This is a genomic window from Enterobacter cloacae complex sp. 385G4 (assembly GCF_057320665.1).
Window position 1 is genome coordinate 1 of the sequence record NZ_JBXWDD010000006.1, and the last position, 56242, is coordinate 56242.

Sequence of the window (56242 nt, forward strand, 5' to 3'; positions counted from 1 at the left end):
CCGTCACCGTCAGCCAGACCAGCCTGAAGGCCGGGGAGTTCCGGGTGGAGGCCACCACCGGCGATAACTGGACGCAGGCGAAGTCTGGCCTGGTGACGTTCACGGCTGACAGCAGCACGGCAAAAGTCAGCGCGCTGGAGGTGACCGACAATAACGCCGTGGCAGACGGGACGGACACCACGCGCGTCAGGGTGACGGTGAAGGACGCCCATGAGAACCCGGTTGCCGGGCAGGTGGTGAGTTTTGATGCCGGAACCGGCGTCATCATTCCGGCAACGGCAGAGACCGGGAAGGATGGTACCGTCACCGTCAGTCAGACCAGCCAGAAAGCCGGGGAGTTTCAGGTAAACGCGACCATTGGCGATAACTGGTTACACGCAAAATCTGTTCTGGTTAACTTTGTGCCAGGAAAGGTCAACCGGGTGACTTTTGTCGACGAGCCGGAAAGTGTTCAGGCGGACGGTGTCACTCATGCCACCTGGCAGATAGCGATGTTCGACAGCTTTAACAATCCAGTGCCAAATACGGCTGTAAACTGGATTTTCCCAGGGGCACTGGCGACAAAAATCGACAGCCAGAGCGATACAATGACCAACAACTCTGGGGTGGCTAAGCTGACGCTGCAAATGGGTACAGTAAAAGCGGAAAATCTGGTCGTGACCGCGAAATCGGAAAACAACGTTGAGGATTCCTCCTCGATTGCCCTGCCGCCGGTTGCAGGTAGCGTTGAACTTACGATGGCATCGACTGCACGCGTGGACGAACCTGTCACGCTCACGGTAACGGCAAAGGATAAAGGCGGAGTACTGATGCCTGGCGCTGTGGTCACGTTTAGTAGCAACCATCCGGACTGGATGGTGATAACGCCAGAAAGCGCAACAACGGGCAGCAACGGTGTTGCCACCGCTGTGGCTACCATCAGACCGGAAAAAGGGTTTGGTGCAATGGGAGGCTATACCCTCACAGCGAAAGTCAGCGAGTCAGTGAAGGATTCGAAAACGTTACAGCTCAGTGTAGGGCAAATTGATTACGCGAAGTCGAGTCTGACCCCCGTCAGTGACACGATGGTCGTTGGCAATCAGTTATCCATGCTGATAGCGATGAAGGATAAGTTTGGTAACCCTGTCAGTGGCCTGACGGGACGAATCGGCGCCGTGCTGGCCGATAGTCAGGGGAGAAACAATGGAGGATTGATCCATACTAACAGCGGGGGAATTGTTGAGACTGAAAAAGGAAACTATCCGTTCAATGTAAAAGGAACACGTGCTGATACCTATACTGTCACGCCTGTTGTAGACCGAGTTGAGTTAAGCGCGCTTAAAGCGACCGTTAAGGTGATGGCGCAAAAACCCTGGATCGCGGGTACGCCACAAATAGGCTACACCCTAACGATAGGCAAAGGTTCCGGGTTTAGTACGGCAACAGTCAACTGGAAGGTTAATGGCACAATCTATCGTTCGAGCGCCAATACCACGGTGGACAGCGCATCACTTGAGTTGACAGACACCACGCTGATAAACCAAAAGGTGAGCGTAGAAATTATCGATAGCCATAACCCATCAGTGCGGCTTGAATCAGATTCGGTCACGATTCGGGGTACACCTTCCGCGAGCGATGTGAAGATTAAGGGCGATCCAGTATATGGAAACCAAATCTCGGTGGACTATGTTTATCAAGCCAACGGCGGAGGCGATGAGAGCGGAACGCAGTATCAATGGTACTGGTCTCAGAACAGTTACGATAAATCTCCGACACCTATTCCTGGTGCAACCGGAAGAACGCTGAAGACCGATCGCGGTCAGTACGGGTTATATCTTTATGTCTCGGTCACGCCAAGGGGCAGCGCTGGCGGCTCAGGTGCTAAGGTATTTAACGACGGGTATTTCAGGGTTACAGATGCGGGTACACCTTCTGTCAGCCAACTTCATATTGAGAATGAAGCCCGGGTGGGTAATACAATTGAGGCCAGTTATATCTTCAATGCTAATGGCAGTGGTGAGGATAACTCGTTATATCAGTGGGCTTCATGGGATGAATTTAGCGGCCGTTATCGGAATTTAGACGGAGAGACCGGTAAAACGTTATACATAAAAGAAGCCTATGGATTTTTGAAAGATATCCGGGTAAGTGTTACCCCACGCGGTACTCTGGGGTCGCAAAGAACAGGCGGTACAGCCTATTCCGACCCGGTTAATATCGTCAAATAAACGCTACCAGTGTTAACCATTAACACTTATATCAGTGTAGCGTAATTCACCTCTCGCAGGCTCCCGGAAACGGGACCTGCGGTTCGTTTTTCCCCCGGAAGGTCCCATCACAGGCCCTTTCCGCTTTGGCAAACTGTTCTGTATCATGGTTAAATAATTTGACGGCTAATGGGGGGAATGCCTGTGTTAGCGTGATGCTAATAAATACGGGAATTAAAAGTAATGCTGGATTCAGCATTTTGACAGGTGGGTTCGTTAATTCAATCTAAGGTAATGTTGTAAGCTGGGGTATGGGTTTTTCAATGATCCTGTTAGCTGGTTCTTAACGAAAAAGAGGCTCGCATGCATGAAAAATGCTTATCCTGAAAAGCAAGCATCACTACTCATTGGTGATGCCGCCACGCAGTTATCTTTGCAGGGTATAAAAATTGATCATGTTTCGCTCAGTCATTACCTGAGTAAAAAACTTGAGTATGCCAGGCGTATTGATGATTGCTTGTATGCTGAGGTGATTGGTATTGCACTTGCAATGTTGAAGGAAAACGCCAGGCCAGCCGAACGGTTCTGTTATAACGATGAGGCGTGTCGCGATAAACCTGTCGCTTAAAAGCATGGCGTATTATTGCATTATCAGTCCTGCCTTTTGTTGCCTCGGGAAATTTTCACTTCTTCAGCAAAATCCAGAGCCTCTTTGTAATCAAAACGACGTGTCTTTGCGTTATGTCTGCCGGGTAACGGTGCCGGTATTTTCACGCCAAACAGCTTTCCTGTTGTCATCAGCGCATAAACTAATTCAGCCTCACTCACGTCGGCCATCTTTGCCATCATATTCGTCCTGATACAAAAACTTAATTTCACCTGCCTTCCTCCTTTTATAATGGTCAATAATATTGTCGAGATTGGGGAGCATAAAGTTCATGGCATCAATGGTGTCACGCCAGCCCGCCAGGGATTCATTTGCTTTTACATACCATGCATGCTGTTCTCTCCGGGGGAGATGACCGGTGATCAAAACACGCATGTCGGGTTTTATTCTCTTGATGAACTCCAGATACTTCACCAGATGCGTCTTCGTACCAAATGTGTCTGCATCAATAATGCAGAGCATTTTGTCTCGGGCGATAAAGTAATAGCGTGCTAATTCCGCAAGGCCCTTTTCGAATAAAAAAGAGTTTGTTCGCACGCAAACCCGAATTTTTTCAGGAGTCTGTTTAATTGATTGATCCATCTTTTGTCTCGCTTATTATGGCACAAAGTATGAGATGGCTTTCAAGCCTACTCTTCCAGGCTGAATACTGGCAAGGCAGTATATTCATTCCTCAGAATAAAATAAGGCAGAATGAGTTATGCGATTAATAAGAATTGTCTTTGCATTCGTGAGTTAAAAATAAATAAACGATGATTTTATTCAGAGTCATGTTTTACTGTCTGATACATTAAGATATGGTCACTGTTGTGCAAATTTGTACTTTTTTATATTTCTCAAAGAGGACATTTTCATGACAAAGACCGTCGTAGCATTAGCCATACTTAGCGCTTTTTCAACGGCATCAGTATGTGCCAGTGATTATGCGCGTATGATTAATATTGAAAACCCTGACCATCTGAAAATCAGGGTTCAGAATGCTATTTATGAAGAGGGTTACGATAGCGATTTTATTCCTCATGTCTGGTTTGGTAACGAAGATAACGGCGTGATGAATATCATTGTCGATAATGGTGCGGTGCTGAACGAATCTATTGAAAACGGCCTTAACTGCAACTATGCCATGATTGTCAGTAAAGACAACGGCGTCAACTTACAGGCAAACGGGAAAAACTGTCGTTATAAGAAAAAGAGTTACCGTTCCATTAACTCTCCGGTGATCACCATTATTAATGATTCATCTTTAACGCTTCGGCCCTATTTTTCCGTTAACGGGAATGATTTTTTTGCTGCCGCCGGCGCGATCATCCCCAACGGGATCCGCATGTTCACCGGGGACAGTGGCGACTGGAAAAAACAGGGCGTTCGCCATGGGGATAACCTGAAAGTGAAGTTTAGCTACACGCTGGCAGAGTCGGGTTCGCAAAAAGAGGTCGTCTGCCCGTCTCTTGACACCTTAACGGAAAACCGACTTTATCGCCTTCAGGGCGGTGAGCAAAATGCGCTCTGCGTCCTTGAGAGTAATGAGATTCACATTAAAAACGATCGTATTGTTGCCGGATGGAACAAACCTCTGACCAAAGCAGAGCTGCTGCAACGGATCGAAGCCACCGCCGCAGACGATGACGTCATCATAGATATGCCAGATGACAAATACATGGCGCTCTTTACCCAGCCGGATGAATATAAAATCCCGCTGAAAGCAGGGGACGCAAAGGCGACAATCACATTAGTGGTTATCAAAGGGACCATTCCCATCGCGCAGTAAAAACGGCAATACATTAGCGAAAAGCTAACAAGCCGTCAGGCAACATCTCAAGGAGCATGTTGCCTGACGCGCCAGAGTTTTAGGGAATAGCGGTCATCACCCATTGTGGCCGATATTTTTGCTCTCCACCTTTGATATCACACCAGGCAATAAGCGGGTCGGCAACGGTACCTGTTTTTTCATAAAGTAACATTGTACTGCTCTCAGGATTGGGTTCGGATGCTTTAACCCCTGCAGGCAGCCACCATTTGCAGGCAAACTGGGAAACATCGGGCGTGGAGCCCGGCTCTGGAATGACCTGCGCCACATTAACGCTCGCATAGCCTTTCAATGATTTCTGGGCGGCAGCCACCCGATCGTTAACGATAAAAGACGTATCGGGGATCGCGCCATCAGGAAAGAATTCTTTAATTTTCGGCCAGATCCGGGCAATCGGCATTGCCTGATTATAACCATTCACCAGCTCACCGCTGGTACTGAGCGCCAGAACGCGCTGCGTGTCGTTATCGATCAGCGGCGCACCTACGCCCGGCTTCATGGGGTTGTTTTTATTACTCATATCGTTGTTGTATGTGCTACAACGATGCCGGAATTGACCCGCTTCGCGGTCATATAGCTCAATAGCACAGTGGGTGCCATCTGACTTATTCACTGCAGCATACAAACGCGCATTATCTTTTTTAAACTGCGCCTGCGGCAGATAAAATTCGGTTTTTTGAGTGGCAATGTCGTTAGCCTTCGTCTCATCTCTTGGATCAATCCCTAAATAACCCAGTGATTTGACGAAATCTTCTTGCGCTTTATCGCCCGCAAAATCTAACGACAATAAGCGATATTTACCGTCTCTGCTGGATGACTTGCCAAAGGCTTTCACTTTGGCCGTTTTCTTTATCTGATAACTGGTGCAATCGTTCGGATTAACCTCAACCTCCTGAACAAACCAGACCTCTGTGGTTCTTACCTTTTTATCTTCTTTTAAAGGGAAACTGCTTAATACCAGCAGATCGCCATCAACCCCTTTTTCGCCGATGCGCCATCCGGTATTGTAATGCGGTTTTTCCCGGTCATAGGTATCGCGGATCACCGCGACGGGTTTTGTATAGTTATAGATAAAAGGTGACTCTTTAAAGCAGGAGTGCGGGGGCGGGTTTTTGTCACCCGGGATGATATTAAACAATGACACATCCTGAAGCTTTGCCTCGCCCCTGACCTGGAAGGCAATTTCGGCCTGTCGGGAAGAGGGAAGTGCAGAGCCATCGGCAGATAACAACCGTACCGTTACGCTATCACCAAAGATGGATAATGCATCGAAACTGACATGGTGATCATCCGAGCCGCTCAGGATTTTCTCAGCCGCATAGCGGTAAACTTCGTTGTTATTTTTACCCGCAATTTCCACTATCGCCTCGGCGGGCAGGTTAGCATACGAGATATGAACATCAAGCAGCGCCGCATCTTCTATAACAATCGTCTCCTGCGTTTTATTTTGATTCAGATAATGATCAACTTCCTCCAGTGGAATAGCCGTTACGTGATTTTTTGCCTTAATTGCCAGCTCACCAGCAAATACAGGGCTTATGTTTTGAGACACAGCAGCCAGCGAGATGAAAAAATAAGCCAGTCTTTTTTTTTGCATATACGCACTCTCCAGTTTGTGTATTTCTGCACTTCCAGAGTGGCGATCAATAACATGCCCGCCATGGCCCCGCTGGTAAGAAAAAGACATATTTTTATGATATTGCGGCTAATACCTTAATATTCCATTAGCGACCACAAGCCGCAGGCAGCGGGGCCTGCGGATCGCTCTCTACCTGAAATTTCCAGTCGTAATACGTTTTCGCTTTGGCAAACTGTTTTGGATCGTGACGAAAGCCGACTTTTTTACGTGGCGTACCCTTTCCGAGACTGCGCACGCCAATCCAGCGCCCCTGAGGATCGAGGATCATCCCCCAGTTTTTACTCCCGGTTAGCGGGTCGGCGTAGTGCTGGCGCAGGTGATAAAGCGGTTTTCGCCCGCGTTTATCAATAAGCAGCTGTTCGAAACGCACGGGAAAACAGCCATCACCGTTGCCGCGGTAGGCCTGTATCGCCGCGCGGATTTGATCGCCGCGAAATAAAAGCTCAGCCTCCTGTTGCGCCTGATAACGCATCTGCACCTCATCGCGGCTTTTCAGCAGCGACAACGCCAGCGTGGAGAGCGCAATCAGCAGCAGCAGATAGGTAAAACCTCCCTGTTGTTTAATCGAACGCATCGCGATGATCCTGCCCGGGTTTAGGTGGCGTCTCGACGTCAATAATTTGCCCTTCGTCATCGGTCTTCGCCTCCCAGATATCGCGGCGGTTGGTGATGGGATCCAGCGGCATCTGGCGCAGATAACCGGCCTCGATCAGATCCTCCAGGCTGTATGGCCCCGCCAGGCGATCGCGGCGGTAGTGATCGATCGCGCTGCGCAGCGCATGCAGATTATGCTCGCGCACCACCTCTTTGGCTCTGTCCGCGTGCTGGAAAAAACGTGGAGCGACCAGGGTCATCAATGTCGCGATGATCGCCATCACCACCAGCAGCTCGATGAGCGTAAAACCTTTTTCACCATTGCGCATAGGGCACTCCATTCAGACCGCTGGCCGTACTGGTACTACTGACATCAAACACGTCTTTCCCGCCGCCGCTGAAATCGCCGGGTGGCTGCGTGGATGCGCGTAACCGCCAGGTCTCTTCATCATTTTTTCCCTCGCAATCGCACATCGGATCGCGCGGTATATGGCGCAGGAAGTAGATCATCGCGCCAGTGGGCGATGTCTTATCCCGGACGCCTTCCACCAGGCTTTTTAGTGTCGGCGGATATCCCGATTCGCTGGTTTTTTTCTCAATGATGCCGTCCACGCTTGCCTGGTGATAACGGTCAATGGCATCGCGTAGCGTGCGCAGGGACTCACGTAGCTGCGTCTCCTGCTGCCGCTGATGGTAGTTACGCATCAGCGGCGCAGCGGCAGCGGCAAGCGTGGCGAGTAGCGCCAGCGTGACGATCATCTCAATCAAGGTAAAACCGCGCTGGCGCTGCATTACGATGCTCCGTTTTCCGTCTCTGACTCATCGAGGATCGGTGGCGGCAGCGTGGCCGCCCGGTCAGGGAAATGGGCTGGCGGCGCAAGCGCCGGTGCGGTAAACCCACCCCCCGGCTCGTCGCGCTGCAGGTCGCGCAGTTGAATGCTGTCGCCCGTTAAATCGTCGCTGCCCATCTCAATGGTACTGACGTGGCTTCCCGGTAAATCGAGGTTGCGCTCAATAGTCGGCGTAATTAACAGCACCACCTCCGTGCGCTCTTTGTTGTCGGAATTGCTGCTAAACAGGCGGCCCAGCCCCGGGATGTCACTTAATAACGGCGTTCCTTTTTGGGTCGTGGTTTCATCCTGCTTGATCAGCCCTGCCAGCATCTGGGTCTCGCCGTTCATACTGCTGAGCGTGGTATTGGCTTCGCGTTTCGTGGTGCGGTAATACTTTGCTCCGTTCTCACCGGGTTCTTCGGCGCCCAGGGCACTGAGCGTGAACTTCACCTCCATTGAGATATTGTCATCCATACTGACTTCCGGGGTGACTTCCAGCTTCAGGCCGACGTCCTGATAATCCACTTTCTGTTGCGAAATCCCGTCATTGACGGTTGTGGTCAGTACCGGGATCGTTTGACCAATATCAACCAGCGCTTTTTTATTGTTTTTCACCCGGATCCGCGGGTTGGCCAGCACTCTGGCGTTGCTCAACACTTTTTTCATGTCAATGGTCATATTGTCGATATCGACCATGATATTTTTGGCGCTCAGGTCGCCCAGCGGGATCCCGCTTCCCTTTAAATCACCTTCTTTACTTTTCGCAAAACCCGCACTGATGGTTTGCGGCAGCTTCACGCCAAGCGCTTCGAGATCGTTGGTATTTACTTCCAGCACTTCAACGGCCAGCGTGACCTCCGCTTCAGGCCGGTCGAGCGTCACTAACAGGCGCTCCGCTTTTTCCACGTTCTCTTTTGGCCCGCGCAGGGTGACGGAGTTGGTTCGCTCATCAACGTGCACATCCTTCAGCTTGACCATATTGCGCAGGGCGACGTTGACCTCTTTTGCTTTCGCATAACCCAGGAAGATGGTTTTGACGACCACGTCGCGATAGATCTTCTCTTTTTGCGCGGTAGCGGGGTAGATCAGCAACGTATTGCTGTTCAGCACCTTCTTCCGCAGGTTATTCGACAACAGCAGCACGTTGATAGCATCTTCCGCAGTGGTGCGTTTGGCTATCAGGCTGCCGGTAGTGCTGGAGGAAATATCTTTGTCAAAAATGATATTGACCCCGGTCATCTGGCTGATGGTGTTAAAGATGGCCATCAGGCTGTGCTCGCGAAAATTAAGCGCTATCGTTTTTTGCAGTTCCCGGTTCAGACGCTGCTCCGGCTGGTTGATCCGCGACACCTCACGCATCAGGTGATCGCGCAGCGCGCGCGCCTGGGGCCAGTTGGGATCTTCTTCCAGTACCTGCTGGATTTTGTGCAGCGCGCGTGCCGGGTCGCGGGTGCTATTAGCCACCGCCTCCTTATACAATGCGTCCAGCGCTCTACGGGCATCGAGCTTGCGTAATCCCTGCAGGGCGCGCAGGTTGCCGGGCTCATAGGTAAGCGCATCGCGCCACATTTGCGTCGCCAGGGTGTAATTGTTCTGACGCACCGCGAGATCGGCATTTTTCAGGTAGTCATTGACCAGCTTTTTGCTGATGTCAGCCTGCTCGGCGCGAAGCGCAATATCCTGTGGGCTGGCGATGCGCTGTTGATCTATCTCCTTAAGCCGCTTAACCAGCACCTGCGGCGAGGCGGTCACGGATCCCGGGACCGGAGGCGCCGCACGTTGTGCACAGCCGCTCAGTAGCGCGCATGACAACAAAAAAGTGAGAGCAATTGTTTTTTTCATGATTAATGTGTCGGTTCCGATTGCAGCTCATCCAGTTCCAGCCGCTGCTGGCTATGGGTGGGCTGCCATTCAAACAGGAGGTGGTCGTTCGCCACCGCTTTTAAAATCCAGTTGTTGACCGGCGAACTGCCGATCCAGATCCTGCCGTCCGCCCTGCAGCGCTCGCAGACCGGCCAGGTCTCTTTGCCATCCGTCAGCACAACGATCCTCTGACGGTTTTCCCACCAGGCACCGAGGAGCTGAAGCGGTAGCGGCGGTGCGGTTGGTGTCGCCTCTTCAGGCCGATCGTTTTCCGGCGGCTTTTCTGCTGCGTCTTGCGCCCTGCTATGTGGCGTTGAAAAGAGATCGATGCGCGTTGCGTGAGCCGTCTCCGGCTTTGCTGGCGCGGGGCGCGGGCGTGAGACCGGCTGCGCCTCAAGCGGCGCTTGCGATATCTCGTCATCGGCAAACTGGCTCCAGAAAACAGCACCGGCGGTCAGCACCAGCGCCAGCTGTAAATAGCGCGGCAGTTTCATGGCGACTCCTTCAACAGGCGAAGCTGCACGGTGGCGCTGAGCTGGCTTTCCGATGGCCCGGCGCGCCGCAGGCTTAGCTGCTCAATGCGTAACGGCAAAGTGCGGCTTAGCGTTTCCAGGGCGTCCATCAGCGGCAGATATTCACCGCGCAGCGGAATATCCAGCCGTAGCGCGGTTTTGCCGTCGTCGTTTTCCAGCTGATAGCGGCTGGCGTCGACCTTCATCCCTCGGCTCCTGAACTGCTCAAAAATGAGCCTGACCTGCTGATATTCTCCGAGGCTGATGCGGCTTTGCAGTTCCGGCTGCTGTTTATCCAGCGGCAGCGCGGTTTGTAGCTGCGCCTGGATCCGGGCAAGGTTCTCCTGCAAATGGATGGTGTGCGGCCGCACGCCGCCAAGCCATAACAGCAGCAGCCCTGCGGGCAGCCCGGCGAGCACGAGCGGAACCGTTCCGATGCGCCCGGCAAATAACGCCGCCTGCCAGCGCAGCACGGCGGGTTTATTCTGAAGCCGCATGGTGCGCCTCCGTCGTCACCTTGACGTCGAGTACCGCGTTAATCGGCCAGGCAGGATCGCCCTGCGCCGACTGGCGATGGTTCTCAAGCACCACATGCGCCGGCAACTGCTGTAGCCGCTCGCTAAAGGCGAGCAGGGCGTCAAGATTGCCTGCATTCACCGTAAGCCGCGCATCGCCTTTACTGGCAATGACGTCAATGCTCAGGAGCGCAATATCAGGCGTCAGTACGCTGCCGATGTTGTCCAGCAGCTTGATGGCCGGCGGCACCGCCTGCAGTTGCTGAGCCTGGCGCAACCGGCGCTGCTCCTCTTCACGCAGCTGGCGCAGCACCTGCTGCCGTTGGGCGAGCTGCTGCTGTACCTGCGACGTCTCCAGCTCAAGGCGCTGGTGCTCAAACAGGCTATACATCACGGCACCGGTGAGCGGTAAGCAGAGGAGTCCGGTTAACAGCAGCGTGCGTGCGGCCCACGGGGAACTACGCGTAAACAGCGGCGTCATGAGGACTCTCCTGTAGCACGACTTCCTGGTGATGCTCACCGTCGGTATGAATGACGTAGCCAGGACAGTCCTGCATTCCGCTTAGCCGGGCGATAACCCGCAGCTGGGCGTCCATCTCCTGCTGTGGCAGGGTGAGAGTCCAGACGTCGCGCCAGCTGTGGTGCTGACGGCTGGCAATCCGGCTATGGTGGGGGCTCATCGCCACAAACAGGCCGTTTTCCGGCAGTGCGGCGGCGAAGTGGCTAAACAGCTTTTGAAACGGCGTGACAACACCGCGAAAACGCAGCCGCTCCCGACGCGCCAGCGCGACAAGCAGGTGCCAGCAAGGTTGTTTCAGGCACGCGGCCAGCGCTGACTGCTGCCAGTTAAGGGTCTCGAAGCGCACCTGCCAGTCGACGGGCGGACTCGCGCGAAGAACCGCCTGCTGTCGGGCGAGCTGGAGCAGTTCCTGCGGTGTGGTCACGCCGTCATGCCAGGGCTGAATTAAAAACGTCAGATCGTCGGTATCGAGGTGAAACTCCACCGCGTCACGCCACGGTAAGACGGAAGGGCGCAGGCGCAGCAGCGTTTCGAGCGCGGCTTCAAGAGACTCATCTGGCCGGCGTTCATGGGTGGCGAGAACCACGTTGTTGCGGCGCAACCGCACGGCATGAGGCCAGATATCGCACTGCCAGGTGTTAGTGAGTGATAACACGGTTCACCTCCTCCCAGGTGGTTTTGCCTTCGACCACGGCGCGCAGCGCGATGGTCGAGAGCGGAACAAAACCGTCATTCAGCGCCACTTCCTTTAGCTTGCGCCGGGGCGATCGCGCCAGCATTGCCTCTTTCATCGCATCGCTGAAATGCAGCACTTCCGCCAGCGCCAGCCTGCCGCGAAAACCGCTGTCGCGGCAGGTATCGCAGCCTCGCCCTCGACGCCAGCGGGGCGTGAGCTGCTGCAGCGGTCCGGATTGCCACGCCGCGAGAAGGTCATCTGTGGGCGTGGTGTCATCAATACAGTCCGGGCAAATCTGGCGCACCAGCCGTTGCGCCACGACGCCGTTAAGGGCGGTGATCAGGCTGGCGGGCTCCACCTGCATATATAAAAAACGTTCCAGTACGCTAAAGACGTCATTGGCGTGAACCGAGGAGAGCACCACGTGGCCGGTGAGCGCCGCCTGCACGGCAATGCCGGCGGTTTCACCGTCGCGGATCTCACCCACCAGGATGATGTCCGGGTCGTGACGCAAAATGGCGCGCAGGCCGCGGGCGAAGGTGAGCCCTTTTTTATCGTTGACCGGAATTTGCAGCACGCTGTTGAGCTGGTACTCCACGGGATCTTCGATGGTGATAATTTTGCATTCACCGCTGTTGAGTTCGCTGAGTGCTGAATAGAGGGTGGTGGATTTCCCGCTCCCCGTTGGCCCGGTGACGAGCACCATACCGTGGGGCAGATGGGTTAACTGGCGAATCGCGCCCAGCGTGTGCTCATCAAAGCCGAGCGTCTCCAGGCGCAGGTTTTGATCGTGAGATTTATCCAGCACGCGCAGTACGGCGTCCTCGCCATAGACGCCCGGCATGATGGACACGCGAAAATCGACGGGACGCTGGAGAATCAACGCCTTAAAGCGCCCGTCCTGAGGCGTGCGTCGTTCGGAAATGTCCATGCAGCTTAATACCTTGAGACGGGAGATCACCTGTTCCGCCTGCTGAAGTCCGGCGCAGTGGCGAATGCTGTGCAGAACGCCATCGATGCGGTACTTCACCATCAACCCATCCGCGACGGCGCAAAGATGAATATCGCTGGCGCGGCTCTGCAGGGCATCAAACAGCGTGGCGTTAACCAGCTTAATGACGGCGTGGGGTTCACTGGCGATGGCTGCTGGGGTGATCTCCAGCCACCGGGCCTCTTTATTCTCTTCACTCTGCTGCTGCTCCAGCTGATCGAGCGTGCGCTGCTGTTTTGCCAGTTCATCAAGGCGGGCATTAAGCTGAGAGAGCGGGGCGAGCGCGGGGAGCGCATTCACGTTATAAGCCCACTGGCGCAGTGCCAGTGAAAACGGATCGCCCAGCGCAACGTGGAGCTGACCGTTAACGCGCAGCGGCAATGCTCGCTGGCTGAGCGATTCGGTCAGCGGCACGGCTTCGAAATCCTCTTCGCTGTCGGCGAGCTGTGTGGGTGAGAGCGGCGTGAGCCCCAGGGAACCGGCGGCTTCTTCTAACGCGCCGGGGAAACTGTCCAGCAGTTCCGCCAGCGCCTGACAGCGCTGCTCGTCTGGCAGGTCGAAAAGGGGTTCTACAGACGGTGAGTGAGACATTATTGCAATCCTCCTGCCAGTTCAAAAATGGGCATGTACAGTAAAAACACGACGAGCCCAACGATGCCGCCAACGACCATCATCAGAATCGGTTCAAAAATTTTGCTAAAGGTTTCAATCGCGCGTTCCAGCGATTCATCATAAAAAGCGGCGATCCGCTCGCACATGGCAGGCAGTTCGCCGCTGCGTTCGCCGACCTGCAGCAGGCGGCTGGCGACAGGAGTCGTCATCTGCTGGGCTTCCAGCATGCGGGAGAGCGACTCGCCGGCGGCGACGTCGCGGATAACCTGTTCAACCTGCTGACGATGCGTGGCGGGCAGGATCTCCCGGCTCAGCATTAGCGCATCTGGCGCGGGAAGGCCGCCCTGCAGCAGCAGGCCCAGCGTGCGGTAAAAACGCACCAGCACAGAAAGCTGGTGCTGCTGGCGTAAGGCGGGAATGCGCAGCAACAAACCGAGCGCGCGCTGGCGCAGGCGCGGGCTACGTACCGCCATCACGATGCCTGCGACCGCTGCCGCGCAACCGGCCAGCAGCAGCGAGCCATGGGTTTGCGTCAGGCGTCCCCACCAGAGGATAAGCTGTGCGCTGGCGGACGGGTTCTTCATCCCGTCAAACACCACGGAAAAACGCGGAATAATAAAGCCGAGCAGAAAGAACAGAATTATCCCGCCGGCGGCAATGACAATCGTCGGATAGAGCAGGGTTGATTTAATCCGCTTGCGCAGAATTTCCATTCTTGATTCGTAAAACTGAAAACGCTTTAGCGCCTCGGGTAAGTGTCCGGTTTGCTCAGAAGAGGCAACGGTGTTAATCAGCAGAGGCGGAAACAGTGCTGGTAGCGCCATCATCGCCTGGGAGAGTTGCGCTCCTTCGTAGAGCTTTTTAACCAGCGTATCCAGAACCAGCGAGGTGCCACCATCGCGGCTGCTTTCGCGCAGCGCTTCGACGGCCTCGACCACGACCAGCCCGGCTTCCAGCAGAGCGATAAGCTCCTGCAAGAACAGATTCAGTGGAAAGCGTTTCTCCTTGCGGGCGGGGCGTTCCTGTACCTGCAAAACGATGCCGCCGCCGGCAATAATGCGGGCGCTGGCATCATCAGGCGACGCGGCAAGTACGGTCTGATTGACGCGTTTCCCCCCCTGGAGGATGGTGACGGTATATGGTTTCATTTTGGCGACAGTGTATGGCTCTGCCTTTTAAGGCGGGCATAATGCGGAGCCACTTTTTTTATGTATTGTTGACGAAGCGCGCGGCGCTGGGGGGTATTTGCCGTTCCGGCGTTATACGCCCCCACCGCGTCCCAGGTATAACCAAAGCGCTGGATTTGACCTGCCAGGATCCAGGCGCCGGTCATGACACTTTGGCAAGGGTCGGTAAGCAGATCTTTTTGACTAATACGAAATTTACGCAGCGCATCGAAGTGAATGCTATTGATCTGCATCAGACCGACATCCATTGAGCCATCACGATTTTTGTTGATGGCCCGGGTATTACCGTTGGATTCCACTATCGCTATCGCCTGTAATAGCTCTGGCTCAATGCCGTAACGTTCTCCCGCCAGCTGCCAGCAATCGGCCCGGCAGGAAAATACGCTGAAGATAAACAGCGAATATATGGACAGGCGCAGCATAGTCAGAACCCGTAAGTGACAGGCTTACCGTCTTTACCGCCGGAGGTTATTTCGACTTCATTAATGGCGTCTTTTGTCCGGGCGGGGTTATGCCACTGGTACGGATTGCCCCAGGGGTCTAACGGCACATGCTGGCTAAGATAAGGGCCATTCCAGTTTTGCGCGTTGGAAGGCTTTTCAGTCAGCGCTTTCAGACCTTGTGTTTCAGTTGGATAACTGCCGGTATCGAGGCGATATTGCCCGAGTGCCTCAGCAAGCGAGCGCATCTGGCGCATGGCGGTTTTCTCCTTAGCCGAGTCGACATTTGAGAAGACTTTTGGCCCGACAAATCCTGCCAGCAGCGCAATAATCATCAGCACGACCAGCAGTTCAAGCAGGGTGAAACCACCCTGTTTTCGCATCACGTTTGTTGCATATTTCATTGAGAGAGTTCCTGGTTGGATAATAGTTGTGATTAATTCCTGAATTTTCCCTGATAAAAGAGTGGGAACACAGGTATGCCATCTTTTTTAATTGGTGAAGATGGGAAAATTAAATAAAGAAGCGTCTTACAGGATGCGAGAATTCTCCCGTGCTGTCGTTGAAGTATTTATTATAAATGCGAGAGATATTTCTTATTTAACGCGGAGGGTTTCCTGATTCACCACTCTATTATCCCCAACGATCTCGGCGCTAAAAAAAAAGACAATTTGCGAGGTAATCCACAGGACTATCATCACAAAGCAATAAGGAACTTTGATGAAAAAACTTACATTATCTCTGTTAATTGGTAGCGCACTAATGGCGCAGTCGGCTTTCGCGACGCAGGCACCGCGAGCGGTCACCTATCTGACCTCCTGGGGCGTTCCGGTCGAGTCCGTTGAGGATATGAAAGAGGTGAAAGCAGATACGTTCCTGCTTTCATTTGGTGGCTGGGATGCAAGCGGTAAGCTGTCCAGTTCCGATAATATTGTTGCAGTACCACAATATGATCCCTGGTACATTAATGCGCCAGCCTATGTCGTGTGGAGTCAGCTGAAGCTGGCGCACCCGGAGAAAAAAATGATGCTGGCGCTCGGCGGCGAGACGTATTCCGCGATGTGGTCTTATCTGAATAACGCGCAAACGCGAGAAACGCTGGCGCAGAATCTGGTGAATCTGCTGAATACCAACTTCCCGGTATATAAAAAGAACCTGAAGCCGGAAGAGATGGTTGGCGAATGCCTGAGCGCCGACTGGCAAGGCAAATGTAATATGGCGAACTACCAGAAGGCGGGTACCGTTCAGATTGACGGCATCGATTTTGACTTTGAAAAGCCCGATCGCGTCACGCCAGAGGAAAACGCAAACCTGCTGGATCTGGCTGAACGGGTTCGTAGCAAGCTCAATGCGTCCGGCAGCAAAAAGCTGCTGAGCCTGACCACCTATCACGTTGGTGCTGACCCGGAGAACTGCCGCAACAGCGCGGTAACCGAGAATTGTTCCTTCGTTGAGGCGGCTCGCTCTTCACACCATGGCGAAGTTCTGCCGCTGCTGACGCAGGGGAAAAACGTTTTCGATTTCTTCAACGTCATGGCCTATGACGCCGGCCCACGCTTTAAGTATGACGTGGCGATGGCTAACTACGCCCGGGCAGTGGGTGATAAGAGCAAAATCGTTCTCGGTCAGACCATCAACTCCCAGTGGGGGCCAGAAGGTCGCTTTGTTGAAAACCGACAGAACAACGTAAACCGTGCGGGCTGGCAGGCGGAAAACGGCTATGGTGGGTTCTTTATCTGGACGTTGGGTTCAAACGATCAGCAGCTGTCCATCCCGCAGCAGGTTGACTATTTCAATGAAATGAAAGAGCGCGCGGACCTGATGTCACCTGAACGCCCGCAGGACACCGTCGCGCCAACTGCGCCAGCAGGATTGAAGGTGCTGAACAATGGCTTGACTATCACCCTTGCCTGGCAGCCCTCCACCGATGACCGTGGCGTAGTGGGATATGACATCTACCGTAATGACATCAAAGTCGGGTCTTCAACGGACACCCAGTGGACCGATAATGCGGTAGAGACCGGCGGTGTGGTGTACCACTACAGCGTGAAAGCACGTGATGCAGCGAACAACATCTCTGAAAGCAGCAACGTGGTTAAGGTAGAAACCGTACAGGTCGAAGAGGGACGTCCTGACGCGCCAGGCGGCCTGGCCCTGGTTTCTTCGACGGAAAACAGCCTGACGGTGAAATGGAATGCGGTAGACAACGCGGTGAAATACCACGTACTACGCGATGGGGCGGAGTTACTCACCGTAAGCGGAACGCAGATCTTCGACAGCGGCCTGCGCGCGGGAACAACCTACAGCTACCAGGTGATCGCCGAAAATGCCAAAGGTCATCAGTCTCTCGCCAGTACACCGCTTAAAGCCACGACGAAAGAGGGGTCTGTGACGCCTGAGCCGGAAGGCGAGTGGAAAGTCGGTACGCGCTATAAGACTGGAGAAATTGTCACGTATAACGGCACACAGTATCGCTGCGTGCAAGGGCATACGTCTCAGTCCGACTGGGCGCCGACTGCGGCTGCGACGCTTTGGCAGCCTGTTCCTTAATCTTTCGCGGCCCTCGCAAGGGGGCCATTTTCAGGCGTAAGCGCGCCTTATTTATTACTTTTTGTTAACTTATTGTTATCATTTATAGTGCAAAAAATTAACAATGGCACTATTGTAGTGCAATATTTGCACTGTTTTTGTGCGTTTCATGTTCTTTTCCGGCCTTTATCGTCTCAGGATGCTGCTTGCATCTGTAACAATACGTTGCTGTAACCCCTTCATTTACTACCGCTTTTTTAAATCTCTTTTGAACCATTAGAAAATTGGTTCGTTTATTGCTTAATCATTAGCACGATAAGTAGCACGCCATATCAATAACTTATCGTTCATAAAAAGAAAATAACGATGATAGTGAGCGAACCAATATGGAAAAACCGTCACGGTTTCTGGCCAATTCCAGCACCGCGCTTGAGCAACTGCGCGGGCTAATCAACCAGCATGAGTCAACACCAGGCACTCCGCTGCCCACGGAACGTGAGCTATCGGAAACACTCGGCGTAGGACGACGCGAAGTGCGTCGCGCGCTGGACGTGCTGGAAGAAGAAGGGCGGATCTGGCGTAAACAGGGCAAAGGCACCTTTATTGGTCCGGCTGCCCCTGTTGAACCGCTGGCCCTTCAGGGATTGGTTCAGCAGACCAATCTGCTGGAAGTGATGGAAGCTCGTATACAGATCGAACCTGGCTTAGCCCGGCTTGCGGCACTGCGTGCCACCAGGGAAAACCTCGCGCTCATGCAGCGCATGCTGGAACGCATCGACAAGGTCAGCCCGGATGACCGCGATCTCAATGAACTCTGGGATAGCGCCTTTCACCGCGCCATTGCCGAGGCGGCGGACAATCGCCTGATGCTCGGCCTGTTTGACGCCATTGACGCCGTGCGGCGCGAACCCGGCTGGCAGCATCTGCGTGAATTAGCCCGCACGCCCGAACGTGTCGACAGCTACAACGACCACCATCACAAGATCATGTCCGCGATTATCCATCGCCAGCCTAATGAAGCAGCGGCCGCCATGCGCGAACACCTGCTCAGCCTGCAAAACGCCCTGATTCAGGCGATCCACCTTGAGGACGATTTCACGCTATGACGACGATCCCGTTTAAGGACTCCACGCCTGTACTCCGGCTGAATAATCTCAACGTTAAGTTTTCCGGCTCGCCGGTCAGCGTCCTGGACGGCATTTCCCTGACGGTCAAAGCGGGCGAAACGCTGGCGCTGGTGGGGGAGTCCGGCTGCGGGAAAAGTATCACCTCACTGGCGCTAATGGGTTTACTGCCCGCCAGCGCGCAGATTGTCAGCGGCGAGATGCAGTTTCGCCGCCACGACCTGCGCAAGCTTTCGCCGCGGGAATATGCCGACCTGCGCGGCAGCGAGTTGGCGATGATTTTCCAGGAGCCGATGACCTCGCTCAATCCGGCCTTCACGTTAGGCGATCAGCTCAGTGAAGCGGTCATGCGTCACCAGAACGTTACGCGCCCGGAGGCGATGAAGGTCGCGCTGCAGATCCTTGAAAAGGTGCAGATCCCGGCGGCAGAGATGCGCCTCAAGGCGTATCCGCACCAGCTTTCCGGCGGCATGCGCCAGCGCGTGATGATTGCCATGGCCCTGATCAACCACCCTAAACTGCTGATTGCCGACGAACCCACCACTGCGCTCGACGTCACCATCCAGGCGCAAATCCTCGCCTTGCTCAACACCTTAAAAGAAGAAACCGGCACGGCGGTGCTGATGATCACTCACGATTTGGGCGTGGTGGCTGAAGTGGCGCAGCAGGTGGCGGTGATGTATGCCGGACAGGTGGTAGAGCAGGGAAGCGTTGAGGCAATATTCGCTGACCCGCAGCACCCGTACACCATCGGTCTGATGGGCTCGATCCCCTCCCTTGGCGCACGCAAGGGCCAGCTCTCTACCATTCCCGGATCGGTTCCGCTGCCGGAATCCATGCCCAAAGGCTGCCGTTTTGCGACGCGCTGTCCGTTTGCGCAGTCTCGCTGCCATGATGAAAAACCTCAGCTCACCACGCTCGGCGCGGGCCATCAGGTTGCCTGCTTCCGCGTGCCGCTCGAACACCACATCGCCCTGGGAGAGACCGCATGACCACGCCCATTCTTGAAGCTCGCGACCTCAGCAAGATGTTCCCTGGCACGAAAAAACTGTTTACTCCGGCGCGTTTTGTCACCGCTGTTGATCGCGTTTCCCTTTCCGTTATGCCAGGGGAAACGCTCGCTATCGTAGGCGAATCTGGCTCCGGGAAATCCACGCTGGGCCGCTTGCTGCTGCGCCTTCTGGCAGCCAGCGAAGGGCGCGTGTTTTATCAGGGCGAGGAGATCACTCACGCGACTGGCGCGCGCCTTAATCAGCTCCGGCGCGAACTGCAGATTATTTTTCAGGATCCTTTTGCCTCGCTGAATCCGCGCATGACGGTGGAGCAGATCGTCGGTGAGCCGCTGTGGCTGCACCAGAACATGAAGAAAGCGGATCGTCAGTACCGCGTCGCGGAGCTGCTCAAGACCGTTGGCCTGCCTGCCGCCTGGGCCGGGCGCTATCCGCACGAGTTTTCCGGCGGGCAGCGCCAGCGTATCGGCATTGCGCGCGCGCTGGCTTCGGGGCCAAAGCTGCTGCTGGGCGACGAGCCGGTTTCCGCGCTGGATGTGTCGGTGCAGGCGCAGGTGGTAAATCTGCTGGAGAGCCTGAAGCACCAGCTGGGGCTGACGATGGTGATCGTCGCCCACGGTCTGGCGGTGATCCGCCACATGAGCGACCGCGTGGCGGTGATGTACCTTGGGCAGATCGTTGAGCTTGCCACCGTCGACGAGATCTTTGACGCACCGCTGCACCCTTACACCCAGGCGCTGATCGCCTCGGCGCCGCAGATGCAGCCGGGTATTGAGCGCGACGCGCCGCTGCTGCAGGGGGATCTGCCGAACCCGGCTAACCCGCCGTCGGGCTGTCGCTTCCACACCCGCTGCCCGTACGTCACCGACGAATGCCGCCAGGTCGAGCCGATTAATCAGGTGCTCGACGGCGGGCGTCAGGTTGCCTGCCACCGCTGGCAGGAAATTAACCGCGATCGCAGCGTTATCCAGATCGCACCGCCATCCGCAGCCTTTCTGCGCCGCCGCGCGCTGTTTGAACACGCGGCCACTCACTCCTCCCTTCCTTCAAGGAACTCATGATAATGACAATGCGTAATTCTCTTTTGACCGTACTGGGAAGTGTTATATTGCTTGGCGCGGCGCTGCCCGCCCATTCTGAAAGCGTGCTGCGAATCGGCCTGGGAGCAGACCCGGACATGCTCGACCCGCACCTGGCGCGCACCTACTATGGCCGCTTCGTGTTTGCCTCCCTGTGCGACAGGCTGGTGGACGTCGACGAGCATCTGAAGGTCGTGCCAGGTCTCGCGAAATCGTGGGCCTGGAGCGCCGACGGCAAAACGCTGACCATGGATCTGCGCGAAGGCGTGACCTTCCATGACGGAGAGAAATTCGATGCCGCCGCCGCGAAATACAACCTCGACCGCGCCCTGACCCTCAAAGGCTCCCTGCGGAAAAGCGAGATCTCCTCCGTGGAATCGGTAGAGGTCACCGGCCCGATGCAGATAGCGCTGCACCTTAAAACGCCGGACGCCGCGCTGCTGATGCAGCTTACCGACCGCGCGGGCGCGATGATGGCACCCGAGGCCGCGAAAAAGCCTGACTTTGCCGCCCATCCGGTCTGTTCCGGCCCGTACAAGTTCGACAGCCGCGTCTCGCAGGACCGCATCGTTCTGACCCGCTTCGACAACTACTGGAACGAAGGCGCCTACCACTTCGACAAAATTATCTATCTGCCGATCCCGGATGCCTCCGTGCGTCTGGCGAACCTGCGCGCGGGCGATCTTGATCTGACCGAAGGCATCGCCGCCAGCGACGTCAAAACCGTCGAAGCCGACAGCAAGCTGGCGCTGGCGAAGGTCACCGGCCTGGGCTATCAGGGGATCACCTTCAATATTAACAACGGTAAGGTCCCGGCGAACGATCCGTTCAAAGATGCCCGCGTGCGCGAGGCGTTTTCTCAGGCCATCGACCGCGATGCGTTAAACCAGGTGGTCTTCGAAGGCCTCTACACCCCGGCAAACCAGGCGTTTTCGACGGTGAGCCCGTATCACGTGAATCTGCCGGTTCCGCCGCGCGACGTTGAAAAAGCCAAAGCGCTGCTCAAAGCGGCAGGCGTCACCGCGCCGCTGACCGTCAACCTGCTGGTGCCGAACAACCCAACCTCGCAGCAGGTGGGTCAGGTATTGCAGGCGATGGTCGCCGAGGCCGGCTTCACGCTGAACCTGCAGATGACCGAATTTGCCACGCTGCTGGATCGCCAGCAGAGCGGTGATTATCAGCTGAGCTTCTCCGGCTGGTCGGGTCGCCCGGATCCGGACGGCAGCATCTACGGCTTTATCCACAGCAACGGCACGCTTAACGATGGCCGTTACAGCAACGCGCAGGTCGATGAGTGGCTGACGCAGGCGCGCCAGAGCACCGACCAGGCCGCACGCCAGCCGCTGTATGACAAGGTGGTGAAGCAGCTGCAAACCGACATGCCGATTGCCTACCTCTACTTCGAACCGCGCATTTTTGGCCTGAACAAAAGCGTGCAGGGCTTTAAGCCTTACCCGGACGGCATCGTGCGTCTGGCCGGTTTGACGCTGGCGAAATAAACGTCCTGAGGAGAACCCATGCTGGAAATGATTTGCAAACGTCTGCTGCTGGCCGTCCCGACGCTGTTGCTGGTGAGCATGATGGTGTTCGGGCTGCAAAAGCTGCTGCCCGGCGACCCGCTGATTGCGATGGCCGGTGAGGAACGCGATCCGGCGGTGATCGCCCAGCTGCGCGCGGAGCTGAACCTGGATGCACCGATCCCGGTTCAGTATTTCCACTGGCTGACGCGGGCGCTGCAGGGCGATCTGGGCGTCTCCTTGCGCACGCACGAGCCGGTGACCGAGCTTATCGCCAGCAAGCTGCCGGTTACGCTGGAGCTGTCGCTGCTGGCGATGATTATTGCGCTGGTGTTTGGCATCAGCATGGGGATCCTTGCGGCGGTGAACAAAAACAGCTGGGTCGATCACGGGGCGAACTTCGTGGCGATCTCAGGGATCTCTATTCCCCACTTCTGGCTGGGGATCCTGCTGATTCTGGTCTTCTCGGTGAACCTGCAGTGGCTGCCCGCGTCCGGCTACGTGCCGTTCAGTGAAGATCCGCTTCAGAACCTGCGCACGCTGCTGCTGCCCGCGTCCGTGCTCGGAACCGGGCTGGCGGCGACGCTGATGCGCCATACCCGCGCGTCGATGATTGCGGTGCTGAAAGCGGATTATATCCGTACCGCACGCGCCAAGGGGCTGCTGCCGAAGGCGGTCATTCTAAAGCACGCGTTTCGCAACGCGCTGGTGCCGGTGATCACCCTCACCACGCTGCTGTTCGGCGAGCTGCTGGGCGGCGCGGTGCTGACCGAGCAGGTGTTCACCATTCCGGGCTTTGGCAAGATGATCGTCGACTCGGTGTTCAACCGTGACTACGCGGTGGTGCAGGGCGTGGTGCTGATCGTGGCGATCGGCTTCCTGCTGCTCAACCTGCTGGCCGACGTGCTTTACGTCCTTATCAACCCGAAAATGCGAGGTTAACGATGGCGGAACTGACGACGCAAACCGTAGCCCCCGCGCTGCCGCGCGCGCAGAACCGGGTGCTGAAGAAATTCCTCGGCAATAAAAGCGCGGTGATTGGCGCGCTTGTGGTGGGTTTCTTTGTGCTGGTGGCGCTGCTGGCGCCGTGGATCGCCCCGTTTGACCCGGTTAAAGCCAACTTCCTCGCGGTGCGCAAAGCGCCGTCAGCGATGTACTGGTTCGGCACCGACGAGCTGGGGCGCGACATTTTGTCCCGCATTATCTGGGGAGCGCGAACCTCGCTGATGGCGGGCTGTATGTCGGTGGTTATCGCGGTGGTCATCGGCGTGCCGCTGGGGCTGGTGGCGGGCTACTTCCAGAAGATGTGGGACGGCGTCATCTCGCGCTTTATCGAGGCGCTGCTGGCCTGTCCGTTCCTGATCATGGCGATCGCGCTGGGGGCATTTTTAGGCCCGAGCCTGACCAACGCGATGATCGCCATCGGTCTTTCGGCGATGCCGATCTTCGCTCGCCTGACGCGCGGGCAGGTGATCGCCATTCGCAACGAAGAGTACATCGACGGCGCGCGGGCGATTGGCCTGCCGGATCGCTGGATCATCATCAAATACGTTCTGCCAAACGTGATGTCGCCGATCCTGGTTCAGGCCACGCTGGCCATTGCCTCGGCGATTATTGCCGAAGCCAGCCTGTCGTTTTTAGGGCTGGGGCAGCAGCCGCCCAATCCGTCCTGGGGGGCCATGCTCAATACCGCGAAAGGTTTCCTTGAGCAGGCACCGTGGATGTCCGTTTTCCCCGGCGTGGCGATTTTCCTTGCCGTGCAGGGCTTTAATTTACTTGGCGACGGGCTGCGCGATGCGCTCGATCCGCGCCACGACTAAGGAGTCATGATGACCAAAGCGCTTGATTTTACATCCGGTTACGCTTCACGCCGCCCGCCGATGATGGGCCACAACGCCGTTGCCACTTCGCAGCCGCTGGCGGCGCAGGCGGGAATGAAAATGCTGCAGCTGGGTGGTAATGCCGTCGATGCGGCCATTGCCACCGCCATGGCGCTGACCGTTGTTGAGCCGACCGGCAACGGCATCGGCAGCGACGCCTTTGCCATCGTCTGGGACGGTGAAAAACTTCACGGCCTGAACGCGTCCGGGCGCTCGCCGGCCAGCTGGCATGCGGATCTGTTTGCCGGTAAAAGCGCAGTGCCGGAAATCGGCTGGGACGCGGTGACGGTGCCGGGTGCGGTGTCGGGCTGGGTGGCCCTGGCGGAACGCTTCGGCACGCTGCCGCTGACCACGCTGGCGCAGCCTGCGATTGACTACGCGCGCAACGGCTTCCCGGTCTCGCCGCTGATTGGTCATCTCTGGCAGCGCGGCTATAACAAGCTGAAAGATCAGCCTGGCTTTAGCGCCTGCTTCGCGCCGGAAGGCCGCGCCCCGCGCGTGGGGGAGATCTTCCGTAATCCAGCGCAGGCTCATTCGCTGGAGCTGATTGCCAAAACCAACGGTGAAGCCTTTTACCGTGGTGAGCTGGCGCAGAAAATCGCCGCCTTCGCCCAGGAGCACGGCGCGCACCTGTCAGCGGAAGATCTGGCAAACCATCGCGTGGACTGGGTTGACCTGCTGTCGCGCGACTTCGCGGGCGGCTCGGTACAGGAGCTGCCGCCAAACGGGCAGGGGATCGCCACGCTGATTGCACTCGGTATTCTGGAGCAGTGCGGCATTGAGAAACATCATCCGGACTCCGTGCAGTCTCTGCACTTATCCATTGAAGCCATGAAGCTGGCGCTGGCGGATCTCGACCGCTACGTGGCGGATGAAGAACATATGGAGTTCGCAGCAAAAGAGCTGCTGAGCGACCACTATCTGAAGTCGCGTGCGGCGCTTATCGATCGCGATAACGCCTCTGACTTTGTGTACGGTTCACCGACGCAGAGCGGCACGGTCTACATCAGCACCGCGGACGCCAGCGGGATGATGGTTTCGTTTATCCAGTCCAACTTTATGGGCTTCGGTTCAGGCATTGTGGTGCCGGATACCGGAATCAGCCTGCAAAACCGCGGCTGCGGCTTTGTGCTCGATCCCAAACACCCGAACGCGCTGGCGGGCAGCAAGCGTCCTTTCCACACCATCATTCCGGGCTTTGCGATGGACGGCAACGGCCAGCCGCTGATGTCCTTCGGCGTGATGGGCGGCCCGATGCAGGCGCAGGGGCATATGCAGATGGCGCTGCGCATTATGCTGCACGGGCAAAACCCGCAGGCGGCCATCGACGCGCCGCGCTGGCGCGTGGTGCAGGGCAGGGAAGTGATTGTTGAATCGACGTTCGATCGCAACACCATTGCCGCGCTGCGCGAGCGCGGGCATCAGATCGTGGTGGAAGATCCGCTCCAGGATTACAACTTCGGCGGTGCGCAGGTGATCTATCGTATGCCGGAAGGGCACTACGTGGCCGCGACGGAAAGCCGCAAGGACGGGCAGGCGTTAGTGAGTTAAAAGAAGCGAGCAACATTGGTAGGCCGGGTAAGGCGTAGCCGCCACCCGGCATTTTTTCACCCAATGCTAAACGGATCCGCATCCTGCCAGGCCGGAAACTTCTCCCGATACTCCTTCAGCGCCGTCAACGACAGCTCCGCATCAATGCGCGTCGCCTGATGCGGCTCGGCGGTGGCGATGATCTCGCCCTGCGGGTTCACCACCCGGCTGTCGCCGCGATAGTGGTGGCCGTTGCCGTCCGTCCCCACGCGGTTACAGCCCACCACGTACGCCTGGTTCTCAATCGCGCGAGCCACCAGCAGCGCCTGCCAGTGCAGCGAGCGCGGCGCGGGCCAGTTGGCGACGTACAGCGCCAGGTCGTAATCGTTGCGGTTGCGCGACCATACCGGGAAGCGCAGGTCGTAGCAGACCAGCGGCAGGATGCGCCAGCCGCGCCACTCGAACACCACGCGTTCGTTACCGGCTTCATAATGATGATGTTCATCGGCCATGCGGAACAGGTGGCGTTTATCGTAAAAATGCACCTTTCCTTCCGGCTCAACCAGCAGGAAGCGGTTCACCGGGCCGCGTTCCGTCTGCAGTGCGGCGCTCCCGGCGATCAGCGCGTTGGTTTGCTGCGCTTTGGCATGCATCCAGGCGACCACCTCTTCCTGGGGCATCGACTGTTTCGCCGCTTCCATCGCGAAGCCGGTGGTAAACATCTCCGGCAGGACAATCACATCTCGCCCGGTAATCTCTTCCAGTTGACGATCAAAGTGGCGCAGGTTGGCAGGGCCATCCATCCACACTAAAGGCTGCTGCAAAATCGAAATCTTCAAACCAGGCACGATACAGACTCCTCAAACGACCCCTTTTTGACACTGTAGCACGTCATTACGAGAAAATGTGGCAATAAAAAACCCCGCACCGGGCGGGGTTTGTCAGAGCGAAGCGGGTTATGCCGCTTCAGGTTTGCGGTGCTTCTCCGGCAGCTTTACCGGCTGCGTCGCCAGCTCTTCCGGTTCGAAATCATCCACGTTAATACTGCGCAGACGGCTCTCTTCGGCTTTCACCAGCAGCGCAGCTTCGTCGTTATTGATAATGCCACCGGCCAGCGCCTGTTTCGCCAGTTCGTCCAGACGGGTAAACGGCAGGTTTTTACCCAGCTGTTTGCAGATTTTCTGGTGAATCGGGTCGGCGGCCATCACGTCCAGCAGCGCCTCTTCCAGCAGGCCCACCGGGTTATGCGGCGTTGGTGCCAGATACTGACCGCGGCCAATGCGGGAGCGGGTGGCGCTCGGAACCTGCAGGATCTTCGCCACTTTGTGGTCCAGCTTGTCGGACGGCGCCAGATGATGACGTCCGGTCGGGAAGATCACTACGCGCAGAGCGCCAGCCACGAAGCGGTTCGGGAAGTTCGCCAGCAGGTCGTCAATCGCCTGTTCCGCCTGATACATCGCATCCTGCACGCCCCAGTGCACCAGCGGCAGATCCGCTTCCTGACGGCCTTCGTCGTCGTAGCGTTTCAGCACCGCAGAGGCCAGGAAGATCTGGCTCAGCACGTCGCCCAGACGGGCGGAGATACGCTCGCGACGCTTCAGGCTACCGCCCAGCACCGCCATGGAAACATCAGACAGCAGAGCCAGGTTGGCGCTCAGACGGTTCAGATGCTGGTAGTAACGTTTGGTCGCATCGCCGGTTGGCGTCGCGCTGGTCAGGCCGCGCGTCAGGCCTAGCCAGAAGCTCCGCACCTTGTTACTGCCCACGTGACCGATATGTTTGAACAGCAGCTTGTCGAAGGCGTCCACGTCGTTATTCTGCGCAGCGGCCATCTCTTCCAGCACGTACGGATGGCAGCGAATCGCACCCTGGCCGAAGATCATCATGCTGCGGGTCAGGATGTTGGCCCCTTCCACGGTGATGGCAATCGGTGCGCCCTGATAGCCGCGCGCCAGGAAGTTGCCTTCGCCGAGCATAATACCTTTACCGCCCGCGATATCCATCGCGTCAATGATCGACTGCTGCGCGCGGTGGGTACAGTGGTACTTCACAATCGCGGACAGCACGGCCGGTTTTTCGCCCAGCATGATGCCATAGGTAATCAGGGATGCAGCGGCGTCCATCACGTAGGCGTTGCCCGCGATGCGCGCCAGCGGCTCTTCGATACCTTCCATCTTGCCAATGGAGATTTTGAACTGACGGCGAATGTGGGCATAAGCGCCAATTCCCATCGCGACGGACTTCAGGCCACCGGTTGAGTTCGACGGCAGGGTAATACCGCGACCCACCGACAGACATTCCACCAGCATGCGCCAGCCCTGACCGGCCATTTTCGGGCCGCCGATGATGTAGTCAATCGGCACGAAGATATCCTGGCCGCGGGTCGGGCCGTTCTGGAACGGCACGTTCAGCGGGAAGTGACGACGGCCAATTTCAACGCCCGGCGTCGAGGTTGGGATCAGCGCGCAGGTAATGCCCAGATCCTCTTCACCGCCCAGCAGTTTTTCCGGGTCGGAGAGCTTAAAGGCCAGGCCCAGCACGGTGGCGATAGGCGCCAGGGTGATATAGCGTTTGTTCCAGGTCAGGCGCATGCCCAGCACCTGCTGGCCCTGCCACTCGCCCATACAGACCACGCCGGTATCCGGGATTGCGCCTGCATCGGAGCCTGCTTCCGGGCTGGTCAGCGCGAAGCACGGGATTTCCTGACCGCGCGCCAGTCGCGGCAGATAGTGATCTTTCTGCTCTTCCGTACCGTAATGCTGCAGCAGTTCGCCCGGGCCTAAGGAGTTCGGTACGCCGACGGTAATCGCCAGGATCCCGGAAACGCCCGCCAGCTTTTGCAGCACGCGAGCCTGCGCGTAAGCGGAGAACTCAAGACCGCCGTACTCTTTCTTAATGATCATCGCGAAGAAGCGATGCTCTTTCAGGTACGCCCACAGCTCCGGCGGCAGGTCGGCCATTTCGTGGGTGATAGCAAAGTCGTTCGCCATGCGGCACGCTTCTTCCACCGGGCCGTCAATAAAGGCCTGTTCTTCGGCGGTCAGGCGCGGCTGCGGATAGTTGTGCAGCTTTTTCCAGTCCGGGTTACCCTGGAACAGGTCGCCTTCCCACCAGGTGGTGCCCGCATCAATCGCTTCTTTCTCGGTGCGCGACATCGGCGGCATCACTTTGCGGAAGCCTTTAAATACTGGCGCGGAGATCATTGACTTACGCATCGGGGCCAGGTTAAACGGCAGCAGAATGATGGCAAGAGGGACCAAAATCCAGATATTCCAGAGACCTGCGACGCCAAGCGCAGCCGTCCAGGCCAGAAGAATCAGGCTGCTCAGGAATAAACTGACGCGGTGATAAAACAACACACCGAGCAGTACAACGGTTGCGAGAATGCTCAAAATCATCATAAAGAAAAGCTCCCTTGCTTGTAGGAGGTCTGACCACTTGTGATGATATGGTTGTAGTTGATGTGAATTCCTTTAGCAATGTGTTTACAAAATAATTACAACCTGGTTCACATTGTTCGCGTTTTCGCCGGCACAAAAAATCAAAACGCCGGACGATTCGCATGGCTTTAGCTTCTCGCTTTTCCCGCTATCCGGTACACTCCACTGTGTTATTTCATCAATACTGAAGGATTATCCTCATGTACCAGGATCTTATTCGTAACGAACTGAACGAAGCGGCGGAAACGCTGGCGAACTTTCTGAAAGATGATGCCAATATTCACGCTATTCAGCGCGCGGCGGTCCTGCTGGCCGACAGTTTTAAGGCCGGTGGCAAAGTGCTCTCCTGCGGTAACGGCGGTTCCCACTGTGACGCCATGCACTTCGCCGAAGAGCTGACCGGACGCTATCGCGAAAACCGTCCGGGCTACCCGGCGATTGCGATTTCCGACGTGAGCCACATCTCCTGCGTAGGCAACGACTTCGGTTACGACCACATCTTTTCCCGCTACGTTGAGGCAGTAGGCCGTGAAGGCGACGTGCTGCTGGGTATCTCTACCTCCGGTAACTCCGCGAACGTGATCAAAGCGATCGCCGCCGCGCGTGAAAAAGGGATGAAGGTCATCACCCTGACCGGGAAAGATGGCGGTAAGATGGACGGTACGGCGGATATCGAAATTCGCGTTCCGCACTTCGGCTATGCTGATCGCGTTCAGGAAATTCACATCAAAGTGATCCACATCCTGATCCAGCTGATCGAAAAAGAGATGGTTAAGTAAGACTTCGCTGGGGGGCATATCCCCAATGGATTTCGAGTTGCACTGCGGCGGCAACTGAGTGAATCCCCAGGAGCTTACATAAGTAAGTGACTGGGGTGAGCGAAGGCAGCCAACAAAAGTGCAGCTTGAAAGACGAGGGGGCTGCCCCCCGCTGTTGTGGAGGTGTTGTATGTGCGAACTGCTCGGGATGAGCGCCAATGTGCCAACCGATATCTGCTTTAGCTTCACCGGGCTGGTTCAGCGCGGTGGGGGAACCGGGCCGCATAAAGACGGCTGGGGCATCACCTTCTACGAAGGCAAAGGGTGTCGCACGTTCAAAGATCCACAGCCCAGTTTTAACTCACCGATTGCCAAACTGGTGCAGGACTATCCCATTAAATCCTGTTCGGTGATCGCGCATATTCGCCAGGCAAACCGCGGCGAAGTTGCGCTGGAAAATACCCATCCCTTTACCCGCGAGCTGTGGGGCCGTAACTGGACCTACGCGCACAACGGGCAGCTTACGGGCTATAAATCTCTGGAAACGGGCAACTTCCGCCCGGTGGGCGAAACGGACAGCGAGAAGGCCTTCTGCTGGCTGCTGCATAAGCTGACGGAACGTTATCCGCGCACGCCCGGCAATATGGCCGCCGTATTCAAATACATCGCGACGCTGGCAGCCGAATTGCGTGAAAAAGGCGTGTTTAACATGCTGTTGTCTGACGGACGCTACGTGATGGCGTTCTGCTCGACGAATCTCTTCTGGATCACGCGCCGTGCGCCGTTTGGCGTCGCTACGCTGCTCGATCAGGATGTGGAGATAGATTTTCAGAAAGAGACCACACCGAACGATGTGGTCACCGTTATTGCAACGCAGCCGCTGACGGGCAACGAAACCTGGCAAAAGATTATGCCAGGCGAGTGGGTGCTATTTTGTCTCGGGGACCGTGTAATTTGACGCCAGCTGCGGGTGGACGACTTCGTGGCTCAGCGGTTTGCTGACCACGTAACGGCCATCGACGATAGAGACTACCGGCGGCTTGTGGGTCTGCTCAAAGTAGTCATAACCCGGCTTCAGCTGTTTCCAGAAATCGGCGTAGTAAGAGTACTTATGGCGCGCCATATTGGCATCGGTCATGCGGAACGGATAGATACTGACCTGAACGTTAGGCTGCCCAAAGACCAGTGCGCCGGTTACGAACTGGAAAATCTCATCAATGCCGGAGTCGGTCATCGCGTAGCAGCCGACAGACACGCAGGCACCGTGGATCATCAGGTATTTCCCTTCATAACCGTGAGCACGGTCATAGGCGTTCGGGAAACCGATGTTGATGGCTTTATAGAAGCGGCTATCCGGTTTTAACTGGTTACGCTGAACGTTGTAAAAACCTTCCGGGCTTTTGAAATCGCCCTGACGCTGTTTCGGGCCCAGCCCGCCGGAATAGTTACAAATTTTGTAGCTATCAAGCAGCTGATATGTTTCGCCCATTTTTACAAACAGATCGAGCGTGCGCTCTTCCTTGAAGATCTGAATATAAACCGGGGATCCCATTAACTGCTGTTTATATTCTTTGCTGATCGGCGTGGTGGAGCTGTTGCTGCTGAGCAGCCCGGCAAACGACATGCACGGAATCAGAAGCATCGCAATGAACAATGCGATTTTACGCATACTACAAATTCCTTGATAAAACCTGGACTAACTTGCCAGGACGGCAAAAGAGACCCGAAATCAGATTATTCTGTTAGGTGCGCTCACATTAGCACCGCTATAGATTTTCGCAAGAGCCGGGCGGTGAGTTTACAAATTAGTTTTACTTTATAAACCATCAAAAACGTGCTGGCTCCAGGAACTTTGCGTAATAGCTCGCATTTTGGCGCGCCCGACGGTGGATCCCCTGCCCGAGAGAAGGGGAAAATGTTACACTTTGCGCCCACTGGATTGTTGTTTATGGAAACCTGCTAACCACATGTTTAAAATAAAAAAAGGACTTAATTTGCCGATTGCAGGCGTGCCTGAGCAGCACGTCTCGTGTGGCGCAAGCGTCCGTCATGTCGCAATTTTAGGTGACGATTATCTGGGAATGCGTCCTTCAATGCTGGTGCAGGAGGGCGATCGCGTGATCAAAGGGCAGGCGCTCTTTGAAGACAAAAAAAATCCTGGCGTCATGTTCACGGCCCCCGCCAGCGGCACCGTGGTAGCGATCAACCGCGGCGAGCGTCGCGTGCTGCAGTCGGTGGTAATTCGCATTGAAGGCGATGAACAGCGTGAGTTTGCTCGTTATGATGCGGCAGACCTCGCGACGCTTAGCCGCGAAGATGTGCAGGCTCAGCTGCTCGCGTCCGGCCTGTGGACGGCGCTGCGTACGCGTCCTTTCAGCAAATCACCTGTCCCTGATACCGCCCCGGCTGCCATTTTCGTGACGGCCATCGACACCAACCCGCTCAGCGCAGACCCGCAGCCTATTATTTTGGCGCAGCGTAAAGCCTTTGATGCCGGGCTGACCGTTCTGACTCGCCTGACGCCCGGAAAAGTGCACGTTTGCCAGGCCAGCGGCGGCAAGCTTGGCGGCCATCCGCAGGGGCAGGTTACGTTTAATGAATTTTCCGGCCCGCATCCGGCGGGTCTGGTCGGGACCCATATCCACTTCCTTGAGCCGGTAAGCCTTAAAAAACAGGTCTGGCACCTTAATTATCAGGATGTCATTGCCATCGGTAAACTCTTTACTAGGGGTGAACTCTGCGCTGAACGGATTATCGCTATCGGCGGGCCGCAGGCCGCAAACCCGCGTCTGGTTAAGACGCTTCTGGGAGCAGACATTAATGAACTGCTGGCAGGGGAACAGAAAGAGGGTGAAAACCGCCTCATTTCCGGTTCGGTACTCAGCGGCCGCCGCGCTGTCAATGCGCACGCGTACCTGGGACGTTTCCATCTTCAGGTGAGCGTCGTTCTTGAAGGGCGTGAGAAAGAGCTGTTCGGCTGGGTTCTGCCTGGCGCAGAAAAATACTCCGTCACCCGCACCACGCTTGGCCACTTTCTGCGTCATAAGCTCTTTAACTTCTCTACCAGCACAAACGGCGGCGAGCGCGCGATGGTTCCGATTGGCAACTACGAACGTGTAATGCCGCTGGATATTCTGCCTACCGTGCTGCTGCGCGATCTTCTGGCAGGCGATACCGACGGCGCGCAGGCGCTCGGTTGCCTGGAACTGGATGAAGAAGATCTGGCGCTCTGTACCTATGTGTGTCCGGGTAAATACGAATATGGACCCGTATTGCGCGAGGTGTTAACCCGCATTGAGCAGGAAGGATAACCATGGGCTTAAAACACCTCTTCGAAAAAATTGAGCCGCATTTTACCGAGGGTAAACTGAAGAAGTACTACCCGCTGTATGAAGCGACGACGACTATTTTCTACACTCCGGGTCTGGTGACGAAAGGTGCAGCGCACGTTCGCGATGCCATCGACCTGAAACGCATGATGATCCTGGTGTGGTTTGCGGTTTTCCCGGCCATGTTCTGGGGCATGTACAACGTTGGTCTGCAAACCATTCCGGCGCTGCATCATATGTACGACGCTCAGCAGCTGGCGCAGGTGATCCAGTCTGACTGGCACTATCGTCTGGCGCAGTCACTGGGCGTCAGCTTTGCGGCTGATGCAGGCTGGGTCAGCATGATGACGCTGGGGGCCGTCTTCTTCCTGCCGATCTACATGACCGTCTTTATCGTGGGCGGCTTCTGGGAAGTGCTGTTCGCCATCATCCGCAAACACGAGATCAACGAAGGCTTCTTTGTTACCTCCATTCTGTTTGCGCTGATTGTTCCGCCGACTCTGCCGCTCTGGCAGGCGGCGATGGGGATCAGCTTTGGCGTGGTGATTGCCAAAGAGATTTTCGGCGGCACCGGTCGTAACTTCCTCAACCCGGCGCTGGCGGGGCGTGCGTTCCTGTTCTTTGCTTACCCCGCGCAGATTTCGGGCGACCTGGTGTGGACGGCAGCAGACGGATTCTCCGGCGCGACGCCACTTTCACAGTGGGCGGCAGGCGGCGGTGAAACGCTGGTCAACAATGCTACCGGCCAGCCCGTAACCTGGTTCGACGCGTTTCTTGGCAACATTCCGGGCTCCATTGGCGAAGTATCTACCCTGATGATTTTGATCGGCGGGGCCATCATCCTCTTTGGCCGCGTGGCCTCCTGGCGCATCGTCGCGGGCGTTATGCTCGGCATGGTGCTTACCGCCACGCTGTTCAACCTCATTGGTTCAGACACGAACCCGATGTTCTCCATGCCGTGGTACTGGCACCTGGTGCTGGGAGGTTTTGCGTTTGGCATGATGTTCATGGCCACCGATCCCGTCTCGGCTTCCTTTACCGACAGGGGGAAATGGTGTTACGGCGCGCTCATTGGCGTGATGTGTGTACTGATTCGCGTGGTCAACCCGGCCTATCCGGAAGGGATGATGTTGGCCATTCTGTTTGCCAACCTGTTTGCGCCGCTGTTCGACTACCTGGTCGTGCGCGCCAACATTAAGCGGAGGAAGGCGCGTGGCTGAGGTTAAAAATAACGACAGCATCAGCAAAACGCTGCTGGTGGTTTTGGTACTGTGTCTGGTCTGTTCCATCGTGGTTGCCGGTTCCGCCGTAGGGTTGAAACCGCTGCAGCAGGAACAGCGCGCGCTGGATAAACAGCGTAACATCCTGGCCGTTGCCGGGCTGATGCAGGAAGGCATGACGAAGGACGACGTCGCTGCCGTGTTTGCTGAACGCATTACCGCACGGCTGGTGGATTTAAAAACCGGCGAGCTGATGGATAAAGACCCGGCGAAATATAACCAGGCGCTGGCATTAAAGGATCCGCAGATGAGCACCGTGCTTGACGCCTCGCAGGATCCGGCTGGCATTAAGCGCCGCAGCAATGTGGCGGAGATTTACCTCGTTCGTGACGAGCAGAAGCGCATACAGGAAATCGTGTTGCCCATCTACGGCAACGGCTTATGGTCAATGATGTATGCGTTTGTGGCACTGGATACCGATGGCCGCACGGTCAAAGGTATTACTTATTACGATCAGGGCGAAACGCCGGGGCTGGGTGGCGAAGTGGAAAATCCTAACTGGCGTGCGCAGTTTATCGGTAAAAAAGTGCTCAATGATAACGGTCAGCCTGCGCTGAAGGTGGTGAAAGGAGGCGCGCGTCCTGGGGATGAATTTGCCGTGGACGGTCTTTCCGGCGCCACACTCACCTCTAACGGGGTGCAGCACAGTTTTGATTTCTGGATGGGTGAACTGGGCTTTGGTCCCTTCCTGAAGAACGTACGTGAAGGAGCGCTGAACAATGGCTGATACGGGTGAACTGAAAGAAGTTAAAAAGGTGCTGATTGGCCCACTTTTAGCCAATAACCCGATAACCCTGCAGGTGCTGGGTGTGTGCTCGGCTCTGGCGGTAACGACCAAGCTGGAAACGGCGGTGGTGATGACGCTGGCGGTAACGCTGGTGACCGCGTTTTCCAGCATGTTTATCTCGATGATCCGCCACCACATCCCCAACAGCGTGAGGATCATCGTGCAGATGGCGATCATCGCCTCGCTGGTGATCGTGGTCGATCAGCTGCTGCGCGCTTTCGCCTACGAAACCTCGAAGCAGCTTTCGGTGTTTGTCGGCCTGATTATCACCAACTGCATCGTGATGGGGCGCGCTGAAGCCTACGCCATGAAAATGCCGCCGCTGGCGAGCTTTATGGACGGTATCGGCAACGGCCTGGGCTACGGCGTGATCCTCCTGACGGTCGGTTTCCTGCGCGAGCTGATTGGCAGCGGCAAGCTGTTTGGCGTTCAGGTGCTGGATACGGTACAGAACGGCGGCTGGTATCTGCCGAACGGCCTGTTCCTGCTGGCCCCAAGCGCATTTTTCATTATCGGTTTGCTGATCTGGCTGATTCGTACGCTGAAGCCTGAGCAGCAGGAAAAGGAGTAACCGACAATGGCTCATTACCTGAGTTTATTTGTGCGCGCGGTGTTTGTTGAAAACATGGCGCTCGCCTTCTTCCTGGGCATGTGTACGTTCCTTGCCGTCTCTAAAAAGGTCTCGACGGCATTTGGCCTGGGCGTGGCGGTCACCGTTGTGCTGGGGCTTTCGGTTCCGATTAACAACCTGGTGTTCAACTTCGTGCTGCGGGACGGCGCGCTGGTGGAAGGCGTAGATCTTAGCTTCCTGAACTTCATCACCTTCATCGGGGTGATTGCGGCGCTGGTACAAATCCTGGAGATGATCCTCGATAAGTATTTCCCGTCGCTGTACAACGCGCTGGGGATCTTCCTGCCGTTGATCGCGGTGAACTGCGCCATCTTCGGTGGCGTCTCGTTTATGGTTCAGCGCGATTACAACTTCAGTGAATCGGTGGTGTACGGCTTCGGTTCCGGTATCGGCTGGATGCTGGCGATTGTCACCATGGCGGGGATCCGTGAAAAAATGAAATATGCCAACGTGCCCGCTGGGCTGCGTGGCTTAGGGATCACCTTTATCACCACCGGCCTGATGGCGTTGGGCTTTATGTCCTTCTCCGGTGTGCAGCTATAAGGGCTAACAGATGGAAATTATTCTTGGCGTGGTGATGTTCACGCTGATAGTACTGGTGCTGTCAGGGCTGATTCTGGCGGCGCGCGCAAAGCTGGTTAATTCCGGGGATGTGATCATTGATATCAATGACGATCCGCAGAACCAGATCCGCACTCCGGCAGGGGACAAATTGCTTAATACGCTCTCGGGCAACGGGATTTTTGTCTCGTCAGCCTGCGGTGGAGGCGGCTCATGCGGGCAGTGCCGTGTGACGGTGAAAGAGGGGGGCGGTGATATTCTGCCTACTGAACTGTCGCATATCACGAAGCGTGAAGCGAAAGAGGGTTGCCGTCTGGCGTGTCAGGTCGCGGTGCGCCAGAACATGAAGATTGAGCTGCCGGAAGAGATCTTCGGCGTGAAAAAATGGGAGTGCGAGGTTATCTCGAACGATAACAAAGCCACGTTCATTAAAGAGCTTAAGCTACGTGTCCCTGAAGGGGAGAGCGTCCCGTTCCGTGCAGGCGGGTATATCCAGATTGAGTGTCCGGCGTACACCGTGGCGTATGCGGACTTCGACGTGCCCGATGAGTACCGGGCCGACTGGGATAAATTTAATCTCTTCCGCTTTGTTTCCGAGGTAAAAGAGCCCGCGCTGCGCGCCTATTCCATGGCTAACTACCCGGAAGAGAAGGGCATTATCATGCTCAACGTGCGTATCGCCACGCCGCCGCCAAACGTGCCTGACGCGCCGCCTGGCGTGATGTCGTCGTATATCTGGTCCCTTAAGCCAGGCGACAAAGTGACGATCTCCGGTCCGTTTGGCGAGTTTTTTGCTAAAGATACCGACGCCGAAATGGTCTTTATCGGCGGCGGTGCGGGTATGGCCCCTATGCGCTCGCACATCTTTGATCAGCTCAAGCGTCTCGGCAGCAAGCGTAAAATCAGCTTCTGGTACGGTGCGCGCTCGCTGCGCGAAATGTTCTACGACGATGAATTTGAACAGCTGGCGCGTGAGAATCCGAACTTTACCTTCCACGTGGCGCTCTCCGATCCGCAGCCGGAAGATAACTGGACGGGCTATACGGGCTTCATTCACAACGTGCTGTATGAAAACTACCTCAAACAGCACCCGGCTCCGGAAGACTGCGAGTTCTATATGTGTGGTCCGCCAATGATGAACGCCGCCGTGATTAAGATGCTCAAAGATCTCGGCGTGGAAGATGAAAACATCCTCCTTGATGATTTCGGAGGCTGATTATGTTGACCTTTCTGGCAACCTTTGCGGTATTTTTGCTGGTGGTGTTCGGTATGTCTTTAGGCTGGATCATCAAGCGTAAAAGCATTCAGGGCAGCTGTGGAGGTATCTCTTCCATCGGAATGGAAAAGGTGTGCGACTGCCCCGAACCGTGCGATGCGCGTAAAAAGCGCATGGCACGGGACCAGCAGAGGATCATCTAGGAAAAGGCCGCTTCGTGCGGCCTTTATCATTTATTTTGCCCAGCTTTTGGCTTTGGCTGGTGAGTCTACAAGAACCCCTTCGGCACCCAGTGTTTTCGCCTTCTGGTAATCCTCTTCAGAGTTCACGCCGATAAAAATCAGATGGGCATTGCCCTGAGAGCGGAAGCAGTCAACGGCCTCTTTGTCCCAAGTTAATGTTGCAGGAGAGACACCTTCGCCTAAGGTGAATTTCTCGACCACTTCTACTTTTCGGTTTAACTCAAGCCCATACCAGTAATCGTCCATTTTTTGTGAAGGAGGCAGACATTCATGGCTCAACGAAATCGTGGCCAGACGCGTTCGGGTTTCGCTGCGCGTGACAAAGCGGGGGATTTCGACAGGCAATGCTTCCATATAGCGATCTTCGGTTGAATAAACGCGAACGCGATTCAGGCTGTTGGTCTCTTTCAATACGTTAAGCAGCGCGTTGCCCATGGTCGCCGGATCGGCATCCGGCGATTTGATGTCAATGAAAAAACGCGTATCTGGCCAGGCGCTCAGCACCGACTTCAGCGTCGGTATCGGGGAATTAAGCAGGCTTTCCGGCAGGCCCTTATCTTTCCACTTCACGCTGGCATCCGCTTTTGCCAGTTCTTCAGCGGTATACTGTGACACCTTTCCCTGCAGATTGGTTAACGCTTTCAGATCGGCAGGTCGATAGAGAACCGGTACGCCATCCCGACTGAGCTGCACGGTTATCCAGACGATATCTGTTTTGTTTTCGAGGGCGAGCTTAATGGCTGGCAGGGTATTTTCAGGTGCATCCGCAGTCCCGCCCCGGTGGGCAACGATCGCAGGGCTAGCAGATGCAGCACTCGCCAGAAACAGTAACGAAATCGAGAGAATTTTCTTCATGAATAATTACGCTCCATTGATTTTCTAAATGTATGTATATAAAGGTTTTATTACGAATGTTTGTAACACGTTTATATGACAACCGTGAGTAAGGAAAATAGCTGACGCATTTTTTGCCTTTTGTTATACTGTATATAAATACATGTGTGGTATGACCGATGCGCAAAATAATCCATGTCGATATGGACTGCTTTTTTGCCGCAGTGGAGATGCGTGACAACCCGGCGCTGCGGGATATTCCCATCGCCATTGGCGGCAGCCGCGTTCAGCGCGGTGTGATCAGCACCGCCAACTATCCTGCACGCAAATTTGGCGTGCGCAGCGCCATGCCGACGGCGATGGCGCTGAAACTGTGTCCGCACCTTACTCTTTTGCCCGGGCGCTTTGACGCCTATAAAGAAGCCTCAAACCATATACGCGAAATCTTCTCCCGCTACACCTCACTGATTGAACCGCTTTCGCTGGACGAAGCCTATCTGGACGTCACCGACAGCCTGCACTGTCACGGCTCCGCTACCCTGATGGCGCAGGAGATCCGCCAGACCATTTTCAACGAGCTGAATCTCACCGCGTCGGCAGGCGTCGCGCCGGTAAAATTTCTCGCCAAAATTGCTTCCGATTTAAATAAACCCAACGGTCAGTACGTCATCACCCCTGAAGAGGTCCCGGCGTTTTTAAAAACGCTGCCGCTTGGCAAAATCCCCGGCGTAGGCAAAGTCTCCGCCGCGAAGCTGGAAAGTATGGGGTTACGCACCTGCGAAGACGTGCAGCGAAGCGACCTGGCTATGCTGCTCAAGCGCTTTGGGAAGTTTGGCCGCGTGCTGTGGGAGCGCAGTCAGGGCATTGACGACCGCGATGTAAACAACGAACGGCTTCGTAAATCGGTCGGGGTTGAGCGCACGCTGAGCGAAGACATCCATGACTGGTCGGAATGCGAAACCATTATTACGGAACAGCTCTATCCGGAGCTGGAACGACGCCTGATCAAAGTAAAGCCTGATTTACTGATTGCCCGACAGGGCATCAAGCTGAAATTTAACGACTTTCAGCAGACGACGCAGGAGCACGTCTGGCCGCGCCTGAACAAAGAAGATCTTATCGCAACGGCGAAAAAGGCGTGGGAAGAACGACGAGGCGGACGAGGGGTGAGGCTGGTGGGACTGCACGTCACGCTGCTGGATCCGCAGCTGGAGCGTCAGCTGGTTTTGGGATTGTAGATTACACTCATCGTAGGCCCGGCAAGCGTAGCGCCGCCGGGCAACAGACGAGAAATTACTTCGCAGGGATCGCCTTCAGCAGTTCCGTCAACAGCGTCCAGTAATGGCCGACGCTTTCAATATGAACCTGCTCATCCGGCGAGTGTGGACCGGTAATGGTTGGCCCGATGGAAACCATGTCCATGTCCGGATACGGCTTCTTAAACAGACCACATTCCAGACCCGCGTGGATCACCTGGATGTTCGGGGTGCTGTTGAACAGACGCTGATAAGTTTCACGCACCAGCGCCATCACCGGAGAGCTTGCATCCGGCTGCCAGCCAGGGTAGCTGCCTTTGGCGGAGGTTTTCGCGCCCGCCAGCGCACCCAGAGATTCCAGCATGCTTACTACATACTCTTTACCGCTGTCGATCAGGGAGCGGATCAGGCAGATAATTTCCGCGCTGTCGTCGCTCATGGTCACCACGCCCACGTTCAGAGAGGTTTCCACCACGCCTTTCGCCACGTCAGAGTTGCGAATCACGCCGTTTGGCGTCGCGTTCAGCAACTGAACGAAGCTGTCGCGAGACTGCGCGGTCAGGGCGGCTTTATCCGTAGACACGGATTCCAGCACCACGGTCAGGTTCTTCTCTTTCGCCGACAGTTCGTTTTTCAGGATATCCAGGTAGACGCTGGAGAGTTTTTTCAGCTCGTCCGCTTTCGCCGCTGGCACCGCCACGGTGGCAAAGGCTTCGCGTGGGATCGCGTTGCGCAGGGTGCCGCCGTTGAAGTCCACCAGACGCAGGTCCAGCTCGGCCGCGTGGCCCGCCAGGAAGCGTGCCAGCAGTTTGTTGGCATTACCCAGGCCCAGGTGAATATCACCGCCGGAGTGACCGCCTTTCAGCCCTTTCAGCGTCAGCTTGAAGGTCTGGAAGCCCGCAGGAATCGCTTCGCGTGACAGCGGCAGGGTGGAGATGAAATCAATCCCGCCCGCGCAGCCCATGTAGATCTCACCTTCTTCTTCGGAGTCGGTGTTGATCAGGATATCTGCCTGCAGCCAGTTCGCCTGCAGACCGAACGCGCCGTCCATGCCCGCTTCTTCGGTCATGGTCAGCAGCACTTCCAGCGGACCGTGTTCAACGCTGTCGTCAGCCAGCACCGCCAGCGCAGAGGCCATACCGATGCCGTTGTCCGCGCCCAGGGTGGTGCCGCGCGCTTTTACCCAGTCGCCGTCGATGTACGGCTGGATTGGGTCTTTAGTGAAGTCGTGAACGGTGTCGTTGTTTTTCTGTGGCACCATGTCCAGGTGCGCCTGCAGTACAACCGGTTTACGGTTTTCCATGCCTGCGGTAGCCGGTTTGCGGATCAGAATGTTGCCAACCTGGTCGCGCTCTGCGTGCAGACCTTTTTCCTTCGCCCAACCCATAATATGTTCGGCAAGCTGTTCTTCATGGTAGGAAGGGTGTGGAATGGAGCAAATTTTGGCAAAAATATCCCACAGCGGCTGCGGAGATAATTGAGACAGTTCAGACACGATAAGTCTCCTTGTCGAGGCGCTGCAAACAGGGTTGCAGGCCACAGGGTTAGCAGGTTAATAGTTACCACAAGACAGGCTTGCGAGATGCAACTGAGAATACCACTTTCTCTGCTGGCTGGTAGCATAAAGCATGTAAAAACTCAGGCAGGGAGCGCTAAACACTGGTTTTTAGTGCGCCAGATCTCTATAATCTCGCGCAACCTATTTCCCCCTCGAACACTTTTTAAGCCGTATAAAAACAGGCTGGGACACTTCACATGAGCGAAAAATACGTCGTCACCTGGGACATGTTGCAGATTCACGCACGCAAACTGGCTGCGCGTCTGATGCCTTCCGAACAGTGGAAAGGCATTATTGCCGTCAGCCGTGGCGGTCTGGTACCGGGGGCGCTGCTGGCACGTGAGCTGGGTATTCGTCATGTCGATACCGTCTGCATCTCCAGCTATGACCATGATAACCAGCGTGAGCTGAAAGTGCTGAAACGCGCTGAAGGCGACGGTGAAGGCTTCATCGTTATCGACGATCTGGTTGACACCGGCGGTACTGCGGTCGCTATTCGCGAAATGTACCCGAAAGCGCACTTCGTGACGATCTTCGCTAAGCCAGCGGGTCGCCCACTGGTTGACGATTACGTCATTGATATCCCACAGGATACCTGGATTGAACAGCCGTGGGATATGGGCGTGGTCTTCGTACCGCCTATTTCAGGCCGTTAATTTCAGTACGTAACTTTACACGCCCGGCTATGCCGGGCGTTGTTCTTTTTATCCCGCCACGCGTTACAATGGGCACTATATGACGTATCCATGGAGGCAACGCAATGACGCAGGCAAATCTCACCGAGACGCTTTTCAAACCCCGTTTCAAACACCCTGAAACGTCGACGCTGGTCCGTCGGTTTAATCCGGGAACCATGCCTGCCGTCCAGTCTGCGTTAGACGGTAAAAACGTGCCCCACTGGTATCGCATGATTAACCGCCTGATGTGGATCTGGCGCGGTATCGATCCCCGTGAAATCCTCGACGTGCAGGCGCGTATCGTAATGAGCGAGTCGGAGCGTACCGACAGCGAGCTCTACGACACGGTGGTTGGCTACCGGGGCGGGAACTGGATCTACGAATGGTCTAAACAGGCGATGCTCTGGCAGCAAAAAGCCAGCCAGGAAGAGGATGCCACGCGCAGCGGCAAGCACTGGCTGCATGCGGCCAACCTCTACGCCATCGCCGCCTATCCGCATTTGAAAGGGGATGAGCTGGCCGAGCAGGCTCAGGCGCTGGCGAATCGTGCCTATGAGGAAGCTGCTCAACGTCTGCCGGGTCAGATGCGCGAGCTTGAGTTCGCCGTTCCGGACGGTGCGCCCGTCACCGGGTTCCTCCACATGCCTGAAGGCGACGGCCCGTTCCCGACCGTGCTAATGTGCGGCGGGCTGGATTCCCTGCAAATCGACTATTACAGCCTGTATGAGCGCTACTTCGCACCAAAAGGGATCGCGATGCTGACGCTCGATATGCCTTCTATTGGATTCTCATCGAAGTGGAAGTTAACGCAGGATTCGAGCCTGCTGCACCAGCATGCGCTTAAAGCGCTGGAAAATGTTCCGTGGGTTGACCACACCCGCGTCGCGGCGTTCGGCTTCCGTTTTGGTGCCAACGTTGCGGTGCGTCTGGCTTACCTTGAATCTTCACGTCTTAAGGCCGTCGCCTGCCTGGGCCCGGTGGTTCACGCCCTGCTCAGCGATCCTGCCCGTCAGGGCAGCGTGCCGGAGATGTATCTGGACGTCCTTGCCAGTCGCCTTGGCATGCATGATGCCTCAGACGAAGCGCTGCGCGTTGAGCTCAATCGCTACTCGTTAAAAACGCAAGGGTTGCTGGGACGCCGCTGCCCGACGCCGATGCTGTCCGGTTTCTGGAAAAACGATCCGTTCAGCCCGGAGGAAGAGTCACGCTTAATCACTTCGTCATCTGCGGATGGCAAATTGCTTGAGGTGCCGTTCAGCCCGGTGTATCAGAATTTTGACAAAGCCTTGAAAGAGATCACGCGCTGGATCGCCCAGAGAGTGTGTTAATAGATTGCTAAATTTCGCTGGTTTGGTAAAACAGTGGCTTCACAAAAGGAGATCGCAATGACGTTACCGAGTGGACACCCGAAAAGTAGGCTGATTAAGAAATTTATGGCTCTCGGCCCGTATATTCGAGAAGAGCAGTGTGAAGAGAATCGCTTTTTTTTCGACTGCCTGGCTGTTTGCGTCAACGTGAAGCCTGCACCCGAAAAACGTGAATTCTGGGGCTGGTGGATGGAAATGGAAGCAGAGGAGAAACGTTTTACGTATAGCTACCAGTTTGGCCTGTTTAATAAAGACGGCAACTGGCAGGCGACCACCATTAAAGATCAGGAAGTGATCGATCGCCTGGAATATACCCTGAAAGAGTTCCACGACAAAGCGAGCGCACTGCTGGCCACCCTGGACCTTAAGTTCGAGCCAGCGGATGATTTTTCCAGCGAAGCGGTGAAGCTGACCGCGTAATGGTTTTCTCCCTCTCCCTGTGGGAGAGGGCCGGGGTGAGGGCATCAGACCGCATTTATCTCGGGCAAAAAAATCCCGGCTTATATGCCGGGATTTTCTTATCTGGATAATCTTAGAACTGATATGTCACACCCAGAGCAACGATATCATCGCTGCTCACGCCCAGCTTATTATCGTCGTCAATCTGGTTGATTTTATAATCAACAAACGCGGACATGTTTTTGTTAAAGTAATACGTGGCGCCCACGTCAATATATTTCACGATATCTTCGTCGCCAATGCCTTCGATATCCTTACCTTTGGACTGTACATAACCCACGGATGGGCGAAGACCAAAGTCAAACTGATATTGTGCAACCACTTCGAAGTTTTGCGCTTTATTTGCAAAACCACCGGAGATAGGGGCCATATTGCGGGTTTCAGAATAAATAGTGGCCAGGTAAATATCGTTCGCGTCGTATTTCAGACCGGTTGCCCAGCCCTCGGCTTTTTTACCTTCACCGCGCGCCTGCAGGTTCTGCGCGTTGGTGCGATCGGAGCTGGCATAAGCACCAATGACGGAGAAATCGCTGCCGCCGAAGTCATAGGCCAGAGACGTACCAAAGCCGTCACCGTTCTGCTTTTTCACGTCGCGGTTTTCGTTTTTGCCCTGGTACTGCAGGGTCATATCAAGACCGTCTACCATGCCAAAGAAGTCGGTATTGCGGTAGGTGGCCAGTCCGGAGGCACGTTTCGTCATGAAGTTGTCGGTCTGTGCCAGGCCGTCACCGCCGAACTCAGGGAACATATCGGTGTATGCCGCGACGTCATAAAGCGCGCCCAGGTTACGGCCGTAATCCAGTGAACCAAAGTCTTTCAGTTTAATACCGGCGAACGCCAGACGTGTTTTCTGCGAGGAGTCGCTTTCAGCTTTGTTTCCTGCGAATTCAGCTTCCCAACGGCCATAGCCCGTCAGCTGATCGTTAATCTGGGTTTCGCCTTTAAAACCGAAACGAACGTAAGTCTGGTCACCATCTTTGGTGTCATCATCACTGATATAGTGCATAGCTTTCACTTTGCCGTACACGTCCAGTTTATTACCGTTTTTATTATAAACTTCTGCTGCGTGAACAGATGCGGAAGCCACCACGCCCATAACCACTAATGCCAGAGTGCTCTTTTTCATTTTCGATCCTGTCTTATAAACGCGCTTTAAAAATTCGCTGGACGATAAGCTGATGCTTAAGTCCCGTGAAAAAACAGGAAGGGTTTTATCGTTCTGGAATGAAACTTTTATGACAAACTAAGAATAATTTTAAAAAACTGTGATTTATTATTACGGTAATAAATTTGTCAAATTCTGCCGCTACGCTTCCTGATCCCGCGCAACAAAGTGCCTGGTGATGCACTAAGGCAGTTGGCAACCGGGCTGACTCCTGTTAAAACGTTCGTTCGACATTACTTTCCCTTATCGTTGAACGGCAGAGAATCATGAGTGACAGCCAGACGCTGGTGGTAAAACTCGGTACCAGTGTGTTAACAGGCGGATCGCGCCGCCTAAATCGCGCCCACATTGTTGAGCTTGTACGCCAGTGCGCTCAGCTGCATGCCGCAGGGCACCGTATTGTGATTGTGACCTCCGGGGCGATTGCCGCCGGGCGTGAACACCTGGGTTATCCCGAACTCCCCGCGACGATCGCCTCTAAACAGCTGCTGGCCGCCGTGGGACAAAGCCGACTCATTCAACTCTGGGAACAGCTGTTCTCTATCTACGGTATTCACGTCGGGCAGATGCTGCTGACGCGTGCGGATATGGAAGACCGGGAGCGTTTCCTGAACGCCCGCGATACCCTGCGCGCGCTGCTGGACAACAATATTGTTCCCGTTATCAACGAAAACGATGCCGTTGCCACCGCTGAAATAAAAGTGGGCGATAACGATAACCTCTCTGCGCTGGCCGCCATTCTGGCCGGGGCCGATAAACTCCTGCTTCTGACCGATCAGCAGGGGCTGTTCACCGCCGACCCGCGCTCCAACCCGGAAGCCGAGCTGATTACCGATGTTCATGGTATCGACGATGCGCTGCGCGCCATCGCCGGTGACAGCGTGTCCGGCCTCGGAACGGGCGGGATGGGGACCAAGCTGCAGGCCGCCGACGTGGCGTGCCGCGCCGGTATCGACACCATCATTGCCGCGGGCAGCCGCCCTGGCGTGATTGGCGACGTGATGGAAGGCATTTCCGTTGGCACCCGCTTCCACGCCCAGGAATCCCCGCTGGAGAACCGCAAGCGCTGGATCTTTGGCGCGCCGCCTGCCGGTGAACTCACCGTTGATGAAGGGGCAACCGCGGCGATTCTGGAACGAGGGAGTTCATTGCTTCCTAAAGGAATTAAAAGCGTGACAGGCAACTTCTCCCGTGGTGAAGTGATCCGCATCCGTAACCTTGAAGGTCGCGACATCGCGCATGGCGTAAGCCGCTATAACAGCGATGCCCTGCGCCGCATTGCGGGCCACCACTCGCAGCAGATCGACGCTATTCTGGGCTATGAATATGGCCCGGTTGCCGTGCATCGCGATGACATGATTATTCGTTAAGGAGCCAGAACATGCTGGAACAAATGGGCGCAGCCGCGAAGGCCGCCTCTTACAAACTGGCGCTCCTTTCCAGCCGCGAGAAAAACCGCGTGCTGGAAAAAATCGCTGATTATCTGGAAGCACAGTCTCAGGACATTTTGCTTGCCAACGAGCAGGATCTGCTGGAAGCGCGTCGAAACGGCCTGAGCGAAGCGATGCTCGACCGCCTGGCGCTGAACCCGGCGCGTCTTAAAAGTATCGCCGACGATGTCCGTCAGGTTTGTAACCTGGCCGACCCGGTAGGACAGGTGATTGACGGTGGGCTGCTCGACAGCGGTTTGCGTCTGGAGCGTCGCCGCGTGCCGCTCGGCGTCATCGGCGTGATTTATGAAGCCCGCCCAAACGTGACGGTTGACGTCGCTTCCCTGTGCCTGAAAACCGGTAATGCCGCCATTTTGCGCGGTGGGAAAGAGACCTGGCGCACCAACGCCGCGACGGTGAAAGTCATCCAGCAGGCGCTGGAAGAGTGCGGCTTGCCGGCGGGGGCCGTGCAGGCGATTGAGAGCCCTGACCGCGCGCTGGTCAACGAGATGCTGCGCATGGACAAATACATCGACATGCTGATCCCACGCGGTGGCGCGGGCCTGCACAAGCTGTGCCGTGAGCAGTCGACCATTCCGGTCATCACGGGCGGCATCGGCGTATGCCATATCGTGGTAGACGACAGCGCCGAAATTGACCCAGCGCTGAAGATTATCGTCAACGCCAAAACCCAGCGTCCAAGCACCTGTAACACCGTGGAAACGCTGCTGGTGCACCAGGGGATTGCGAGTACTTTCCTGCCAGCCCTGAGCAAACAGATGGCGGAGAGTGGGGTGACGCTGCACGCTGATACCAATGCCCTCGCGCTGCTCCAGGGTGGCCCGGCTAGCGTGGTTCCCGTAAAAGCGGAGCAGTACGACGACGAGTTCCTGTCGCTGGATCTGAACGTGAAGGTGGTTGCGGATCTCGACGACGCTATTGCGCACATTCGTGAACACGGCACGCAGCATTCTGACGCGATCCTGACGCGTACGCTGCGCAATGCCGATCGCTTTGTGAATGAAGTGGATTCCTCTGCGGTATATGTGAACGCCTCCACCCGTTTCACGGACGGCGGCCAGTTCGGACTTGGCGCAGAAGTGGCGGTCAGCACGCAGAAACTGCACGCGCGCGGTCCGATGGGCCTTGAAGCGCTGACCACCTATAAGTGGATCGGCTTCGGTGACGATACGATTCGTGCGTAAATAGTTACGGGTGATGCAAAAATAGCCGTTTGATTCAAAAGGGCATTGACGCATCACCCGGTTAGATCTAACCTTTTGCCCCGTGGTTACACTCGTAACCGGCCTCTCAGGGCCGATATAGCTCAGTTGGTAGAGCAGCGCATTCGTAATGCGAAGGTCGTAGGTTCGACTCCTATTATCGGCACTCACACAACAAAATCCTTTAAAAACAATGAATTAAGACGATTGTCGCTCTCAAGGTACAGTCTTTTTTTAAGGGATTCTATGACCAACAGTTGCCGCTATGGTTAACAGTGGCTATTCAGGGAAGTTAGCACGTAGCGGCCTGTAGTTGTAAAGCTCGAACAGGTACAAAGCGTGAACAGTCCCCACGAACCGCTATCAACTCGAAGCTGATGACGCTGCCAACGTCTCTAAAACCTCCCGAAACAGATTGATCACACGCATTTAAGCCCGATGTGTGGCCGTATGAGCCACGTAAACAGGTGAATAGTGGTAAACGTACCTGCACACGACATGCAGGCTCTGCCAGCGTTTCGCTCACGCTCCGAAAGGTACACGAGCACCCTGATAAGGTGTGATCCCTCTGACAATCTGATTTGGTCACTGGTGACTTTCGCAAAGCGGAACCAACTAGGTTGGCCAGATGAAGTCGCTACGCTTGTCTTCTTACCACTAACGGGGCTTTATGGCTTCTATTGTCTGAAATCTGCTACATTGCACAAACATCATATGGATTACTGTAAAGTTCATCATTATGATTATGTGTGCCATTGCCAGTTAAGAAATTCGGAGAGGACAATATGGATGTTACTGATGAGGCTTTGTTGAGTTCTGGCTTTACACCATCGGATCTGAAGAAGATAAAGAACAACGTTGAAAGCTATGGTGGAACGTTGGGGAATGCAATCAGGGACCTGGCCAGGCGATTTATTCTAGCCGTGTGGGTTGTATCCGGTTGCCTTGCTGTATTCATTTTTCTTGTGATGTTCGCATCTGAGCAGAGTGTTTTCTCTGGTGCTATTGGCCTTTCTTGTGGCGCAGCGGTTGCAATTTTTATACAACCGCCTGTACTTGCTTATAAATCTTGGCGATTCTGTAGAGCGAACAAATCTTAATTAGTACTGTTATCAGTAGCCAGAAGATCAAAAATGACTTTCGCTTTGACACCATATCCAGCGATTTTCATCGTTAGCTTAGGCTTGCTCATTGTGTCAACTTTTCGGTAGTAATCACGCGGCAGCCAACGGAATAATCGCCAAGCTCCGGGTTTCCTTGCTAAGCCGAAGATACTATAGACACTCGCCCCTAGAGTCACCGTATTATAAAGAGCTAATCCACTTTTTGGGCTAAACCCCATAAATTGTGCGGTCTCCATTGCGCCATCAGCAAAAATTCCTTCCGACTTGGATTGTTCACCATAGCGAAGATGGCTTGCTTCTTTTGTTATACCGTTAATACCATCAACAAATAAAACTGCTCCTGCAAGAACTCCAACAGGGGTCATAGTGGACATCATAACCATCCCACCAAATAATGCTGCTCCAGATACCACTATATGGATTGCCGAAATAACGTATCCGACGATTTTATTGTTTTCCCTGACAAACTCGACCTTTGCATAAAGTTGGGCGGCTCTGGTTCTTAACAGGCGTTCTTGTTCTTGCAGATTATCTGTTTCGGCACGCAGATTTTTGATGCATGCAATGCATTCTTCATCGGTTTTGGCCCGTCGTGCAGTTTCAAATTCTTTCTCTACGACCTGCCTTATCTCTTCGACAAACTTGATACGTGTTATCCCATCTTGCAAATAGAATGCTGATAGCCGATTTGCAGTTTCGACGAGTTTCCGGGCTTCAAGATTCACCATGGTATCTGACCATGTTCTGTTCCAGCCCCTGTTGAGCAGCGCAATATCCATTAAAGACTCCTTCCCAAAATGTGTCTGGTCATTTTACGTGCAATAAGGTCGAAGATAACAGGAAATACTTTCACAACCCGCCCCCGTGGGTGTCCCGTTGCTTTATCCTTCCAGTTTACATTCTCCTGTTCAAATATCCCCGGCTCTGTTGGTGATCTGCTAGACCGTCAGCCCAGGCCCTCGGTGAAAAGCGTTTTTCTTCGCCAAAAATCGCTACGTGATGCCTTCAGCGACACGCCTCACTGCAACAAGCAGTGCAGTTACACAATGCTGCTTTGGGCTGACGCAAGGGAGATAACTTGATGTTTTGAAGTGCATCTGTTCAATAATCGTACAGTCATTTAACATATTGTATCTTATAAGTACTTGGCTTTTTTGGTCAGGTATTGCTTTTCGGCGCGTTGGCGTGAAGCGGGGTATACAACAGCGATTTGATCAACAGAAGGATAGCATTCGGGAGGATTTGAGGTGAGTTTACTTGTTCAAGGATTTTGGATGAGTTTGTCTGGTCACCCCACAACTTCAGGTTTCAGGCCTTTGATTCTGCCAGAGCATTAAACGCCATAAAAGCATACTTTTCTATTCACCAGCAGATACAAAGCCACTACGGCGACGTTACCACAACGGGTAGAAGGTCTACCCTCACCTGGCGAAATTCTCCCGTCCTGGCGGTCATAGATGCGTATCTTTTTCCACACCAGCGCATGCAGTCCCATCAATCCCTTCTACGCTTCACCAGAAGCCCTCAGCGGCGATTTCTAGCATCAGATATAACTGGCGTACCGATAATCCATGACTTCCCACAGCGCGATACAGGATTCACCAGAGGGCATCTGTCTTGATGACAGTACGTCGTCTTGCCCTTGAATAGCATTAAGTGTCGCCGCATAAGCAACTTAATCCTCGTCATCATTCTGTAATACCCTACGCAGGATTCGGCTCGATTCCAGTATCGGCAGATCTTCCATTAATAACGCCGATCGCGATGGCAATTTATTAAACAAGCGCTCTGTTTGCGAGGCGAGATAGGCCACCAGAGGATGTGCGTCAGGGTCGCCTGAAATCAACTCCACGTTGTATTGCGTGACCGTGCCTTCACCAAAGACCCCCGAGCAGTAGTTGGTCCCTCCCAAGTATCTGAAGTCTTCAATAAAAAAGCTGAACATGCGCATTATTTTGTGAGCATCGCGTTGGTCAGTACGGTTGTCTGCTATCCGAAACAGTATGGTATTACCTTCAATGTCATATTGATAACGAAGGCGGTGCTGCTTAAATAGCAAGATAAGCAGTAAACGATTTATCCTGCTGAACTGTTCCGTCACCCTGACAACGTTGTTAATCATAGTATCTGACCGCTTTTTCATTTTCGCGTGGCGATGCGCCGCGCTTTTGCCGGGCCGAAGCTGTGGCTTTTCGATTCCCTGAAGGAGCTGAGCATCAATGACCCCATGCTCAATGACGTAATGAATATGCTTAATGGCGGGCTCCAGCGCTTCAATGGAAAACAGCTCGGTATAGCCGTCGCCGGCATCAATGCCCGTTTGATATTTGGCCAAAAGAAAATGCAGCATTTTTTCCAGCTTAAAGACCTCGGACTGCGGTAACGCAATGCGGTAAGAATGGGCATAATCCACATCGCCCCAGACACGTTTTAGCGACTGAATTCGGTTATAGATATTATTGGCTTTACCCACTTTCATCATCTTTTTGGCCGGGAAAAGCAATAAATAGAGAAAAGAAGGGGTGTCCATAAAGCGCCTGTGAATGCGGTAACGAAAAAAGCAATGATAGAAGTTTTTTCATGCCAGGCGTAGCGCAGCGTTCACAATGCTGAGCGCTTCATGCTTAAGGCCGGTATAGCCCCTTCAGGCTATACCGCCACTCCCTCCTATCGTGCAATTAACGCAAATACGCCCCAGCCAATATATTCCATTGTGTAAGCCACATGGCGCTTAGGCGCTGCCGTCAGCTCCGTGCGCACCTCCTGTGCAAAATCATCGTCGGGGTTTTGCTCCAGCCAGCGGCGCAGGGTCATCCATTTCGCAGCTTCGTATCTGTCCCAGCCTTCCTGATCTGCCAGCACCATTTCAACCAGGTCATAGCCCTGGCGATCGAAAAACGCGACAAGGTCGGGCAGGGTGAGAAAGTCTGCGGTGGACGAGACGCCGCAAGCCCGAGCCGTCTCCTCCGTTGCGGGAACCTGTCGCCAGTAAGGTTCACCGATGAGCATGATTCCCCCGGGCTTAAGGCTTTGTGCCAGCAGGTCCATTGTCCCGGCGACGCCGCCCGCAATCCATGTGGCGCCAACACAGGCCGCCACGTCGCATTGTTCATCAGCCACGTAGCCTGTCGCGTCGTTATGCACAAAATGGACGCGTTCGCTGACGCCGAGCGCCTCTGCGCGCCGCGTTGCCTGCGCGGTAAAGAGCGGGCTCATGTCGATGCCGGTACCGGTAATCCCGTGATCGCGTGCCCAGGTGCAAAGCATCTCTCCCGAACCGCTGCCGAGATCGAGAAGGCGCGCGCCTGGCTTCATGCGTAACACGCGCCCGAGCGTGGCGTACTTTTCTGGCGTGAAGGGGTTATGAATACGGTGTTCGCTTTCGCTAACAGTAAATATGCGTGGGATATCCATCATCCTCTCCTCAACGATTATCAGGCTGGGCACGGACGTTGTTCAGCCCGGTAGTATTGATACGGTAGGGCTGACCGTTAACGGATTTGATCAGCTTTTTGGTTTTGAGCTTTTTGAAGACGGCGAGCGTGCAGTCGCTGAGCAATAGCCCTTCGCGGCTGTAGCATTCAACGGCAGTGACGCGGCCGGACGTATCGCGGACGTGCACAATACGGCCACCTTTGGCGAGAACGTGTAAGGTACGCTGTTCCTGACGGGATAAATTCATACTGGAAAACCTGTTTAATCATCATGTGCAAAACGTGCAAACACACAGCGGTGTCCGCATTCGATTTCGGCGCATTGATAATCAGTCCGGCCTGAAAAGGTCGGGGAGCTGATTATCGGATGATTACATTCTCCAGCATCAAAGCCTCGGATTGAGTTGAAAGGTATTTACGGGGTGAATGATAACACCCGGTCATTGTATGTATATACCCAGGGGTGAAAAGTGTGATCCCGGTAAGATCACACTGTACCGTTTTTTATATTTTTATCGATTTCAGCCTGTGGCTTTCCGAACAGATAGCCCTGCACGAGATCGCAGCCCAGCGCCTGAAGCCGTTCAAGCTGCGCTTCGGTTTCCACACCTTCTGCAATGACCCGCATATTGAGGCTCTTCGCCATGCCGGTTATCAGTTTAACGATATTAAGCGCATCGTCTTGGGTGGATATCGGATTCACAAAGGATTTATCAATTTTAATTTTATCAAAATTGAGTTCACTCAGCCTCGAGAGCGAGGAATAACCCGTACCGAAATCATCAATGGAGATTTTTACCCCCAGCGATCTGAGCTTTTTGAGAATAGTGAGCGGCGTGTTGCTGTCACAGAAGAGCGAAGACTCCGTAACTTCCAGCTCAAGGCGGCTGGCCGGCAGGCCTGTCTCTTTCAGGATGGACTGAACCATTGCAGTAAATGATTTAGTCCCCAGCTGAACAGGTGAGACGTTTACCGAGATTCTGGCCGGAACCGCCCAGGAAGCTGCCTCCCGGCAGGCAAGTTCAAGCACATTTTTGCCAATCTCATTGATCATCCCTGTTTTTTCAGCAACAGAAATAAAGTAATCAGGCGACAAAATTCCCTTTACCGGGTGTATCCAGCGAATAAGCGCTTCATAGCCATAAATTTCATTGCTGAATGAATCGACAATAGGCTGGTAATAAACAACGAATTCATGGTTGCTGATCGCGAGAGCCATATCATGCTCAAGGGTTCTGCTTTCCTGCAGCCTCTGCAGCATCCACTGACGGAAGACTCTTATCTGCTGTGAGCCCTCTTTTTTGGCTTCGTAGAGGGCCAGATCGGCAAATTTATAGAGATAATCAGAGCGCCGCTCATTATCAGATAAAACGATACCTACACAGGTGGCAATTTTTATCAGCTGGTTATTGATCGTATAGGGCAGACTGATGTGAGCGCTGATCTCTTTGGCGCGCGAAACCGCCGCGTTCTCGGTCAGGCCGCTGGAGAGAAGTGCAAATTCGTCACCGCCCAGGCGGTAAAACGTATCCGTCGCGTTACTCATTGAGGTAAGCCGTCGGGATACCTGATTCAACAGTAAATCGCCGGCGTCATGGCCATAGGTATCGTTGACCTCTTTGAACCGGTCTAGATCAAATAACATCACCGTGACAGGGGTATGGTTTTTATCTGCCTGAAGGGTAATTTTATTGAGATCGTCCCAGAAGAATAGACGGTTTTTCATGCCGGTAAGGGAGTCATGATACACATCATATTCCAGCTTCGAATTCTGTATTTGCAGCGTTTCTTTTGACCGCTGAAGTTCGTCAGCGAGGGTTTTAACCTGCATGTGGGCTTTAAGAATATTTTTATTCTGATAGATCATTAAGAACCCCAGAATAAAGCTTAATATCACCAGAAGTAACGAAAGTACAGAGTAAATATAATATAGGATCTGTATTTTATGGTTGGATTCATTAATTGTGTTAATATCTTTGGTTAATGCGCTTGAAGACAGTTGACTGAGCGGCGCGTCGAGCAGGTGCATATTTGCCAGGTACTTTTTTAATTCTTCATGGCTCATTTTTTCCAGGTTACTGTCCAGATACGCCAGTATTTCTTTCAGGCGTGCAGCGATCTCTTGATGCGTTTTATCGCTCTCAATATAGCGGCCTAAGTCTCCCCCGTTCAGTAACTCGCCCTGGCTGAGCATAATTTCGAGACGCATGCGGGCCTGGTCTATCGTAACGTCATCGGTATCGGTTGCGTATAGACCAAGCCATGATTCAAATCGGTAGTACTCTGATACCAGTTGAGCCACGGACCAGGACTCAGTGTAGTGAGTCAGTTTTTGCAGCTCTTGCTGACGATCGTAAACAAGAAATGCAATATATCCCGTCGTGATAAAAAGAGAAAAAATGATACCAACCAGTATCCTGTTCATTATGTTCTCCTGAACTGCTATTCAATCTTCATTTTGCTAACCTGCCATGCTGAACGCGAGTAATAAATTTGATTATTCAACTCAGGAAGACTGTCATAAGGGTATACAATGAATGATGGGCCTTTATCCCGGATACGCATATATTCGCCATTAATCTTTAAGGCAAGAATAGCGTTATATTTCTTAAAATCGCTGAGAGGAATAGCGGTAGCGTAATCATTAAGGGCAATAACATTAACGACGGAACCCTTTGCTCCAACATAATCCATGAGTTTGTTCATTGGAACACCCTCAAACTTCGTCCTGCCCGTATACCAGGGAGATGTCGTCTCGAAACTCACCATCCCGAGTTTTTCAAGGCTTGCGAGATCAAACACTGCTTTTCCATCTTCGTTAGTATTTTCTATATTCCCGTAAATCGTCAAAATGGGTTTTCCGGCGGGTTTCGGCAGTTCACCCGCCCAGGCTAAACTCTGAACCAGACAGCACACCAGCATTAGGATTAATCGCATTATGGCCTCCACTTTTGCACAGAAGTATATGAATTATAATTTAGTTATCCTACTAGTTTATGTATTTTGTTGAGACGCTACCGTTTTTGGATATGCGTTGCAGGAAACTGCTTTAAAATCATCGAGTTGAAGTGGTTTGGTGTGAGCGGGTTTGACAGCACTGGGAGTGCTTCTTTTTTTAAGTACGCGACCATTATGTGAATAAAGTCGCTTTCGGCTAAAAAACGATCGTTTTTTATTGACGCGCACGAGGCATCGCCCGGGCAGCGTTGCTAACCATAACGTCGGATGCCCCAGACTGCAGGTTACCGGGACAACGACGCCTGGTTATTTTTCGCCAATTTATATGTCGCGCTAATTGTGCCGTTTAATTATCACACTCCGGCGATTTTTTATTCGAGAACGGATAAAAAGGCCATTTTTTTATTTAATTTTTCTGGTTGCCGCTTTTCGTCATGCTGGCAAAAACGCTATCCCGGTAGATCCAGGCATGTACTAATGCAGCAGAAATATGTAATAGCACCACGGCAAAAAGGAGTTTTGCCAGAAGGCTATGCGCATCGTGGCACCAGGCGAAAAGGGTTGGGCTTACTGGCAAAATCGGTGGGAGATTAAATCCCTCGAACATGACGACGGGCAAGCCTGCTGCCGACAGCTGCGCCCAGCCCAAAAATGGCATTGCCAGCATGAGCGCATACAGCAGCCAGTGCGACGCTTTAGCCGCAAGCACTTGCCAGAAGGGTAAATCAGCAGGCAGCCGGGGCGTCTTGCTACGAAGTCGGTTCACCAAACGGAGCAGCGCCAGCAGTAATATGGCAATCCC

56 protein-coding genes and 1 tRNA gene (1 of these 57 cut by a window edge) are annotated in these 56242 nt (G+C 54.7%); 28 read left to right on the top strand and 29 right to left on the bottom strand.

Translation table 11 applies throughout. The features are described 5' to 3' along the window. Window positions 1-268, bottom strand: a 268-nt coding sequence (locus tag AC2FAJ_RS15845) for a hypothetical protein (protein WP_485454339.1), incomplete at its 3' end; no start/stop codon positions are given. Between AC2FAJ_RS15845 and AC2FAJ_RS15850 the strand changes: the two genes are divergently transcribed. Both AC2FAJ_RS15850 and AC2FAJ_RS15855 read left to right on the top strand, forming a co-directional pair. Continuing rightward, window positions 159-2207 carry an Ig-like domain-containing protein gene (locus AC2FAJ_RS15850; protein ID WP_485454336.1) on the top strand — a complete coding sequence of 683 codons (2049 nt, stop codon included), beginning with the start codon at window positions 159-161 and terminating at the stop codon, window positions 2205-2207. The genes AC2FAJ_RS15845 and AC2FAJ_RS15850 overlap by 110 nt on opposite strands. 346 nt (window positions 2208-2553) lie before the next feature. Next, window positions 2554-2814, top strand: coding sequence for a hypothetical protein (locus AC2FAJ_RS15855; RefSeq protein WP_059355243.1), 261 nt, complete (start codon window positions 2554-2556; stop codon window positions 2812-2814). A 23-nt stretch (window positions 2815-2837) separates the two neighbouring features. On the opposite strand, the gene AC2FAJ_RS15860 is transcribed toward AC2FAJ_RS15855, so the two are convergent. Together AC2FAJ_RS15860 and AC2FAJ_RS15865 are read right to left on the bottom strand one after the other, a co-directional pair. Beyond that, the gene (locus tag AC2FAJ_RS15860; protein ID WP_047367552.1) at window positions 2838-3035 is read right to left on the bottom strand and encodes a hypothetical protein; all 198 of its coding nucleotides are present in this window, start codon (window positions 3033-3035) and stop codon (window positions 2838-2840) included. After that, window positions 3007-3435 (bottom strand): hypothetical protein, encoded by a 429-nt coding sequence (locus AC2FAJ_RS15865; protein ID WP_485454309.1) that lies wholly within the window; start codon window positions 3433-3435, stop codon window positions 3007-3009. Before AC2FAJ_RS15865 ends, AC2FAJ_RS15860 begins: the two co-directional genes overlap by 29 nt. Before the next feature lie 271 nt (window positions 3436-3706). On the opposite strand from AC2FAJ_RS15865, the gene AC2FAJ_RS15870 reads away from it, so the two are divergent. Then, window positions 3707-4621 carry a hypothetical protein gene (locus tag AC2FAJ_RS15870; RefSeq protein ID WP_127341590.1) on the top strand — a complete coding sequence of 305 codons (915 nt, stop codon included), beginning with the start codon at window positions 3707-3709 and terminating at the stop codon, window positions 4619-4621. A 79-nt stretch (window positions 4622-4700) separates the two neighbouring features. Here the strand turns inward: AC2FAJ_RS15870 and AC2FAJ_RS15875 are convergent, their stop codons facing one another. The 13 genes from AC2FAJ_RS15875 to gspG all read right to left on the bottom strand — a co-directional run bounded on the left by AC2FAJ_RS15875 (window position 4701) and on the right by gspG (window position 15446). Further along, window positions 4701-6257, bottom strand: coding sequence for a hypothetical protein (locus AC2FAJ_RS15875; RefSeq protein ID WP_047363885.1), 1557 nt, complete (start codon window positions 6255-6257; stop codon window positions 4701-4703). Window positions 6258-6384: 127 nt separating this feature from the next. After that, on the bottom strand, window positions 6385-6873 hold the full coding sequence (locus AC2FAJ_RS15880) for a type II secretion system protein (protein ID WP_045259774.1): 489 nt from the start codon (window positions 6871-6873) through the stop codon (window positions 6385-6387). Beyond that, entirely contained in the window at window positions 6860-7222 is a 363-nt protein-coding gene (locus AC2FAJ_RS15885) for a type II secretion system protein (protein WP_080339181.1), read from the bottom strand. The genes AC2FAJ_RS15880 and AC2FAJ_RS15885 overlap by 14 nt, the downstream gene beginning before the upstream one ends. Beyond that, complete coding sequence (locus AC2FAJ_RS15890; RefSeq protein ID WP_028012053.1) at window positions 7209-7685, bottom strand: type II secretion system protein; 477 nt, start codon at window positions 7683-7685, stop codon at window positions 7209-7211. Before AC2FAJ_RS15890 ends, AC2FAJ_RS15885 begins: the two co-directional genes overlap by 14 nt. Beyond that, the gene (locus AC2FAJ_RS15895) at window positions 7685-9478 is read right to left on the bottom strand and encodes a secretin N-terminal domain-containing protein (RefSeq protein WP_248113103.1); all 1794 of its coding nucleotides are present in this window, start codon (window positions 9476-9478) and stop codon (window positions 7685-7687) included. Before AC2FAJ_RS15895 ends, AC2FAJ_RS15890 begins: the two co-directional genes overlap by 1 nt. Before the next feature lie 92 nt (window positions 9479-9570). Further along, on the bottom strand, window positions 9571-10083 hold the full coding sequence (locus AC2FAJ_RS15900; RefSeq protein WP_028012055.1) for a hypothetical protein: 513 nt from the start codon (window positions 10081-10083) through the stop codon (window positions 9571-9573). Further along, on the bottom strand, window positions 10080-10598 hold the full coding sequence (locus tag AC2FAJ_RS15905) for a hypothetical protein (RefSeq protein ID WP_028012056.1): 519 nt from the start codon (window positions 10596-10598) through the stop codon (window positions 10080-10082). The genes AC2FAJ_RS15900 and AC2FAJ_RS15905 overlap by 4 nt, the downstream gene beginning before the upstream one ends. Continuing rightward, on the bottom strand, window positions 10582-11097 hold the full coding sequence (locus AC2FAJ_RS15910) for a hypothetical protein (RefSeq protein ID WP_309257967.1): 516 nt from the start codon (window positions 11095-11097) through the stop codon (window positions 10582-10584). The genes AC2FAJ_RS15905 and AC2FAJ_RS15910 overlap by 17 nt, the downstream gene beginning before the upstream one ends. Further along, complete coding sequence (locus AC2FAJ_RS15915; protein WP_309257968.1) at window positions 11075-11791, bottom strand: hypothetical protein; 717 nt, start codon at window positions 11789-11791, stop codon at window positions 11075-11077. Before AC2FAJ_RS15915 ends, AC2FAJ_RS15910 begins: the two co-directional genes overlap by 23 nt. After that, window positions 11775-13394 carry a GspE/PulE family protein gene (locus AC2FAJ_RS15920; RefSeq protein WP_028012059.1) on the bottom strand — a complete coding sequence of 540 codons (1620 nt, stop codon included), beginning with the start codon at window positions 13392-13394 and terminating at the stop codon, window positions 11775-11777. Before AC2FAJ_RS15920 ends, AC2FAJ_RS15915 begins: the two co-directional genes overlap by 17 nt. Further along, window positions 13394-14563 (bottom strand): type II secretion system F family protein, encoded by a 1170-nt coding sequence (locus tag AC2FAJ_RS15925; protein ID WP_045259778.1) that lies wholly within the window; start codon window positions 14561-14563, stop codon window positions 13394-13396. Before AC2FAJ_RS15925 ends, AC2FAJ_RS15920 begins: the two co-directional genes overlap by 1 nt. Next, complete coding sequence (locus AC2FAJ_RS15930) at window positions 14560-15024, bottom strand: lytic transglycosylase domain-containing protein (protein ID WP_032644836.1); 465 nt, start codon at window positions 15022-15024, stop codon at window positions 14560-14562. The genes AC2FAJ_RS15925 and AC2FAJ_RS15930 overlap by 4 nt, the downstream gene beginning before the upstream one ends. Before the next feature lie 2 nt (window positions 15025-15026). Next, the gene (gspG, locus tag AC2FAJ_RS15935; protein WP_045630682.1) at window positions 15027-15446 is read right to left on the bottom strand and encodes a type II secretion system major pseudopilin GspG; all 420 of its coding nucleotides are present in this window, start codon (window positions 15444-15446) and stop codon (window positions 15027-15029) included. 316 nt (window positions 15447-15762) lie between these two features. On the opposite strand from gspG, the gene AC2FAJ_RS15940 reads away from it, so the two are divergent. From AC2FAJ_RS15940 to AC2FAJ_RS15975, 8 genes are all read left to right on the top strand, one after another. After that, the gene (locus AC2FAJ_RS15940; RefSeq protein ID WP_485454310.1) at window positions 15763-17592 is read left to right on the top strand and encodes a glycosyl hydrolase family 18 protein; all 1830 of its coding nucleotides are present in this window, start codon (window positions 15763-15765) and stop codon (window positions 17590-17592) included. A 365-nt stretch (window positions 17593-17957) separates the two neighbouring features. Continuing rightward, a complete protein-coding gene (locus AC2FAJ_RS15945; protein WP_041911147.1) occupies window positions 17958-18677 on the top strand; it encodes a FadR/GntR family transcriptional regulator in 720 nt (239 codons plus the stop codon). Then, entirely contained in the window at window positions 18674-19687 is a 1014-nt protein-coding gene (locus AC2FAJ_RS15950; RefSeq protein ID WP_041911146.1) for an ABC transporter ATP-binding protein, read from the top strand. Before AC2FAJ_RS15945 ends, AC2FAJ_RS15950 begins: the two co-directional genes overlap by 4 nt. Further along, on the top strand, window positions 19684-20766 hold the full coding sequence (locus tag AC2FAJ_RS15955) for an ABC transporter ATP-binding protein (protein ID WP_041911145.1): 1083 nt from the start codon (window positions 19684-19686) through the stop codon (window positions 20764-20766). Before AC2FAJ_RS15950 ends, AC2FAJ_RS15955 begins: the two co-directional genes overlap by 4 nt. 2 nt (window positions 20767-20768) lie before the next feature. Continuing rightward, window positions 20769-22283 (top strand): ABC transporter substrate-binding protein, encoded by a 1515-nt coding sequence (locus tag AC2FAJ_RS15960; protein ID WP_051486140.1) that lies wholly within the window; start codon window positions 20769-20771, stop codon window positions 22281-22283. A gap of 18 nt (window positions 22284-22301) precedes the next feature. After that, window positions 22302-23243 (top strand): ABC transporter permease, encoded by a 942-nt coding sequence (locus tag AC2FAJ_RS15965; RefSeq protein ID WP_041911144.1) that lies wholly within the window; start codon window positions 22302-22304, stop codon window positions 23241-23243. A 2-nt stretch (window positions 23244-23245) separates the two neighbouring features. Then, complete coding sequence (locus AC2FAJ_RS15970; protein WP_485454311.1) at window positions 23246-24121, top strand: ABC transporter permease; 876 nt, start codon at window positions 23246-23248, stop codon at window positions 24119-24121. A gap of 9 nt (window positions 24122-24130) precedes the next feature. Continuing rightward, a complete protein-coding gene (locus tag AC2FAJ_RS15975) occupies window positions 24131-25732 on the top strand; it encodes a gamma-glutamyltransferase family protein (protein WP_047367565.1) in 1602 nt (533 codons plus the stop codon). Window positions 25733-25788: 56 nt separating this feature from the next. On the opposite strand, the gene AC2FAJ_RS15980 is transcribed toward AC2FAJ_RS15975, so the two are convergent. Then, window positions 25789-26559 (bottom strand): amidohydrolase, encoded by a 771-nt coding sequence (locus AC2FAJ_RS15980; RefSeq protein ID WP_041911141.1) that lies wholly within the window; start codon window positions 26557-26559, stop codon window positions 25789-25791. A gap of 108 nt (window positions 26560-26667) precedes the next feature. Continuing rightward, the gene (gene fadE, locus AC2FAJ_RS15985; RefSeq protein ID WP_028012072.1) at window positions 26668-29112 is read right to left on the bottom strand and encodes an acyl-CoA dehydrogenase FadE; all 2445 of its coding nucleotides are present in this window, start codon (window positions 29110-29112) and stop codon (window positions 26668-26670) included. 239 nt (window positions 29113-29351) lie between these two features. Here fadE and lpcA point away from each other — a divergent pair, with 239 nt between their 5' ends. Continuing rightward, complete coding sequence (gene lpcA, locus AC2FAJ_RS15990) at window positions 29352-29930, top strand: D-sedoheptulose 7-phosphate isomerase (protein ID WP_003863232.1); 579 nt, start codon at window positions 29352-29354, stop codon at window positions 29928-29930. 169 nt (window positions 29931-30099) lie between these two features. Then, window positions 30100-30867 carry a class II glutamine amidotransferase gene (locus AC2FAJ_RS15995; protein WP_028012073.1) on the top strand — a complete coding sequence of 256 codons (768 nt, stop codon included), beginning with the start codon at window positions 30100-30102 and terminating at the stop codon, window positions 30865-30867. Here AC2FAJ_RS15995 and dpaA read toward each other — a convergent pair. Next, a complete protein-coding gene (gene dpaA, locus AC2FAJ_RS16000) occupies window positions 30838-31578 on the bottom strand; it encodes a peptidoglycan meso-diaminopimelic acid protein amidase (RefSeq protein ID WP_041911140.1) in 741 nt (246 codons plus the stop codon). The two genes, AC2FAJ_RS15995 and dpaA, sit on opposite strands and share 30 nt — an antisense overlap. A gap of 298 nt (window positions 31579-31876) precedes the next feature. Here dpaA and AC2FAJ_RS16005 point away from each other — a divergent pair, with 298 nt between their 5' ends. Genes AC2FAJ_RS16005 through nqrM form a run of 7 tightly spaced genes read left to right on the top strand, consistent with a single transcriptional unit; the run spans window position 31877 to window position 37916 of the window. Next, window positions 31877-33220 carry a Na(+)-translocating NADH-quinone reductase subunit A gene (locus tag AC2FAJ_RS16005; protein WP_041911139.1) on the top strand — a complete coding sequence of 448 codons (1344 nt, stop codon included), beginning with the start codon at window positions 31877-31879 and terminating at the stop codon, window positions 33218-33220. 2 nt (window positions 33221-33222) lie between these two features. Continuing rightward, a complete protein-coding gene (locus AC2FAJ_RS16010) occupies window positions 33223-34458 on the top strand; it encodes an NADH:ubiquinone reductase (Na(+)-transporting) subunit B (RefSeq protein ID WP_028012076.1) in 1236 nt (411 codons plus the stop codon). Beyond that, on the top strand, window positions 34451-35245 hold the full coding sequence (locus AC2FAJ_RS16015) for a Na(+)-translocating NADH-quinone reductase subunit C (protein WP_041911137.1): 795 nt from the start codon (window positions 34451-34453) through the stop codon (window positions 35243-35245). Before AC2FAJ_RS16010 ends, AC2FAJ_RS16015 begins: the two co-directional genes overlap by 8 nt. Continuing rightward, entirely contained in the window at window positions 35238-35876 is a 639-nt protein-coding gene (locus tag AC2FAJ_RS16020; RefSeq protein ID WP_028012078.1) for an NADH:ubiquinone reductase (Na(+)-transporting) subunit D, read from the top strand. The genes AC2FAJ_RS16015 and AC2FAJ_RS16020 overlap by 8 nt, the downstream gene beginning before the upstream one ends. A gap of 6 nt (window positions 35877-35882) precedes the next feature. After that, on the top strand, window positions 35883-36479 hold the full coding sequence (gene nqrE, locus AC2FAJ_RS16025) for an NADH:ubiquinone reductase (Na(+)-transporting) subunit E (protein ID WP_003863217.1): 597 nt from the start codon (window positions 35883-35885) through the stop codon (window positions 36477-36479). Between the two features lie 10 nt (window positions 36480-36489). After that, complete coding sequence (gene nqrF / locus AC2FAJ_RS16030) at window positions 36490-37713, top strand: NADH:ubiquinone reductase (Na(+)-transporting) subunit F (RefSeq protein WP_041911136.1); 1224 nt, start codon at window positions 36490-36492, stop codon at window positions 37711-37713. 2 nt (window positions 37714-37715) lie between these two features. Beyond that, window positions 37716-37916 carry a (Na+)-NQR maturation NqrM gene (gene nqrM, locus AC2FAJ_RS16035; protein ID WP_041911135.1) on the top strand — a complete coding sequence of 67 codons (201 nt, stop codon included), beginning with the start codon at window positions 37716-37718 and terminating at the stop codon, window positions 37914-37916. A 30-nt stretch (window positions 37917-37946) separates the two neighbouring features. On the opposite strand, the gene AC2FAJ_RS16040 is transcribed toward nqrM, so the two are convergent. Next, complete coding sequence (locus AC2FAJ_RS16040; RefSeq protein ID WP_188245851.1) at window positions 37947-38810, bottom strand: glycerophosphodiester phosphodiesterase family protein; 864 nt, start codon at window positions 38808-38810, stop codon at window positions 37947-37949. A 158-nt stretch (window positions 38811-38968) separates the two neighbouring features. Here AC2FAJ_RS16040 and dinB point away from each other — a divergent pair, with 158 nt between their 5' ends. Further along, the gene (gene dinB, locus AC2FAJ_RS16045) at window positions 38969-40027 is read left to right on the top strand and encodes a DNA polymerase IV (RefSeq protein WP_041911133.1); all 1059 of its coding nucleotides are present in this window, start codon (window positions 38969-38971) and stop codon (window positions 40025-40027) included. Between the two features lie 55 nt (window positions 40028-40082). Here dinB and pepD read toward each other — a convergent pair whose 3' ends face one another. After that, a complete protein-coding gene (pepD, locus tag AC2FAJ_RS16050) occupies window positions 40083-41540 on the bottom strand; it encodes a cytosol nonspecific dipeptidase (protein ID WP_045630671.1) in 1458 nt (485 codons plus the stop codon). Window positions 41541-41800: 260 nt separating this feature from the next. Here pepD and gpt point away from each other — a divergent pair, with 260 nt between their 5' ends. From gpt to crl, 3 genes are all read left to right on the top strand, one after another. Then, window positions 41801-42259 (top strand): xanthine phosphoribosyltransferase, encoded by a 459-nt coding sequence (gene gpt, locus AC2FAJ_RS16055; RefSeq protein ID WP_003863205.1) that lies wholly within the window; start codon window positions 41801-41803, stop codon window positions 42257-42259. Window positions 42260-42363: 104 nt separating this feature from the next. Then, window positions 42364-43608 (top strand): esterase FrsA, encoded by a 1245-nt coding sequence (gene frsA / locus AC2FAJ_RS16060; RefSeq protein ID WP_485454312.1) that lies wholly within the window; start codon window positions 42364-42366, stop codon window positions 43606-43608. Window positions 43609-43665: 57 nt separating this feature from the next. After that, window positions 43666-44067 (top strand): sigma factor-binding protein Crl, encoded by a 402-nt coding sequence (gene crl, locus AC2FAJ_RS16065; protein ID WP_008500249.1) that lies wholly within the window; start codon window positions 43666-43668, stop codon window positions 44065-44067. A 112-nt stretch (window positions 44068-44179) separates the two neighbouring features. On the opposite strand, the gene phoE is transcribed toward crl, so the two are convergent. Further along, window positions 44180-45232: a phosphoporin PhoE gene (gene phoE / locus AC2FAJ_RS16070; RefSeq protein WP_028012086.1), complete on the bottom strand. Its 1053-nt coding sequence runs from the start codon at window positions 45230-45232 to the stop codon at window positions 44180-44182. Window positions 45233-45537: 305 nt separating this feature from the next. Here phoE and proB point away from each other — a divergent pair, with 305 nt between their 5' ends. From proB to AC2FAJ_RS16090, 4 genes are all read left to right on the top strand, one after another. Further along, complete coding sequence (gene proB, locus AC2FAJ_RS16075; RefSeq protein WP_014882684.1) at window positions 45538-46641, top strand: glutamate 5-kinase; 1104 nt, start codon at window positions 45538-45540, stop codon at window positions 46639-46641. Between the two features lie 11 nt (window positions 46642-46652). Next, a complete protein-coding gene (gene proA, locus AC2FAJ_RS16080) occupies window positions 46653-47906 on the top strand; it encodes a glutamate-5-semialdehyde dehydrogenase (RefSeq protein WP_041911131.1) in 1254 nt (417 codons plus the stop codon). Window positions 47907-48017: 111 nt separating this feature from the next. Beyond that, window positions 48018-48090 (top strand) — tRNA-Thr (locus AC2FAJ_RS16085). Window positions 48091-48709: 619 nt separating this feature from the next. After that, entirely contained in the window at window positions 48710-49024 is a 315-nt protein-coding gene (locus AC2FAJ_RS16090; protein WP_015673660.1) for a hypothetical protein, read from the top strand. On the opposite strand, the gene AC2FAJ_RS16095 is transcribed toward AC2FAJ_RS16090, so the two are convergent. The 7 genes from AC2FAJ_RS16095 to AC2FAJ_RS16125 form a co-directional block, all read right to left on the bottom strand. Beyond that, window positions 49021-49827 (bottom strand): DUF4225 domain-containing protein, encoded by an 807-nt coding sequence (locus AC2FAJ_RS16095; RefSeq protein WP_023306876.1) that lies wholly within the window; start codon window positions 49825-49827, stop codon window positions 49021-49023. The genes AC2FAJ_RS16090 and AC2FAJ_RS16095 overlap by 4 nt on opposite strands. 896 nt (window positions 49828-50723) lie before the next feature. Next, complete coding sequence (locus AC2FAJ_RS16100; protein ID WP_041911128.1) at window positions 50724-51578, bottom strand: GIY-YIG nuclease family protein; 855 nt, start codon at window positions 51576-51578, stop codon at window positions 50724-50726. A 137-nt stretch (window positions 51579-51715) separates the two neighbouring features. Then, window positions 51716-52462 (bottom strand): SAM-dependent methyltransferase, encoded by a 747-nt coding sequence (locus tag AC2FAJ_RS16105; protein ID WP_485454337.1) that lies wholly within the window; start codon window positions 52460-52462, stop codon window positions 51716-51718. Window positions 52463-52472: 10 nt separating this feature from the next. Further along, window positions 52473-52730 carry a YjhX family toxin gene (locus AC2FAJ_RS16110; RefSeq protein ID WP_028012097.1) on the bottom strand — a complete coding sequence of 86 codons (258 nt, stop codon included), beginning with the start codon at window positions 52728-52730 and terminating at the stop codon, window positions 52473-52475. A gap of 239 nt (window positions 52731-52969) precedes the next feature. Further along, entirely contained in the window at window positions 52970-54907 is a 1938-nt protein-coding gene (locus AC2FAJ_RS16115) for a putative bifunctional diguanylate cyclase/phosphodiesterase (RefSeq protein ID WP_485454313.1), read from the bottom strand. A 17-nt stretch (window positions 54908-54924) separates the two neighbouring features. Continuing rightward, on the bottom strand, window positions 54925-55419 hold the full coding sequence (locus AC2FAJ_RS16120) for a putative pterin-binding protein (RefSeq protein WP_028012099.1): 495 nt from the start codon (window positions 55417-55419) through the stop codon (window positions 54925-54927). 427 nt (window positions 55420-55846) lie between these two features. After that, window positions 55847-56242, bottom strand: partial view of a cytochrome b gene (locus AC2FAJ_RS16125; RefSeq protein ID WP_041911125.1) — the 3' portion only. It continues 168 nt past the right edge of the window; the window shows 396 of its 564 coding nt (coding positions 169-564); its start codon lies off the right edge, out of view — the gene reads right to left on this strand; it ends in the stop codon at window positions 55847-55849.

Excerpts from the sequence above, each read along its gene's own strand:
- proA (WP_041911131.1), top strand. The coding sequence starts at position 46,653 with ATGCTGGAACAAATGGGCGCAGCCGCGAAGGCCGCCTCTTACAAACTG.
- AC2FAJ_RS15890 (WP_028012053.1), bottom strand. The coding sequence starts at position 7,685 with ATGCAGCGCCAGCGCGGTTTTACCTTGATTGAGATGATCGTCACGCTG.
- AC2FAJ_RS15880 (WP_045259774.1), bottom strand. The coding sequence starts at position 6,873 with ATGCGTTCGATTAAACAACAGGGAGGTTTTACCTATCTGCTGCTGCTG.
- AC2FAJ_RS15960 (WP_051486140.1), top strand. The coding sequence starts at position 20,769 with ATGACAATGCGTAATTCTCTTTTGACCGTACTGGGAAGTGTTATATTG.
- AC2FAJ_RS15910 (WP_309257967.1), bottom strand. The coding sequence starts at position 11,097 with ATGACGCCGCTGTTTACGCGTAGTTCCCCGTGGGCCGCACGCACGCTG.
- AC2FAJ_RS16105 (WP_485454337.1), bottom strand. The coding sequence starts at position 52,462 with ATGGATATCCCACGCATATTTACTGTTAGCGAAAGCGAACACCGTATT.
- AC2FAJ_RS15945 (WP_041911147.1), top strand. The coding sequence starts at position 17,958 with ATGGAAAAACCGTCACGGTTTCTGGCCAATTCCAGCACCGCGCTTGAG.
- AC2FAJ_RS15900 (WP_028012055.1), bottom strand. The coding sequence starts at position 10,083 with ATGAAACTGCCGCGCTATTTACAGCTGGCGCTGGTGCTGACCGCCGGT.
- AC2FAJ_RS16005 (WP_041911139.1), top strand. The coding sequence starts at position 31,877 with ATGTTTAAAATAAAAAAAGGACTTAATTTGCCGATTGCAGGCGTGCCT.
- AC2FAJ_RS15975 (WP_047367565.1), top strand. The coding sequence starts at position 24,131 with ATGACCAAAGCGCTTGATTTTACATCCGGTTACGCTTCACGCCGCCCG.
- AC2FAJ_RS15885 (WP_080339181.1), bottom strand. The coding sequence starts at position 7,222 with ATGCGCAATGGTGAAAAAGGTTTTACGCTCATCGAGCTGCTGGTGGTG.
- AC2FAJ_RS15965 (WP_041911144.1), top strand. The coding sequence starts at position 22,302 with ATGCTGGAAATGATTTGCAAACGTCTGCTGCTGGCCGTCCCGACGCTG.
- AC2FAJ_RS16095 (WP_023306876.1), bottom strand. The coding sequence starts at position 49,827 with ATGGATATTGCGCTGCTCAACAGGGGCTGGAACAGAACATGGTCAGAT.
- AC2FAJ_RS15855 (WP_059355243.1), top strand. The coding sequence starts at position 2,554 with ATGAAAAATGCTTATCCTGAAAAGCAAGCATCACTACTCATTGGTGAT.
- AC2FAJ_RS15860 (WP_047367552.1), bottom strand. The coding sequence starts at position 3,035 with ATGATGGCAAAGATGGCCGACGTGAGTGAGGCTGAATTAGTTTATGCG.
- AC2FAJ_RS16010 (WP_028012076.1), top strand. The coding sequence starts at position 33,223 with ATGGGCTTAAAACACCTCTTCGAAAAAATTGAGCCGCATTTTACCGAG.
- gpt (WP_003863205.1), top strand. The coding sequence starts at position 41,801 with ATGAGCGAAAAATACGTCGTCACCTGGGACATGTTGCAGATTCACGCA.
- AC2FAJ_RS15950 (WP_041911146.1), top strand. The coding sequence starts at position 18,674 with ATGACGACGATCCCGTTTAAGGACTCCACGCCTGTACTCCGGCTGAAT.
- nqrF (WP_041911136.1), top strand. The coding sequence starts at position 36,490 with ATGGAAATTATTCTTGGCGTGGTGATGTTCACGCTGATAGTACTGGTG.
- nqrE (WP_003863217.1), top strand. The coding sequence starts at position 35,883 with ATGGCTCATTACCTGAGTTTATTTGTGCGCGCGGTGTTTGTTGAAAAC.
- AC2FAJ_RS16120 (WP_028012099.1), bottom strand. The coding sequence starts at position 55,419 with ATGCGATTAATCCTAATGCTGGTGTGCTGTCTGGTTCAGAGTTTAGCC.
- AC2FAJ_RS16115 (WP_485454313.1), bottom strand. The coding sequence starts at position 54,907 with ATGAACAGGATACTGGTTGGTATCATTTTTTCTCTTTTTATCACGACG.
- AC2FAJ_RS15940 (WP_485454310.1), top strand. The coding sequence starts at position 15,763 with ATGAAAAAACTTACATTATCTCTGTTAATTGGTAGCGCACTAATGGCG.
- AC2FAJ_RS16110 (WP_028012097.1), bottom strand. The coding sequence starts at position 52,730 with ATGAATTTATCCCGTCAGGAACAGCGTACCTTACACGTTCTCGCCAAA.
- frsA (WP_485454312.1), top strand. The coding sequence starts at position 42,364 with ATGACGCAGGCAAATCTCACCGAGACGCTTTTCAAACCCCGTTTCAAA.
- AC2FAJ_RS15920 (WP_028012059.1), bottom strand. The coding sequence starts at position 13,394 with ATGTCTCACTCACCGTCTGTAGAACCCCTTTTCGACCTGCCAGACGAG.
- AC2FAJ_RS16040 (WP_188245851.1), bottom strand. The coding sequence starts at position 38,810 with ATGAAGAAAATTCTCTCGATTTCGTTACTGTTTCTGGCGAGTGCTGCA.
- lpcA (WP_003863232.1), top strand. The coding sequence starts at position 29,352 with ATGTACCAGGATCTTATTCGTAACGAACTGAACGAAGCGGCGGAAACG.
- AC2FAJ_RS16100 (WP_041911128.1), bottom strand. The coding sequence starts at position 51,578 with ATGGACACCCCTTCTTTTCTCTATTTATTGCTTTTCCCGGCCAAAAAG.
- AC2FAJ_RS15995 (WP_028012073.1), top strand. The coding sequence starts at position 30,100 with ATGTGCGAACTGCTCGGGATGAGCGCCAATGTGCCAACCGATATCTGC.
- AC2FAJ_RS15925 (WP_045259778.1), bottom strand. The coding sequence starts at position 14,563 with ATGAAACCATATACCGTCACCATCCTCCAGGGGGGGAAACGCGTCAAT.
- AC2FAJ_RS15875 (WP_047363885.1), bottom strand. The coding sequence starts at position 6,257 with ATGCAAAAAAAAAGACTGGCTTATTTTTTCATCTCGCTGGCTGCTGTG.
- nqrM (WP_041911135.1), top strand. The coding sequence starts at position 37,716 with ATGTTGACCTTTCTGGCAACCTTTGCGGTATTTTTGCTGGTGGTGTTC.
- crl (WP_008500249.1), top strand. The coding sequence starts at position 43,666 with ATGACGTTACCGAGTGGACACCCGAAAAGTAGGCTGATTAAGAAATTT.
- AC2FAJ_RS16020 (WP_028012078.1), top strand. The coding sequence starts at position 35,238 with ATGGCTGATACGGGTGAACTGAAAGAAGTTAAAAAGGTGCTGATTGGC.
- AC2FAJ_RS15870 (WP_127341590.1), top strand. The coding sequence starts at position 3,707 with ATGACAAAGACCGTCGTAGCATTAGCCATACTTAGCGCTTTTTCAACG.
- fadE (WP_028012072.1), bottom strand. The coding sequence starts at position 29,112 with ATGATGATTTTGAGCATTCTCGCAACCGTTGTACTGCTCGGTGTGTTG.
- AC2FAJ_RS15955 (WP_041911145.1), top strand. The coding sequence starts at position 19,684 with ATGACCACGCCCATTCTTGAAGCTCGCGACCTCAGCAAGATGTTCCCT.
- phoE (WP_028012086.1), bottom strand. The coding sequence starts at position 45,232 with ATGAAAAAGAGCACTCTGGCATTAGTGGTTATGGGCGTGGTGGCTTCC.
- gspG (WP_045630682.1), bottom strand. The coding sequence starts at position 15,446 with ATGAAATATGCAACAAACGTGATGCGAAAACAGGGTGGTTTCACCCTG.
- dpaA (WP_041911140.1), bottom strand. The coding sequence starts at position 31,578 with ATGCGTAAAATCGCATTGTTCATTGCGATGCTTCTGATTCCGTGCATG.
- AC2FAJ_RS15865 (WP_485454309.1), bottom strand. The coding sequence starts at position 3,435 with ATGGATCAATCAATTAAACAGACTCCTGAAAAAATTCGGGTTTGCGTG.
- dinB (WP_041911133.1), top strand. The coding sequence starts at position 38,969 with ATGCGCAAAATAATCCATGTCGATATGGACTGCTTTTTTGCCGCAGTG.
- AC2FAJ_RS15930 (WP_032644836.1), bottom strand. The coding sequence starts at position 15,024 with ATGCTGCGCCTGTCCATATATTCGCTGTTTATCTTCAGCGTATTTTCC.
- AC2FAJ_RS15970 (WP_485454311.1), top strand. The coding sequence starts at position 23,246 with ATGGCGGAACTGACGACGCAAACCGTAGCCCCCGCGCTGCCGCGCGCG.
- AC2FAJ_RS15905 (WP_028012056.1), bottom strand. The coding sequence starts at position 10,598 with ATGCGGCTTCAGAATAAACCCGCCGTGCTGCGCTGGCAGGCGGCGTTA.
- proB (WP_014882684.1), top strand. The coding sequence starts at position 45,538 with ATGAGTGACAGCCAGACGCTGGTGGTAAAACTCGGTACCAGTGTGTTA.
- AC2FAJ_RS16090 (WP_015673660.1), top strand. The coding sequence starts at position 48,710 with ATGGATGTTACTGATGAGGCTTTGTTGAGTTCTGGCTTTACACCATCG.